General features: G+C 58.6%; 49 protein-coding genes, 2 tRNA genes and 4 pseudogenes (2 of these 55 only partly in view). 29 read left to right on the top strand and 26 right to left on the bottom strand.

What is annotated here, in order from left to right; genetic code table 11:
• From iolD to ACXAEW_RS11470, 6 genes are all read right to left on the bottom strand, one after another.
• Nucleotides 1-1,718: the 5' portion of a 3D-(3,5/4)-trihydroxycyclohexane-1,2-dione acylhydrolase (decyclizing) gene (iolD, locus tag ACXAEW_RS11495; RefSeq protein WP_474941438.1), read on the bottom strand. It extends 130 nt beyond the left edge of the window; 1,718 of the gene's 1,848 nt are visible here — the first part of the coding sequence; the start codon lies at nt 1,716-1,718; its stop codon lies beyond the left edge, outside the window.
• A 5-nt stretch (nt 1,719-1,723) separates the two neighbouring features.
• Entirely contained in the window at nt 1,724-3,643 is a 1,920-nt protein-coding gene (locus ACXAEW_RS11490) for a bifunctional 5-dehydro-2-deoxygluconokinase/5-dehydro-2-deoxyphosphogluconate aldolase (RefSeq protein ID WP_474941437.1), read from the bottom strand.
• 201 nt (nt 3,644-3,844) lie between these two features.
• On the bottom strand, nt 3,845-4,666 hold the full coding sequence (locus ACXAEW_RS11485) for an ATP-binding cassette domain-containing protein (RefSeq protein WP_474941436.1): 822 nt from the start codon (nt 4,664-4,666) through the stop codon (nt 3,845-3,847).
• A gap of 1 nt (nt 4,667) precedes the next feature.
• Complete coding sequence (locus ACXAEW_RS11480) at nt 4,668-5,774, bottom strand: ABC transporter permease (protein ID WP_474941435.1); 1,107 nt, start codon at nt 5,772-5,774, stop codon at nt 4,668-4,670.
• A gap of 77 nt (nt 5,775-5,851) precedes the next feature.
• A complete protein-coding gene (locus ACXAEW_RS11475; RefSeq protein ID WP_474941434.1) occupies nt 5,852-6,772 on the bottom strand; it encodes a sugar ABC transporter substrate-binding protein in 921 nt (306 codons plus the stop codon).
• 226 nt (nt 6,773-6,998) lie between these two features.
• Complete coding sequence (locus ACXAEW_RS11470) at nt 6,999-7,829, bottom strand: MurR/RpiR family transcriptional regulator (protein WP_474941433.1); 831 nt, start codon at nt 7,827-7,829, stop codon at nt 6,999-7,001.
• Between the two features lie 102 nt (nt 7,830-7,931).
• Here ACXAEW_RS11470 and ACXAEW_RS11465 point away from each other — a divergent pair, with 102 nt between their 5' ends.
• Nucleotides 7,932-9,056, top strand: coding sequence for a Gfo/Idh/MocA family protein (locus ACXAEW_RS11465; RefSeq protein WP_474941432.1), 1,125 nt, complete (start codon nt 7,932-7,934; stop codon nt 9,054-9,056).
• 212 nt (nt 9,057-9,268) lie between these two features.
• Nucleotides 9,269-10,375, top strand: a complete 1,107-nt coding sequence (hppD, locus tag ACXAEW_RS11460; protein WP_474941431.1) for a 4-hydroxyphenylpyruvate dioxygenase — start codon at nt 9,269-9,271, stop codon at nt 10,373-10,375.
• A gap of 28 nt (nt 10,376-10,403) precedes the next feature.
• Here the strand turns inward: hppD and ACXAEW_RS11455 are convergent, their stop codons facing one another.
• Both ACXAEW_RS11455 and ACXAEW_RS11450 read right to left on the bottom strand, forming a co-directional pair.
• The gene (locus ACXAEW_RS11455) at nt 10,404-10,916 is read right to left on the bottom strand and encodes a MarR family winged helix-turn-helix transcriptional regulator (protein ID WP_474941430.1); all 513 of its coding nucleotides are present in this window, start codon (nt 10,914-10,916) and stop codon (nt 10,404-10,406) included.
• A 162-nt stretch (nt 10,917-11,078) separates the two neighbouring features.
• Nucleotides 11,079-12,074: an AraC family transcriptional regulator gene (locus ACXAEW_RS11450; protein ID WP_474941429.1), complete on the bottom strand. Its 996-nt coding sequence runs from the start codon at nt 12,072-12,074 to the stop codon at nt 11,079-11,081.
• Between the two features lie 147 nt (nt 12,075-12,221).
• On the opposite strand from ACXAEW_RS11450, the gene ACXAEW_RS11445 reads away from it, so the two are divergent.
• The gene (locus ACXAEW_RS11445) at nt 12,222-12,773 is read left to right on the top strand and encodes a hypothetical protein (RefSeq protein ID WP_474941428.1); all 552 of its coding nucleotides are present in this window, start codon (nt 12,222-12,224) and stop codon (nt 12,771-12,773) included.
• Between the two features lie 143 nt (nt 12,774-12,916).
• On the opposite strand, the gene ACXAEW_RS11440 is transcribed toward ACXAEW_RS11445, so the two are convergent.
• Nucleotides 12,917-13,006: transfer RNA gene (locus ACXAEW_RS11440), tRNA-Ser, on the bottom strand.
• 265 nt (nt 13,007-13,271) lie between these two features.
• Between ACXAEW_RS11440 and ACXAEW_RS11435 the strand changes: the two genes are divergently transcribed.
• From ACXAEW_RS11435 to ACXAEW_RS11400, 8 genes are all read left to right on the top strand, one after another.
• The gene (locus tag ACXAEW_RS11435; RefSeq protein ID WP_474941427.1) at nt 13,272-14,297 is read left to right on the top strand and encodes an SPOR domain-containing protein; all 1,026 of its coding nucleotides are present in this window, start codon (nt 13,272-13,274) and stop codon (nt 14,295-14,297) included.
• A gap of 31 nt (nt 14,298-14,328) precedes the next feature.
• On the top strand, nt 14,329-15,525 hold the full coding sequence (locus ACXAEW_RS11430) for a D-alanyl-D-alanine carboxypeptidase family protein (protein WP_474943029.1): 1,197 nt from the start codon (nt 14,329-14,331) through the stop codon (nt 15,523-15,525).
• Nucleotides 15,526-15,543: 18 nt separating this feature from the next.
• On the top strand, nt 15,544-16,179 hold the full coding sequence (gene tmk, locus ACXAEW_RS11425) for a dTMP kinase (RefSeq protein ID WP_474941426.1): 636 nt from the start codon (nt 15,544-15,546) through the stop codon (nt 16,177-16,179).
• Nucleotides 16,180-16,186: 7 nt separating this feature from the next.
• Nucleotides 16,187-17,311 (top strand): DNA polymerase III subunit delta', encoded by a 1,125-nt coding sequence (locus ACXAEW_RS11420; RefSeq protein ID WP_474941425.1) that lies wholly within the window; start codon nt 16,187-16,189, stop codon nt 17,309-17,311.
• Nucleotides 17,312-17,378: 67 nt separating this feature from the next.
• Nucleotides 17,379-18,182 carry a TatD family hydrolase gene (locus tag ACXAEW_RS11415; RefSeq protein ID WP_474941424.1) on the top strand — a complete coding sequence of 268 codons (804 nt, stop codon included), beginning with the start codon at nt 17,379-17,381 and terminating at the stop codon, nt 18,180-18,182.
• Nucleotides 18,182-18,979 (top strand): MBL fold metallo-hydrolase, encoded by a 798-nt coding sequence (locus ACXAEW_RS11410; protein WP_474941423.1) that lies wholly within the window; start codon nt 18,182-18,184, stop codon nt 18,977-18,979. Before ACXAEW_RS11415 ends, ACXAEW_RS11410 begins: the two co-directional genes overlap by 1 nt.
• Before the next feature lie 37 nt (nt 18,980-19,016).
• Complete coding sequence (locus ACXAEW_RS11405; protein ID WP_474941422.1) at nt 19,017-19,949, top strand: AEC family transporter; 933 nt, start codon at nt 19,017-19,019, stop codon at nt 19,947-19,949.
• 247 nt (nt 19,950-20,196) lie between these two features.
• Nucleotides 20,197-21,117, top strand: coding sequence for a manganese-dependent inorganic pyrophosphatase (locus tag ACXAEW_RS11400; RefSeq protein WP_474941421.1), 921 nt, complete (start codon nt 20,197-20,199; stop codon nt 21,115-21,117).
• A 143-nt stretch (nt 21,118-21,260) separates the two neighbouring features.
• On the opposite strand, the gene ACXAEW_RS11395 is transcribed toward ACXAEW_RS11400, so the two are convergent.
• Nucleotides 21,261-21,893 (bottom strand): hypothetical protein, encoded by a 633-nt coding sequence (locus ACXAEW_RS11395; protein WP_474941420.1) that lies wholly within the window; start codon nt 21,891-21,893, stop codon nt 21,261-21,263.
• 384 nt (nt 21,894-22,277) lie between these two features.
• On the opposite strand from ACXAEW_RS11395, the gene ACXAEW_RS11390 reads away from it, so the two are divergent.
• From ACXAEW_RS11390 to ACXAEW_RS11365, 6 genes are all read left to right on the top strand, one after another.
• Entirely contained in the window at nt 22,278-23,012 is a 735-nt protein-coding gene (locus ACXAEW_RS11390; RefSeq protein WP_474941419.1) for a response regulator transcription factor, read from the top strand.
• A 99-nt stretch (nt 23,013-23,111) separates the two neighbouring features.
• Nucleotides 23,112-23,987 carry a TIGR01459 family HAD-type hydrolase gene (locus ACXAEW_RS11385; RefSeq protein WP_474941418.1) on the top strand — a complete coding sequence of 292 codons (876 nt, stop codon included), beginning with the start codon at nt 23,112-23,114 and terminating at the stop codon, nt 23,985-23,987.
• A 115-nt stretch (nt 23,988-24,102) separates the two neighbouring features.
• Nucleotides 24,103-24,546, top strand: a complete 444-nt coding sequence (locus ACXAEW_RS11380; RefSeq protein WP_474941417.1) for a MaoC family dehydratase — start codon at nt 24,103-24,105, stop codon at nt 24,544-24,546.
• Between the two features lie 658 nt (nt 24,547-25,204).
• Complete coding sequence (locus ACXAEW_RS11375; RefSeq protein ID WP_474941416.1) at nt 25,205-26,137, top strand: bifunctional riboflavin kinase/FAD synthetase; 933 nt, start codon at nt 25,205-25,207, stop codon at nt 26,135-26,137.
• Between the two features lie 4 nt (nt 26,138-26,141).
• The gene (locus ACXAEW_RS11370) at nt 26,142-26,618 is read left to right on the top strand and encodes a YcgN family cysteine cluster protein (RefSeq protein ID WP_474943028.1); all 477 of its coding nucleotides are present in this window, start codon (nt 26,142-26,144) and stop codon (nt 26,616-26,618) included.
• 212 nt (nt 26,619-26,830) lie between these two features.
• A complete protein-coding gene (locus ACXAEW_RS11365; RefSeq protein WP_474941415.1) occupies nt 26,831-27,850 on the top strand; it encodes a ribose-phosphate pyrophosphokinase in 1,020 nt (339 codons plus the stop codon).
• A gap of 93 nt (nt 27,851-27,943) precedes the next feature.
• Here ACXAEW_RS11365 and ACXAEW_RS11360 read toward each other — a convergent pair whose 3' ends face one another.
• A complete protein-coding gene (locus tag ACXAEW_RS11360; protein ID WP_474941414.1) occupies nt 27,944-28,735 on the bottom strand; it encodes an inositol monophosphatase family protein in 792 nt (263 codons plus the stop codon).
• A gap of 208 nt (nt 28,736-28,943) precedes the next feature.
• Between ACXAEW_RS11360 and ACXAEW_RS11355 the strand changes: the two genes are divergently transcribed.
• Together ACXAEW_RS11355 and ACXAEW_RS11350 are read left to right on the top strand one after the other, a co-directional pair.
• The gene (locus ACXAEW_RS11355; RefSeq protein ID WP_474941413.1) at nt 28,944-29,360 is read left to right on the top strand and encodes a nuclear transport factor 2 family protein; all 417 of its coding nucleotides are present in this window, start codon (nt 28,944-28,946) and stop codon (nt 29,358-29,360) included.
• On the top strand, nt 29,357-29,773 hold the full coding sequence (locus ACXAEW_RS11350; RefSeq protein ID WP_474941412.1) for a MerR family transcriptional regulator: 417 nt from the start codon (nt 29,357-29,359) through the stop codon (nt 29,771-29,773). The genes ACXAEW_RS11355 and ACXAEW_RS11350 overlap by 4 nt, the downstream gene beginning before the upstream one ends.
• On the opposite strand, the gene ACXAEW_RS11345 is transcribed toward ACXAEW_RS11350, so the two are convergent.
• The 4 genes and pseudogenes from ACXAEW_RS11345 to ACXAEW_RS11330 all read right to left on the bottom strand — a co-directional run.
• A complete protein-coding gene (locus ACXAEW_RS11345; protein WP_474941411.1) occupies nt 29,730-30,080 on the bottom strand; it encodes an H-type lectin domain-containing protein in 351 nt (116 codons plus the stop codon). The two genes, ACXAEW_RS11350 and ACXAEW_RS11345, sit on opposite strands and share 44 nt — an antisense overlap.
• A 180-nt stretch (nt 30,081-30,260) precedes the next feature.
• Nucleotides 30,261-31,247: pseudogene (locus tag ACXAEW_RS11340) on the bottom strand (methyl-accepting chemotaxis protein); the annotation flags it as partial.
• A gap of 97 nt (nt 31,248-31,344) precedes the next feature.
• Nucleotides 31,345-31,476 (bottom strand): annotated as a pseudogene (locus ACXAEW_RS11335) (IS5/IS1182 family transposase); the annotation flags it as partial.
• A 57-nt stretch (nt 31,477-31,533) separates the two neighbouring features.
• Nucleotides 31,534-32,009, bottom strand: a pseudogene (locus tag ACXAEW_RS11330) (transposase); the annotation flags it as partial.
• 342 nt (nt 32,010-32,351) lie between these two features.
• Between ACXAEW_RS11330 and ACXAEW_RS11325 the strand changes: the two are divergent.
• The gene (locus ACXAEW_RS11325) at nt 32,352-34,385 is read left to right on the top strand and encodes a DEAD/DEAH box helicase (protein WP_474941410.1); all 2,034 of its coding nucleotides are present in this window, start codon (nt 32,352-32,354) and stop codon (nt 34,383-34,385) included.
• A gap of 835 nt (nt 34,386-35,220) precedes the next feature.
• Here the strand turns inward: ACXAEW_RS11325 and ACXAEW_RS11320 are convergent.
• The 3 genes and pseudogenes from ACXAEW_RS11320 to ACXAEW_RS11310 form a co-directional block, all read right to left on the bottom strand.
• Nucleotides 35,221-36,562 (bottom strand): annotated as a pseudogene (locus ACXAEW_RS11320) (IS3 family transposase).
• Between the two features lie 54 nt (nt 36,563-36,616).
• Nucleotides 36,617-36,793, bottom strand: a complete 177-nt coding sequence (locus tag ACXAEW_RS11315) for a hypothetical protein (protein ID WP_474941409.1) — start codon at nt 36,791-36,793, stop codon at nt 36,617-36,619.
• Nucleotides 36,794-37,103: 310 nt separating this feature from the next.
• Nucleotides 37,104-37,179 (bottom strand) — tRNA-Thr (locus ACXAEW_RS11310).
• A 163-nt stretch (nt 37,180-37,342) separates the two neighbouring features.
• Here ACXAEW_RS11310 and ACXAEW_RS11305 point away from each other — a divergent pair.
• The gene (locus ACXAEW_RS11305; protein WP_474941408.1) at nt 37,343-38,218 is read left to right on the top strand and encodes a hypothetical protein; all 876 of its coding nucleotides are present in this window, start codon (nt 37,343-37,345) and stop codon (nt 38,216-38,218) included.
• Between the two features lie 33 nt (nt 38,219-38,251).
• Complete coding sequence (locus ACXAEW_RS11300) at nt 38,252-39,241, top strand: hypothetical protein (RefSeq protein ID WP_474941407.1); 990 nt, start codon at nt 38,252-38,254, stop codon at nt 39,239-39,241.
• On the opposite strand, the gene ACXAEW_RS11295 is transcribed toward ACXAEW_RS11300, so the two are convergent.
• Nucleotides 39,238-40,167 (bottom strand): hypothetical protein, encoded by a 930-nt coding sequence (locus tag ACXAEW_RS11295; RefSeq protein ID WP_474941406.1) that lies wholly within the window; start codon nt 40,165-40,167, stop codon nt 39,238-39,240. The two genes, ACXAEW_RS11300 and ACXAEW_RS11295, sit on opposite strands and share 4 nt — an antisense overlap.
• A 221-nt stretch (nt 40,168-40,388) precedes the next feature.
• On the opposite strand from ACXAEW_RS11295, the gene ACXAEW_RS11290 reads away from it, so the two are divergent.
• Complete coding sequence (locus tag ACXAEW_RS11290; protein WP_474941405.1) at nt 40,389-41,681, top strand: O-acetylhomoserine aminocarboxypropyltransferase/cysteine synthase family protein; 1,293 nt, start codon at nt 40,389-40,391, stop codon at nt 41,679-41,681.
• 52 nt (nt 41,682-41,733) lie between these two features.
• Here the strand turns inward: ACXAEW_RS11290 and ACXAEW_RS11285 are convergent, their stop codons facing one another.
• A complete protein-coding gene (locus tag ACXAEW_RS11285) occupies nt 41,734-42,468 on the bottom strand; it encodes an SIMPL domain-containing protein (protein WP_474941404.1) in 735 nt (244 codons plus the stop codon).
• A gap of 171 nt (nt 42,469-42,639) precedes the next feature.
• Between ACXAEW_RS11285 and ACXAEW_RS11280 the strand changes: the two genes are divergently transcribed.
• From ACXAEW_RS11280 to ACXAEW_RS11270, 3 genes are all read left to right on the top strand, one after another.
• Complete coding sequence (locus ACXAEW_RS11280; RefSeq protein WP_474941403.1) at nt 42,640-45,696, top strand: hypothetical protein; 3,057 nt, start codon at nt 42,640-42,642, stop codon at nt 45,694-45,696.
• 252 nt (nt 45,697-45,948) lie between these two features.
• Nucleotides 45,949-47,166 (top strand): PAS domain-containing protein, encoded by a 1,218-nt coding sequence (locus ACXAEW_RS11275; protein WP_474941402.1) that lies wholly within the window; start codon nt 45,949-45,951, stop codon nt 47,164-47,166.
• Nucleotides 47,167-47,371: 205 nt separating this feature from the next.
• Nucleotides 47,372-49,261 (top strand): monovalent cation:proton antiporter-2 (CPA2) family protein, encoded by a 1,890-nt coding sequence (locus ACXAEW_RS11270; protein WP_474941401.1) that lies wholly within the window; start codon nt 47,372-47,374, stop codon nt 49,259-49,261.
• Between the two features lie 34 nt (nt 49,262-49,295).
• Here the strand turns inward: ACXAEW_RS11270 and cobT are convergent, their stop codons facing one another.
• On the bottom strand, nt 49,296-50,312 hold the full coding sequence (gene cobT, locus ACXAEW_RS11265; RefSeq protein WP_474941400.1) for a nicotinate-nucleotide--dimethylbenzimidazole phosphoribosyltransferase: 1,017 nt from the start codon (nt 50,310-50,312) through the stop codon (nt 49,296-49,298).
• A gap of 103 nt (nt 50,313-50,415) precedes the next feature.
• On the opposite strand from cobT, the gene cobS reads away from it, so the two are divergent.
• A complete protein-coding gene (gene cobS / locus ACXAEW_RS11260; protein ID WP_474941399.1) occupies nt 50,416-51,171 on the top strand; it encodes an adenosylcobinamide-GDP ribazoletransferase in 756 nt (251 codons plus the stop codon).
• A gap of 63 nt (nt 51,172-51,234) precedes the next feature.
• Here cobS and ACXAEW_RS11255 read toward each other — a convergent pair whose 3' ends face one another.
• From ACXAEW_RS11255 to ACXAEW_RS11235, 5 genes are all read right to left on the bottom strand, one after another.
• A complete protein-coding gene (locus ACXAEW_RS11255; RefSeq protein WP_474941398.1) occupies nt 51,235-51,744 on the bottom strand; it encodes a CarD family transcriptional regulator in 510 nt (169 codons plus the stop codon).
• Between the two features lie 327 nt (nt 51,745-52,071).
• Nucleotides 52,072-52,410, bottom strand: a complete 339-nt coding sequence (fdxA, locus tag ACXAEW_RS11250; RefSeq protein ID WP_474941397.1) for a ferredoxin FdxA — start codon at nt 52,408-52,410, stop codon at nt 52,072-52,074.
• A gap of 65 nt (nt 52,411-52,475) precedes the next feature.
• Nucleotides 52,476-52,850, bottom strand: a complete 375-nt coding sequence (locus tag ACXAEW_RS11245) for an RNA-binding S4 domain-containing protein (RefSeq protein WP_474941396.1) — start codon at nt 52,848-52,850, stop codon at nt 52,476-52,478.
• A gap of 7 nt (nt 52,851-52,857) precedes the next feature.
• Nucleotides 52,858-55,800, bottom strand: coding sequence for a helicase-related protein (locus ACXAEW_RS11240; protein ID WP_474941395.1), 2,943 nt, complete (start codon nt 55,798-55,800; stop codon nt 52,858-52,860).
• A gap of 30 nt (nt 55,801-55,830) precedes the next feature.
• The gene (locus ACXAEW_RS11235) at nt 55,831-56,397 is read right to left on the bottom strand and encodes a tetratricopeptide repeat protein (protein ID WP_474943027.1); all 567 of its coding nucleotides are present in this window, start codon (nt 56,395-56,397) and stop codon (nt 55,831-55,833) included.
• Nucleotides 56,398-56,500: 103 nt separating this feature from the next.
• On the opposite strand from ACXAEW_RS11235, the gene ACXAEW_RS11230 reads away from it, so the two are divergent.
• Nucleotides 56,501-56,791 (top strand): SCP2 sterol-binding domain-containing protein, encoded by a 291-nt coding sequence (locus tag ACXAEW_RS11230; RefSeq protein ID WP_474941393.1) that lies wholly within the window; start codon nt 56,501-56,503, stop codon nt 56,789-56,791.
• Nucleotides 56,792-56,805: 14 nt separating this feature from the next.
• Nucleotides 56,806-57,671, top strand: the 5' portion of a protein-coding gene (locus tag ACXAEW_RS11225; RefSeq protein ID WP_474941392.1) for an alpha/beta hydrolase. The gene runs 79 nt beyond the window's last position; the window shows 866 of its 945 coding nt (coding positions 1-866); its start codon is at nt 56,806-56,808; its stop codon lies beyond the right edge, outside the window.

The following is a 57,671-nucleotide window of genomic DNA, read 5'->3' as shown; positions in this document are numbered from 1 at the left end:
GTGTCGATGACGACGACATAGGGTCCCTTGGCCTTTTTGGCGCGGGTGAGGGCCTGTTCCAGCTCGGCGATGGTTTTGACCTTTTCGGAAGTGGCGCCCATGGCGGCGGTATGGGCGACAAAGTCGATGTCGGAGGGGTTCACATGGTAGCTGTGTTCCAAGAGGTTGTTGAACTCTGCCCCGCCGGTGCCCATCTGCAGCCGGTTGATACAGCCGTAGCCGCGGTTGTCGGTGATCACCAGGGTGATCTTGATCCCCATCATACAGGCGGTGGCCAGTTCCGAGTTGGCCATCATGTAGGAGCCATCGCCGACCATGCAGATCACGTCACGCTCGGGCTGGGCCATTTTGATGCCCATGGCGCCTGCCACCTCATAGCCCATGCAAGAATAGCCGTATTCCATATGATAGGCCCCGGGGCGCGGCGCTTTCCAGAGTTTGTGCAATTCGCCGGGCATGGTGCCTGCGGCACACATCACCACGGTGTCCTCGTTTGAGGCGCGCTGCACCGCGCCGATGACCTGCTGGTCGGTGGGCAGCGCATTGGCCGCCTCCCCTGCAGGCGCGTCACACAGCGGATCCACAGCTGAAAACCAGCTGGTTTTCAGCTCTGGCGACGGCGCCTTGAACACATGTGTTCCCAGGTCCGCACTCAGGGCCGCGCTCAGCTCTGCAAGGCCCACTTTGGCATCTGCCTGCATGGGCAGAGCGCCGTGTTTCACCGCATCATAGGCCGCCACATTGAGGCTGACGAGCTGGCGCTCCGGGTTCTGGAACAGCGCCCAGGAGCCGGTGGTAAAATCCTGGAACCGCGTGCCCACACCCAGAACCAGATCCGCAGCCGCGCAGACCGTATTGGCCGAGGACGCCCCCGTCACCCCCACCGGGCCGAGGTTCAGCGGATGATCCCAGGCCAGCGCAGATTTCCCGGCCTGGCTTTCCACCACCGGGATCTGATGCGCCTCGGCAAAGGCTTTCAGATCCTCGGTTGCGCCCGCGTAATGCACGCCGCCCCCGGCCACAATCACCGGGGCTTTGGCCGCCTTCAGCGCCGCGGCCACACGGGCCAGCTCACCCGCATCAGGGCGAATGCGACGCTGATACCAGGTCTTGGGCTCAAAGAACGCCTCCGGGTAATCATAGGCTTCGGCCTGCACATCCTGACAGAACGCCAGGGTCACCGGGCCGCAATCGGCCGGATCGGTCATCGTGGCAAAGGCGCGCGGCAGCGCGGTCAGCAGCTGCTCGGGCCGGGTGATCCGGTCAAAATAGCGGCTGACCGGTTTGAAGCAGTCATTGGCGCTGATGGTGCCATCGCCAAAATCCTCGATCTGCTGCAACACGGGATCGGGGCCGCGGTTGGCAAATACGTCGCCGGGGATCAGCAGCAGCGGCAGCCGGTTCACATGGGCCAGCGCGGCGGCGGTCACCAGATTGGTGGCGCCGGGGCCGATCGAGGAGGTCACCGCCATGGCGCGCTGACGCCCCGATTGTTTGGCATAGGCAATCGCCGCATGGGCCATGGTCTGCTCGTTATGGCCACGCCAGGTCTGGAAGGTTTCGCGCGCGTCATAAAGCGCCTCACCAATCCCGGCCACATTCCCATGGCCAAAGATCGCCCAACAGCCCGCAATAAAGGGCTCTCCGGTCTCGGTCAGCTGCGCCTGAAGATAGCGCACCATCGCCTGCGCCGCTGTCAGTCGGATCGTCTTGCTCATCGCTCTTATCCTTCGTTACTCGGCCAATGGGCCTTGCCCCGCGCTGTGTCCCAGATCTCACAAAGGCGCTGATATCTGCCCGCCATATCGGCCACCGCATCCGCGTCCGAGATCTCCCCGGTCATATAGGCCTTGGCCGCATCGCCAAAAATGGTACGCCCCACCGCAAAGCCCTTGACCAGCGGATAGGCCGCCGCCACTTCAAAACTGGCCGCCAGTTCCGCCTCGGACGCCGCAAGCCCCAGGATCACAATACCCCGGGTATTGGCATCATTGCGGGTGATCGCCGCCACCGTGGCCTCCCAGGCCGCAGATGTGGTCATCGGCTCCAGCTTCCACCAGTCAGGGTAGACGCCAATATCGTAAAACCGCTGGATCACCTCGGCTGTTGTGGTGTCATTCACCGGACCCGCCTTGGAGGGGATCACCTCCAGCAGCATCTCCAGTCGGTTGCGGCGACAGGCTTCAAACAGGCGTTTGATCGTGTCTTCGTGGTCGGCCTTCATCTCATCCGTATCATCGGGGTGATAAAAACACAGAACCTTCACCACATGTTCCAGCGGCCATTCATTCAGCCCGCCAAAATCGGCGCCGATCTCAGGCTCCAGCCGCAGCGGCCGTGAGCCGGGCCACTCCACCGGGTGGCCGATCCACAACCCCTGGCCTGCCGCCTTGTAAAGCGCATCGCGCCCCAGGCGGCTGTCACACAACAGACCATAGCCGGGCTGCCCTTTGGCCACCGCTGCGGTGGCCTCCAGACACAGCTCCTTGAAGCTGCCGATCTTGGCGTCCGTCGCGCCCTCCAGCTCTTCCAGCTGCATGCGGTGGTCATAGGCAAAGACCCGCATGGTGGACCAGTCGCCCTTGCGGTTGGTGGACCAATGCAGCTGCTCCAGCTCGAGATCCTTGCGCAGCGCCTTCTCCTTGACCCCGCGCTTCAGGAAGAACTGCAACTCCTCCCAGCTGGGATAGGCCGGGGTACAGCCATGGCGGCTGACCGCAAAAGCGCCACAGGCATTGGCATAGGTCAGCGCGGTGGGCCAGTCTTCCCCCTCGATCCAGCCCTTCAGCAGACCGGACATAAACCCGTCCCCGGCCCCCAGCACATTGAACACGTCGATCGGAAAGCCCGGACCGCTTTCGCCGTCATCCAGACTGTCGGGAATGTCACCGCCAAAGGCCACAGCCCCCATCGGACCGCGTTTGCACACCAGCGTCGCAGCCGACACCTGGCGCACCGCGCGCAGGGCCGCAATTGTATCGGTGGTGCCCCCGGCAATATGGAACTCTTCCTCGGTGCCCACAATCAGGTCAAACAGATGCAGCGTCGACTGCAGCTTCTCGGTGACCGCCTGGCTTTCGACAAACCGGCTCTCACCGTCGCCATGGCCCGCAACCCCCCAGAGGTTCGGGCGGTAATCAATATCCAGCGCCGTCTGCGCGCCGCTTTCACGGGCCAGGTGCAGCGCCTTCAGCGTCGCCGCCTCCACATTCGGATGGCTCAGATGGGTGCCCGTGGCCACCACCGCCTTGGCCGAAGCGATAAAGTCCGGATCAATGTCATCCGCGCTCAGCGCCATATCGGCGCAGTTCTCGCGGTAAAAGATCAACGGGAACTGTTCCTGGTCGCGAATGCCCAGAAGCACCAGCGCCGTCAGACGCTCGGGGTCGGTGATCACACCGGTGGTGTCCACCCCCTCACGCGCCAGCTCCTCGCGGATGAAGCGGCCCATATGTTCGTCGCCCACCCGGGTGATCAGCGCCGATTTCAGCCCCAGGCGCGCCGTGCCCGCCGCAATATTCGTGGGCGAGCCGCCGATGTATTTGTTAAAGGAGGACATATCCTCCAGCCGCCCACCGATCTGCGCGCCGTAAAGGTCGACCGAGGACCGCCCGATGGTGATCACATCGAGATGCTTGTGCATGGTCTTTTCCTCTTCAGGACTTCAAAAGTTTCCGTATCCCAGGCGGTGCAGGCTGCGGGATCCGTCCCCGCTGCGCCCGCCCTGGCCCTCTTGTGCCGTCTTTGCGGCGGGGAGAAGCAGCACCCCTCCCCGCGCCCCCGCATCGCCTGCCCTTCGGGAGGAGGGGTCAGGCTGCGGGTTGTCTCTGCCCGATCCGCCGTGTCAGATCGTGCCCTCAAGCGACCCTTCCAGCTGCGCAAGCTCCTGCCCGCCCGCCATCAGATCCTGCAGCTCGTTCGGGGTGATCTCCCCCCGTTTGGCCGTGCCAAGCGTCTTGCCGCGATTAAGAACCGTAAACCGATCCCCCACCGCAAGCGCATGGCGCACGTTGTGGCTGATAAAGACAACGCCCACGCCCTGGTTGCGCACCTTATCGATGGTGGCCAGAACATTGGAGGTCTGACGCACCCCAAGGGCCGAGGTCGGCTCATCCAGGATCAGAACCTTGGCGCCAAAATAAACCGCACGCGCAATGGCAACCGTCTGGCGCTCGCCGCCCGACAACGTGCCAACCGCCTGATCGGGACCGCGCAGGTTGATGCCCATCTTGCGCATCTCTTCCACGCAGACATCATTGGCGTGTTCCACATCAAAGCGCTTCAGCAAACCGCGCCCCTTGGTGGGCTCGCGCCCCATGAAGAAGTTGCGCGTCACGCTCATCAGCGGGATCATCGCCAGATCCTGGAACACGGTGGCAATCCCGGCCTCCATGGAATCGCGCGGACTGTTGAAGTTCATCGGCTTCCCTTCAAAGAGGATCTCCCCTTTGGTGGGTTTGTGAACCCCCGACATCGTCTTGATAAAGGTCGATTTCCCCGCGCCGTTGTCCCCTAGAAGGCAGTGGCATTCACCGGGGCGCACATCAAAGCTCACCCCCGCCAGCGCGATGATATTGCCAAAATGCTTCTCGATGTTCTTCATCTGCACGATCGGAGCCGCAGCATCAGCCGCATCACCGTGGTGGAATGTGCTATCCTCAGTCATATCAGCGCTCCCCTGTCACACGTTTGCGGATCGCATTGTTGAACAGAACAGCAATCAGCAGCATCGCCCCCAGGAAAACCTGGAACCAGTCCTGGTCAAAATCCGTATAGGTCAGGCCAATCACAACCATGCCAAAGATGATCGAGCCAAAAAACGCACCGATCGCAGAACCATAGCCACCGGTCAGAAGACAGCCACCAATCACCGCCGCGATGATCGCCTCGAACTCTTTCTGGAAGCCACGCCGCGCATCGGTCGAACCGGCATCCATCACTGTGATGATCGCCACCAAAGCCGCACAGCAGGCCGTCAGCATAAACAGAGAGACCTTGATCTTGCGCACCGGAACACCGGAATTCGACGCCGCATTGCTGTCCCCGCCCGACGCAAAGATCCAGTTGCCCGCAGGCGTGCGCAGCAGCACATAGGTCGCCGCCAGCGCAATTGCGATGAACCACAGGATCTCAACCGGAATGCCAGGCACCTTGGGCGCACCGCTCTTGAAGGTGGCAATCACACCCGCCTCTGCCAGCCAGGCAAACAGGCCGCCAAAGGCCTCGCCCGAGAACACCGGCGCAAGCCAGTCCCCCTCGATCGCATCGCGCACGCCGCGCAGCTGGGTCGACCCGCCCGTGGCCAGCTTCAGACCCACCAGCGACAGACCCCGCAGGATAAACAGGAACGCCAGCGTCACAATGAAGGACGGAAGCCCCGAGCGCATCACGATATTGCCGTTGATCGCACCCACAAGCGCTGCAAAAACAAAGGTCATCGGGATCGCAACCACCAGAGGCAGCGACCAGTTCACCACACAGACCCCAAAGAACAGACCCGCAAAGGCCACCATCGAGCCAATCGACAGGTCAAACTCACCGCCAATCATCAACAGGGCTGCCCCGATCGCCAGGATCCCCAGCTGCGAGGCAGGGGTCATAAAGTTCATAACCCCCGAGAGGCTGAACATCGACCGGTCCGCCGTGATCGCAAAAAACAGAAATACAAGGACCACGCCCGCGATGGCACCCAGCTCAGGGCGTTTCATCAATTTGGTGAGAAGCGGTTCAGACTTGATCCTCTCATCCCCGGCATCTTGAGTTGTTACACTCATGTCTTCCTCCCAGAGTGAGGAACGGCGCCTGACGCGCCGCTCCGTTTGGTTGCATTCGGATTAAATCCGGCCCGGGCTTAGCGGATGCCCTTGGCCGACAGATCAACAACCTGACCGGCTTTGTCGGCGGTGATCAGGTTCGGACCAGACGGCACATTGCCACCCGGCATCAGACCGTATTTGGCGTGCAGCGCCAGGAAGTTCACCGACAGGTACCCCTGCAGGAACTGTTGCTGGTCAATTGCAAAGGCCGCGTCGCCCGCCATGATCGACTGCAGGAACGGCGCAGACATATCAAACGTGGCAACATTCACATCACGGCCAGACGCTTTGGCCGCCGCAACCGCAGGCTCACCCGCAGTCGACGCTCCCAGCGCCATGATGGTGTCGATGCTCTCATCAGACGACAGCGCCGCCGCAACCTTGGCCTCAACCTCGGTCGGGTCATTGGTCGTCGGAAGAACAGACCCCGTGCCGCCAAATCCCGCAAGGAAACCCTCGCAGCGCAGATCCAGCGCAACATTGCCAACTTCCTGGTTCACACAGATCGCAGAGGTGCCGCCCATGCCCGCAAGCTTCTCGCCCGCAGCCTTGCCCGCGTCATACTCGTCCTGACCCACATGCAGCAGCGCGCCCAGACCCTTGGACACATCAGAACCAGAGTTGATCGAAATCACCGGAATACCAGCCGCAACCGCACGTTCAATCGACGGGCCCAACGCATCCGCATCCGGGATCGAAACAACCAGACCATCCGGCTCCTGGTTCACCGCTGCATCAATCAGCTGCGACATCGCAACCATGTCAAACGTCTCAGGAGAGCGGAAATCAACATTCACACCCGTATCCTTACCCGCTTCCTCAACACCGTTCTTCACAACAGACCAGAACGGATCATTCGCCTGACCATGCGCAACAACAATGATGTCCTGCGCAAAAACAGGCGCTGAAACACTCAACGCACCAGCCGCAAAAACACCAGCCAAAAGTCTCTTCATAACTTGATCCTCCCATGATCAATCAGCGCACAAAAAGCATACGCCAAAAATAACATCAGCCCGCAGATGAAACCCGTGCCAACGCTGCCTCCGGTTTATCCAGAGATCCCTGATCCCGCATCACCTGCGGGACCCTCCAACAGACAGCAGCGCCTTTTCTGCCGGAATGCAGAATCGCCCCCACCGCCTTAATGGAATATTCATTCTATTACGGCAGAAATCAAGTTTATAATTCCATATCGACCTGATCGTGACGCGCCCCTACGGCCACAGCTATCGTTATGGCAAGCGACAGGGTTGCCGAAAGCGCACGAAATGAGCCGAAATCAACTTCGGACACGGACAGAGGCAGCACCCCGGGCAGATGAAGCGGGCTCATGATGGTATCGGTAATCGCAACCACCGGCAGCCCGCGCCCTGCGGCCTCATTGGCCAGATCCACGGTTTCCTGACTATAGGGGGCAAAGGTAATGGCAATCACCGCATCGCCCTGACGCAGTGCACAACGGTGATCAAGCTTTCCGGTTCCGTCATGCAACATCGCCGGAATATTCATCTTCTCAAAGGCATAGGTTAGATAGGTTGCCACCGGAAACGCCCGCCGAAGGCCGATGACATGGATCATCTCGGCCTGACACAATGTCGCCACCGCCTCATCCAGAGCCCTGGCGTCCACTGTATTTGCCAAATTCTCTAATGACATACGCCCTGCGTCGACAAATTCCGCCAAAAGGGCTGATGGGCTACCCGCGCCGCGCTGGCGCAGGTTTACCAATCGGGTCGAATAATCAGGCAGACCCGGCGCATAGGCGGTTCGAAACAGCTTTTGCATGTCACTGTAGCCGGCAAATCCCAGGATCCCGCAGAACCGCATCATGGCCGAAGGCTGGACCCCGGCGCCTGCGGCAAGCTCAGCCACCGTAGAGACGGCAACACGGTCCGCATTTTCTGCGAGATATTCAGCGCATTGACGCATACGTTTGGGAAGATCGGCCGAGACGTCTTTCAAACGCGCGTGAAACCCCTCAATACTGGTCGGGGGGGGACGTATGCCCATGGGCTCCTCCTCAAATCCATTGACAGAACGCAATCAAATACAGATAGCAAATTTAGAACATAAATTCCACCAAAAATCTCGAATGCTTTATGGGAGGAGCAGATGGGAACACCGCTTAAAGTGGCATTGATCGGAACCGGCTTCATGGGGAAAACCCATGCGCTGGCCTGGCGCAACCTGCGTGCGGTCTTGGGAGAGGACCGGCGCGTCGACCTGGATCTGCTGTGCGACACGCCGCTGGAACGGGCCACAGCTTTTGCCGATCAGTTCGGCTTTCGACGCGCGACCGAGGACTGGCAGGCCGCCGTCACCGATCCCGGGATCGACGTTGTCTCGATCACCACGCCAAACCATCTGCACAAGGATATGGCAATGACAGCGATCGAAGCTGGCAAACATGTCTGGTGCGAAAAACCGATGGCGCTGACACAACAGGACGCAGAGGAAATGACCGCCGCCGCAGAGGCGCATGATGTGCGCACCATGGTCGGCTACAACTACATTCACAACCCGGCCTTTGCCCATGCGCAGGCCCTGATCGAGCAGGATGTGATCGGACGAATTGTGCATTTCCGCGGCTGGGTGGACGAGGATTACCAGGCCGACCCAAACCTGCCCTGGACCTGGCGCGCAAAGCTGGCAGATGCAGGGCTGGGGACGCTGGGGGATCTTGGCTGTCACCTGGTCTCTATGGCCTATGGGCTGTGCGGCCCGATCGACAGCCTGATTGCGGATATGCAGACCGTTTACGAAACCCGCCCCCTGCCCGATGGCAGCGGCGCCGCCAGGGTCGAGAACGAAGACACGGCCACTGCTCTGGTTCGATTTGCCAATGGTGTGCAGGGCTCCATGTCGACCTCGCGTTCGGCCTGGGGACGCAAGAACCGCCTGGCCTGGGAGGTGCACGGCACCAAGGGGATGATCTGCTTTGACCAGGAACGTATGAACGAGCTGCAGCTTTACACCAACGACGGCCCCAAGGCGACGCAAGGGTTTCGCACCATCCTGACAGGGCCGGAACATGCGCCCTATGGCCAGTTCTGCCCTGCACCCGGCCACCAGCTGGGGTTCAATGACCTGAAGATCATCGAAGCCGCGCGGTTTGTGGATGCAATCTATGAGGGCACCGACGCCTATCCGGATTTCAAAGCCGCGCTGGAGTTTGAAAAGGTTATTCACGCTATTGCCACCTCCGCCCGCGGGGACGGCACGCGGGTGACGCTGTAAACCTCAGCCAGCCGCCACCTGCCTGACCGGGTGGCGGCTTGACGTAACGGCAAATTTGGCCTCCCGGCCTCGCGTAGATCAAAAAATGTTGACAAGTCACCACATGTTGCCAAAATACTCTTGGCCTGCAGCATGTCCTGCGGGCCCCCGCGGGCCGGGAAAATGTTGTCGCGTGGAGGGCACGTCAGCGCGACTTGCAATGGAGGACGACCATGGGTCCCTTTCCGCATGACGCGCCACAGGCCATTATCGATGAAAACAATGTAGCCGGAACCGACGGGTTCGAATTCGTGGAATTCGCCCATACCGATCCCGGCGCATTGGAAGAGCTGTTTCAGAAAATGGGCTATGTGGAGGTTGCGCGTCACAAGACCAAGGATATTTCCCTGTATCGGCAGGGCGACATCAACTATCTCGTGAACCGCGAGCCGGGCAGTCACGCCGCCGAATTTGTCGAGGCGCACGGCCCCTGCGCGCCTGCAATGGCCTGGCGGGTGGTGGATGCACAGCACGCGTTGAAATGCGCACTGGATTACGGAGCCGAGGAATACACCGGCCCCGGCAAATCGCTGGACGTTCCGGCGGTGGTCGGCATCGGCGGCTCGCTGCTTTATTTTGTCGAAACCTACGGCGACAAGGGGTCTGCCTATACTGCCGAATTCAATTGGCTGGGCGAAGTGGATCCCAAACCCACAGGTGCCAGCTTTTACTACCTCGACCACCTCACGCATAATGTGCAGCGCGGCAATATGTCGACATGGTATGACTTCTATGCCAAGGCCTTCAATTTCAAGGAAATCCGCTTCTTTGACATCAAAGGGCAGCAGACCGGACTGTTCTCGCGCGCGTTGACCTCGCCAGATGGCAAGATCCGCATCCCGATCAATGAAAGCAAGGATGATAAAAGCCAGATCGAGGAATACCTGCGCCGTTACAAGGGCGAAGGCATCCAGCATATCGCCGTTGGCACCGAAGGGATCTATGACGCGGTTGATCTGATTTCGGACAATGGCATCAAGTTCATGCCCAAGCCTCCGAACACCTATTACGAGATGTCCCATGACAGGGTCACCGACCATGACGAGCCGGTTGACCGGATGATGGAACACGGCATTCTGATCGACGGCGAAGGTGTGGTGGACGGCGGCACAACCCGTATCCTGTTGCAGATCTTCTCAAAAACCGTGATCGGGCCGATCTTCTTTGAATTTATCCAGCGCAAAGGCGATGACGGTTTTGGCGAAGGCAACTTCCAGGCCCTGTTTGAATCCATCGAAGCAGATCAAATCCAGCGCGGCGTCCTGAAAGCCGGGAAATAAGACAAAAGCGATGCCCTTGGCCCGACGCCTAGGGCATCATCGCCTGCGAGGTTGGAACCGCCTGCGGGTAGTCCAGCTCTTGTGCAAGATGGCGCGACAGCTTGTCGATCGCACCGGTCAGCCCCGCCAGCTCTTCGGGGCTCAGGATGTCATGAAACATGGCCTGACGCTGGGCAAAGAAAGCCCGCTCCCCCTCCAGCGCAAGGCTGCCTTTTTCGGTCAGGCTCAGCAGCTTGCGCCGCTTGTGGCGGGGATCATCCCGCTCCACCAGAAAGTCACCCTTGCGCAGGGCAGCAACAGACCGGCTGATCTGCGCCCGGTCGATCACCATCAGCCGCGACAGGTCAGCGGCGCTGGCCTCGCCAAAGATATCCAGAACCAACAGGATCCGGTAATCAGTCAGATTCAGGTCCGGATGGCACAGGTTCTTGGCCGAATGATTGTCCAGCAGCTTGTTCAGTCGCGAAATTCGAAAGGACAGATGCTCTTCCAGCCGCACCATCGCCGCAAGCCGCGCCCGCGTTGTCTCAAGATCCGTCATTGTTCGCGTACCACTCCCCAAAACCAACTCAAAAATATTTTTGCGCATCATCTATGATTTCAGGCCATTTCCAAAGGAGAACAACGGGTAATTTCCATACCAACTGTACCGATTACGATACGTTCCCGAATTTAGATCGCCATAAAGTAAAGACTGGCACTATCAGACCGCTGCGATTCTGCATTGCCGCTGATACTGCGACGGCGACACCCCAGTCCAGCGGCGAAAGGCACGGCTGAACTGCGCCCCTTCGCTATAGCCAAGTTGCAGGGCAATCTCGGTCAAGCTGAGCCCCGATTGACCGACCAGGGACAGGGCCCGATCTTTGAGCATTTCATCCACCACATCTCTGAACCGCACCCCTTCGGTCTCCAATACCCGTTGCAGGGTTCGGCGGCTCATGCCCATTTTACCCGCCACCCAATCGATCTTGGGCTGCCCTTCCAACAGGGCAATAGCAGACAGGGCCGCGACACTTTCCTTATGGCTAAGAACATTGGGAATCTTCGGCTCACGGGTGCATTGCGCGCGACAAATGCGCTGGCTCTGGGCACACAGCAATGACGCGTCAAATTCCACAGCCGACACAGCTGAATCGCCCAGAACCGGCGCATCAAAGATCACCTCCAGCTGACGGGCCTGTGCCGCGCCGGTACAGGTGGAATAGATCAGCTCTGGCCGCCATCCCTGCCCCGCATAGGCCCGCACCCCATCCATAAGGTAGCTGACCCCAAGGAGTTCATTCTGAAACCGCCCATCCCGGCCCGGATCCAGGAACTCGATGGACCAACGCGCCCGGTTCCCAATGAGCTGAAACCGCAGCCGGGTGTTGGTCTGCAGATACCGATTCAGCCCGCGATGAGACCGGTCAATGGCGTTGGCCAGTGTGGCACCCCTTGCAACCCATCTGCCAAAGGCACTCAGCCGGTCCATCCGCACCAGCTGCCCCAGCTCTGCCCCCAGAAACGAGGTGCCAACCTCCCGCCCGGCCTCGGATAAAATCCGGAACTGTTCCTGCAACGGCAGCGGCTGATCCGGGTGGTCCAGCAACGCCAGAGGCAGATCGGCACGCTGAAACACACGCGTGATGGATCCGCCGCGATGATCGACAAAATCGGCTATGGGGCCCAATGCGCTTGCGCGGGTATACCCCTTCATCTCCTGCCACCTCCCGCAGGCAGCCTAGCAGCCCACGCCCAGCTTGGGATGCCACGCTTTAGTATGACACCAAATGGTAAGACAGCGCCCTGCCCCCATGCAATTTTGAACGGAGCAAAAAAGGTTTTGCCACAACAGGAGGATAAGATGACAAACCTGACACGCCGCGAAGGGCTTGCCACCATAGGCACCGCAGTTGCTGCCGTCGCCACGGGCGCGAACGCCAGCCAGGCCGCATCCCAGGCGGCGGCTGCCTTTGACCAGTCCAATATCAAATGGAACACCCTCGAAGGGTTTGACCACATCTGGTATCACGTGCTGAACGTGGATCGGGACCTGAAGGTGGTGGATCTCTTGTTGAAATTCGCAGCAAACAAACAGGTTGTGCTGCACAGACACCACGCGGATTACAGCACCTTTATTATCCAGGGGGAGCTGCGGCTTTATAACGCGGACGGAACGCTGACGGAAATCCGTCCCACCGCCAGCTTTGTCGAGAAATCCGCAGGCGGTGCCCCCCACACCGAAGGCGGTGGCGATGTGGACTGTATTGCCTGGTTCAGCAACAAAGGCACCGATGGCGTGATTTATGAAATCCTCGGCCCCAACGAAGAGACGCTGGCCACCCTTGGCCTGCCCGAGTTTGAAGCGCTCTGGCAGGCACAGGAGGAACCTGTGCAACCCATCATTCCCGGCTAATCTCCACACAAACAAGACCATCAGACGGGGCGCAGCCTTGCGCCCCATTTCACAGGTCGCCTGCACTTCGCTCCGCAAAAGCGGCGCACACCCAATGGGCTGCATCTTCAAACTGTTGGAAAAATTTACCGGGTATGTTCGAGTGGCGGGGAGACAGGGATTCGAACCCTGGGAACGCTCTCACGTTCAACGGTTTTCAAGACCGCCGCATTCGACCACTCTGCCACCTCCCCGGTCTGGCGTGGGGTTTATGCGCTGCGCGGAATTGATGCAAGTGGGAAATCAAACTCTGCGCAAATTCATATCCTTGTCACCCAGGTTTGTCAGTTTATTGCCGAGACCTTGGGCATAGGGTTTTCTTGTGCACATCATCTGGCTATGGTGATCGCAAACAATAGAGGCCCAGCTACCGGTTGCATACAGGCATATTGCAGCAGGTCGGCATGACGATCAGGCACGATCGTCAAGCAAGGCACAAAACAGGCAAGGACACTGAGGATGCAGAAGGTCCCTTTTATTACCACTCGTGGCACACATATCGTGGTGTCGCTGGCTCTGATGACGGCACTTTCGGCCTGTCAGACCAGCAGCACGGATCAGCCCTTTGCGGAAGAGCGCCCCGTTGACGCGACCGACGCAGTAGTGACACAGGATGCGGTGGATACCGCCAGCACAGGGGCAGAGCGGGAAAGCTTTGGCAAACGTCTCGGCGCGTTCTTCAAACCCAAGGAAAAAGCCGCCGAGGGCAGTGCAGTCAATACCGCAACCAGCACGGAACTGGTGGAACGCGATGTTGAGGCCCCGGATGTCTTTCAGGTTACCGAAACCGGCCTGTGGGACGGGCGCCCCTCGTTGGGTGGTGTCTGGGTGGCACACCCCGATGCCCGCGACCCGGAACGGGTGATTATCCGCAACAATGCAAACGGTAAATTTGTGATCGGCGCCCTGTTCCGCCGCGAACGGGAAATTCCTGGCCCCCGTGTTCAGATCTCATCTGATGCAGCCGGTGCCCTTGGCATGCTGGCCGGCGCCCCGGTTGAAGTGAACGTGACGGCCCTGCGCAAGGAAGCCGTGGCACAGCCCGCCCCGGCCGATCTCGGCGATGCAAGCGAAGAGGTCGCCCTTGGCGCGCTGGCCCCTGCGCCGGTGGAAACCGCAACGCTGGACCCGATTGCTGGTGCCGCCGCCGCGATCGAAGCCAGCGCGCCCCCGACAGCCGCTGCGCCAAAACCAACAGCCCCACCCGCAGCCCAACCCACTGCCACGCCAAAACCGACTGCGAAATCCTCGCTGGCCAAGCCCTTCCTGCAGATCGGGATTTTCAGCGTCGAGGCAAATGCAAAACGCACCGCAGACGTTATGCGCAACGCTGGTATGATCCCCACCGTTCTGTCCCAATCCTCCAACGGCAAGCCCTTCTGGCGCGTGGTGGTTGGCCCGGCCAAGACCAGATCGGAACGCTCGCAGCTGCTCAAACAAGTGCGCGACACAGGCTATACGGACGCCTATGCCGTCACCAACTGATATCAAAGGGAGACCGCATGTGATCCAGACCATGAAACACCTCGCGTTCAGCACTTTGAAATCCACCTTGACCGTCAGCGCCGCCGCTGGCCTGATGGTCAGCCTCTCAACCCTGTCGGCGGCGGCCTTTGATACCAAGGCGCGCGCTGCCTATGTGCTGGATCAGGCGACCGACACGGTCTTGATGGCCAAGAACGCCGAAACTCCGCTGCCCCCGGCCTCCATGTCCAAGCTGATGACGCTTTACATCGCGTTTGAGGCCCTGCGCGATGGCCGCCTGACCCTGGACGAACAGCTGCCGGTCAGTCTTCACGCCATGAGCTACAAGGGCTCGACCATGTTCCTCAATACGCAGGATCGGGTCCGGGTCGAAGATCTCTTGCGGGGGATCATCGTGCTGTCGGGCAATGACGCCTGTGTGGTGATTGCCGAAGCCCTGTCGCCGGATGGAACCGAGGCCGGATTTGCCCGCTACATGACCGAACGGGCCCGGGACATGGGGATGGATAATTCGACCTTTGCCAATTCCAACGGCTGGCCTGCAGCCGGGCACCGGATGTCTGTGAAGGATCTGGCCATTCTCGCGGAACGCCTGATCGAGGATTTCCCGCAGTATTATCCGATGTTTGCCGAACGCGAATTTCAGTTTGACGGTCGTGCCCCCTCGAACGTGCGCAACCGTAACCCGCTGCTGCGGCTGAACATTGGCGCAGATGGCCTGAAGACCGGACATACCGAGGAAGCAGGTTACGGATTGGTTGGTTCTGCCAAACAAGGGGACCGCCGGGTGGTCTTTGTCCTGTCCGGGCTGAACAGCACGACACAACGCGCCGAAGAGGCAGAGGCGATCGTAAACTGGTCCTTTCGCCAGTTTTCGCAAAAGACCATAGCCAAGGCCGGTGAAGCCATTGCCAAGGCTGAAATCTGGATGGGCGGCGAAGACACTGTTGATCTGGTGCCGCAGGAAGACCTGAACGTGCTTTTACCTGCGCTCCAACGCAACGAACTCCAGGCCGAGGTTGTCTATGACGGGCCACTTCAGGCTCCGATTGCCCAGGGTGATCTGCTGGCAGAGCTGGTGTTCCAGCCCGATGGCCTTCCCGAAATGCGCCTGCCTTTGGTGGCTGCGGCCGATGTACCTGCCGGTGGTTTTCCGGTAAGGGTCAAAACAGCCGCGCAGGTGCTGATCAAACGCCTGCTGGATGGCCCCGAAACAACGTCCCAGTGACCCTAGTGAATTGAACCCGTGACCGCAGAGAATAAAAAAGGCCTGTTCCTGACGTTTGAAGGAATCGATGGCTCCGGCAAATCCACCCAATGCAAACGCCTGGCCGAGGCGCTCTTGGCACGTGGCTATGAGACGGTTCTAACGCGCGAGCCGGGCGGCTCCAAAGGGGCCGAGGAAATCCGCAGCCTTGTGCTGGAGGGAGACCCGTCCCGCTGGTCGGCTGAAACCGAATTGCTGCTGTTTACCGCTGCGCGGCGTGACCATATGGAACGCCTGATTGTCCCCTCGGTGGCCGACGGCAAGGTTGTGATCTGCGACCGGTTTGCCGACAGCACCCGCATGTATCAGGGCGTGTCACGCGGGGATCTGCGCAGCAAGGTCGACGCGCTTCATGATCTGATGATCGGGCGCGAGCCGGATCTGACCATCCTGTTGGACATGGACCCGGAAACCGGTCTTGCCCGCGCCAAAGGCCGCCAGGGTCATGAGGAACGGTTCGAAGATATGGGGCTGGAGCTGCAACAGAAAATGCGCGCGGGCTTTCTGGCTCTGTCGCAGGAGTTTGCAGACCGTTTTGTGGTGATCAACGGCGACCAGCCCGCTGATGATGTGGCTGCCGAGGTTCTGGCCGCCACGCTCAACGCGCTCCGGTGATCGCGGCATGAGCGATGATGACACCCTGCCGCGCGCCGATCAGGCCCCCGGTGCTCCCCATCCGCGCGAAACCTCCCGTCTGATCGGACAAGAGACGGCAGAGCGGGATTTCCTGCAGGCGTTTACCTCGGAGCGGATGCACCATGGCTGGCTGATTACCGGACCCCAAGGGGTTGGCAAGGCCACGCTGGCCTGGCGCATTGCCCGGTTTCTGCTGGCCACGCCAGAGGATGATGGAGGTGGGTTGTTTGGCGCACCACCTCCGCCGACAACCCTCGATATTGACCCGAACCATCCGGTCTGCCACCGCATTCAGGCGCTGGCCGAACCGGGGCTTGCGCCGATCACCCGCAGCTATAATGACCGCGAAAAGCTGCGCGACCAGATCGTGGTGGATGATATCCGCGCATTGAACCGGTTCTTTGGCCTGTCGGCCACCGACGGCGGTCGGCGGGTGGTGATTGTCGATGCGGCGGATGATATGAACACCAGCGCCGCCAATGCGCTGTTGAAAATGCTGGAAGAGCCGCCCGCGCGCACCACACTCTTGCTGATCTCGCACCAGCCTTCGCGCCTGCTGCCCACCATCCGTTCACGCTGCCGCACCCTGCGCCTGTCGCCTTTGGGAGCCGCAGACATGCAGGCTGCACTGGTGCAAGCCGGTGTCGACGTCCCCGAAGGAGCAGACCATCTGAATGCCCTGGCACAAGGTTCTGTTGGTCAGGCAATCCGGCTTTTGTCCCTGGGCGGGCTTGAGATCTATTCCGAATGGGTCCACATCCTGGGGTCCATGCCGCGTCTGGATCGCGGCCGCGCCCTGAAGCTCGCTGAAGCCGCCGGCCTGCCCGGTGCCGCCGCCCGGTTCGAACTGCTGCTGACCCTGATTGAAACCAGCCTTGCCCGTCTGGCCCGCACCGGTGCCACCGGCCAACCTCCCCTGCCCGAAGCCGCCCCGCAGGAGGCCGAGATATTGCAGCGCCTGTCCCCCACCCCGCACAAAGGGCGCGCATGGGCAGATCTTGCGGCCACAGCTTCGGCCCGGTCACGCCACGGTCAGGCGGTGAACCTTGACCCCGCCGCGCTAGTTCTAGATACGGTTTTCAAGATGCAAGACACCGCGTCCCGCCCCTGAACCTTTGGGACGCGAACAGGCGATAACGCCAGGCTATAGAGACAGGCGACAGAGGCAGACGACCCGAATGAGCACCCCCAAGATCACCGACAGCCATTGCCACCTGGATTTCCCCGATTTTGAAGGTCAGCTGGATGAGGTCATCACCCGCGCGGCCGAGGCCGGGGTGGCCCGTATGGTCACCATTTGCACCAAGCTGAAAAATGAACCCAGCGTGCGCGCCATTGCCGATGCGCATGCCCCGGTGTTTTACGCCGCCGGCACCCACCCGATGAGCGTGGCCGAAGAGCCCATGGTATCGGTCGAGGACCTGGTGGCCCTGGCCAAACACCCAAAGTTTGTCGGCATTGGCGAGACCGGGCTGGATTACCACTATACCGCCGAAAGCGCCGAGGTTCAGAAGCAATCACTGTTGATCCACATCGAGGCGGCTCGTCAGACCAGCCTGCCCCTGATCATCCATTCGCGCGCAGCTGACGACGACATGGCCCGCATTCTGAGCGACGAGATGGCCAAGGGCGCGTTTTCATGTGTCATGCATTGCTTTTCCTCTTCACCCGAACTGGCCAAGGCAACGCTTGAGATCGGCTGCTACCTGTCGATGTCCGGCATTGCCGCCTTCCCCAAAAGCCAGGAGCTGCGCGACATCTTTGCCGCCGCTCCCGTCGACCGTATTCTGGTTGAGACCGACAGCCCCTATCTGGCGCCGCCCCCCTATCGCGGCAAACGCAATGAACCGTCCTACACTGCGCTGACCGCCCGTATCGGGGCCGAGGTCTTTGGCATGGATTACGCCGCGTTTGCCGCGCAGACAGAGGCGAATTTTGACCGGCTGTTCTGGAAAGTGGCTGACCACCGGGCGGTGGCCTGATGGCAGAGTTACGTTTTACCATTCTGGGCTGCGGCTCTTCGGGCGGAGTGCCGAGACTGGGCGGACAATGGGGCGCATGCGACCCGGCCAATCCCAAGAACACACGCCGCCGCTGTTCAATGCTGGTCGAGCGTGAGACGGCGGAGGGCACCACCAGCGTTCTGATCGACACCTCCCCTGATATGCGCAGTCAGCTGCTGGACACGAACACCGGACGCCTAGATGCGGTGGTGTACACCCATGCCCATGCGGACCACGTACATGGGATCGACGATCTGCGGATGATCGTTTTCAACATGCGCAATCGCGTACCGGTCTATGCCGATGGGGATACGCAGAACGCGCTCCTGTCGCGGTTTGCCTATGCTTTTGTGCAGCCTGAGGGGTCTTCATACCCGCCGATTCTGGACCTGCACAGCATTGACGGCGCCTTTGAGATCACTGGCCCTGGCGGCACCATCCCCTTCCGCCCGTTCCGTGTCAAACATGGCGCGATTGATTCGCTGGGCTTTCGGATTGAGGACCTCGCCTATTTGCCGGATGTCTCCGAAATCTATGACGAGGCGCTGCCCGCGCTTGAAGGGCTGGACTGTTGGGTGATCGACAGCCTGCGCCGTGCGCCGCATCCGACGCATTTCTGTCTGGAGGATGCGCTGAACTGGATCGAGCGGATGGCCCCTGCCCGCGCTGTTCTGACCAATCTGCACAATGATCTGGATTATGCCACATTGGCCGCAGAAACCCCTGACCACATCACCCCCGCCTATGACGGGATGGTGATCCGCTACGCGCTGTGACCTTTGGGATGCACGCCTTAACCTGTGCGGAGCGCCCATGCTAAACACGCTGATCGACGTCATCCTGCCGGTTTTCCTTGTGGTTGGGGCCGGTTATGCGGCGACCAAGGCCGGGCTGTTCCAACAGGTTCATGTGGATGGGGTGATGAAATTCACCCAGGGCTTTGCAATTCCCTGCCTGTTGTTCAGCGCCATCACCCGGCTGGATCTGTCCGCGAGCTTTTCACTGCCGCTGCTGATAAGCTTCTACAGCGGCGCCATCCTGTGCTTTCTGGCGGGGCTTCTTGGGGCCAGGTTCTTCTTTGGCAGACCCTGGACCGACAGCACCGCTATTGGCTTTTGCTGTCTCTTTTCCAATTCGCTTCTTTTGGGGCTGCCCATCACGGAACGCGCCTTTGGCCCGGATAACCTGACCGGCAATTATGCGATCATCGCCTTCCACTCTCCCATTTGTTACGGGCTGGGGATTACGGTGATGGAGATCCTGCGCAACCGGGGCACCGGTGCGTTGAAGACCGCCCAGCACGTGCTGAAGGCCATGTTCAAAAACGCGCTGATCCTGGGGATCACGTTGGGTCTGGCTGTAAACCTGACGGGTCTGCCGATCCCCCATGTCGCGCAGGATGCGCTGGACCTTCTGACCCGCGCAGCCCTGCCCGGCGCGCTGTTTGCCCTTGGCGGGGTGCTGGTGCAATACCGCCCCCAAGGGGACATGCGGATCATCCTTTATGTCTGTGCACTGTCGCTGATTGTGCACCCGGCGATTGTCTATGGCATGGGCACCGCCTTTGCGCTGGATCAGGATCTGTTCCGATCCGGGGTTCTGACCGCCTCCATGGCCACCGGAATAAACGGATATATCTTTGCCAACCTGTACGGCTGCGCCAAACGGGTTGCAGCTTCGGCCGTTCTGCTGGCTACGGCGCTGTCGGTGCTGACCATCTGGGGCTGGCTGGCTTTGATTGGTTAGCGCCGCCGCACCGTCGCCCGTAACCTATGGGCACAGCTATCAGCCTGCTGCCCCGCAGACCTCGCAACAGGTATCGGTTGACACTGGCACCTATTCGAACCCGTGCCGCATGATGAGACCTTTAGCGCTCGCAGAGATGCTCCTTTTGTCGCGCTTTTGCTGCACTGCGACATGCGGGCGTGACAAGGGGCGTTCGGGGACATATAAGGCGCGCAAATTCTGTCTTACTTGTCATTAGGAGCGCCCCATGACCCTGCAGGTTTTTGGTCACAAATCCCCCGATACCGATTCCACCGGCTCGCCGCTGATCTGGGCCTGGTATCTGAACGAGATCAAAGGCGTGGACGCCGAAGCGGTTCTGTTGGGTGAGCCCAACACCGAAGCGGCCTTTGTTGTCGAAAAATGGGGCTTTGAGAAGCCGACCATCAAGACGGAGTTCGCAGCAGGTACCGCGGCTGTGATCGTTGACACCAACAACCCGGCCGAGCTGCCCGACAATATCAACGAACTGGACGTGCAGGCGATCATCGACCACCACAAGCTGGTCGGCGGCCTGGAAACCAAAGGTCCAATCGACATCACCGTGCGCCCGCTGGCCTGCACCGCCACCATCATGTACGATCTGATGGGTGATGACGCGGCCAAGATGCCCGACAATATCAAAGGCCTGATGCTGTCGTGCATCCTTTCCGACACGCTGGAGTTCCGCTCTCCGACCACCACCGACCACGACAAGGCGCTGGCGGAGAAACTGGCGGCTGAGCTGAACATCGATCTGGGTACCTACGCGTCCGAAATGTTTGCAGCGAAATCCGACGTATCGGCATTCTCTGATGCAGAACTGATCCGTATGGACTCCAAGGAATACGCAGTTGACGGCGTGAAGTTCCGCGTCTCTGTTCTGGAAACCACCGCGCCGGAAATCCCGCTGAACCGCAAGGCGAGCCTGATGGAAACCTATGCCACCGTCCAAGCCGAAGACGGCGTGGATCAGGTTCTGCTGTTTGTGGTCGACATCCTGAAAGAAGAGGCGACCCTCTTGGTTCCAAACGACGTTGTCAAAGGCGTTGCAGAAAAGAGCTTTGGCGCAACTGTCACCGGCGACAGCGTCGTCCTGCCGGGCATCATGTCCCGCAAGAAGCAGATCATCCCGAACCTCAAGGTCTGATCTGTCGCCACATCGCTGAAAAAAAGAAACGCGCTCCAAATGGGGCGCGTTTTTCGATGTATTCACGTCTTTCGCCCTTGTGGCAGTTCGCCCACGCGCCGCCCATATGTTGTTTGGTCATTCCGAGAATGTTGCGGGCTACATCAGTTGTCGGCAAGCGCCTCAAATCCACGGGCACGGTCCTCTCGGAACTTTTCATCTGCGTAACCGACGATATCCTTGCGTCGGATCACGGCGGCAAATCGGCGAGGGGCAAAAATGCGTTCTGACACGTCGAACTGTTCTTCCAGCAGCTGGGAATAGGCGTCCAAATACTCTTGACTGCCACGATAGGTGTGTTCCGACTGTTGCCAAGCCCCGCTTGTCATCCAGGCATAGAACCGATTTAAACCCGCTTGGTTATTCGCACGGTCCAGCCAGATCTGCCCTTTCTCGCTGCGATAGAAGGCCGCGAGGCTTTGTAAATCCTCGGCAGGAAGGCTTGCACAAAGAGCATCGGAAAACAGCTCCATCCCACGAGTATTGACAAAGTCCACGATCTTTCCGGTGAAAAACGCATCAAAGGCCTCTTGGTCTAGGATGGTTCCTCCCAAGTTCTCAATCGTACTCTGAATATCTTTGGTCAGAAAATCTGATTGCTCGCGAAAATAATCCACATGTTCCGCAACCACATTTTGCCGTGTCAGAATGAATTCCACATCACCGCGGGGACAGGCAATCGCGACAGACGCGCTCGTGAGAATAAGGCCAATTGAAAATGTAAATGATTTCATCATATGGCCTGATCTAGAGACCGAGTTGCACAGCCTCAAGGTGAGTATGGCTGCTTTACAATCAATTCTCTGTGCGTAGGGTCCGCCTCTTTTCAGGGCATGTCAGAATGCGGCTGTCCTCATGAAACCGGGCTGCAGACCGCCCTGGAAGAAAAGGACCGGCACAGGCCTCACTGGCAAACCTGCGCCGCTTTAACAATAAATTCCATATGAATACGCACGGCCAGCGCGTCACCCCCCGCGGAAAACAACTTGAGGATAACAAAAACTTGCAATGATTATACCCTCTCGCCAACCTATGAACATCTATGGGTTGTGACGGCTTGGATCATGGATTGCATGGCGCCCTGTGGCGGTGGCGTCGCGCGGATGAGGGGCAAAAAGGCCATGAAAAACCAGCTGATTGACGCGTTGAACGCATTGGTTGCCTCTGGTGCAGGGGGCTCTCATTGGATGGCTGCCCAACGGATTGCAGATCAGATGGGCATAGACAGTTTCCATGTGGCTGAGGCAGATGTTTCGACGATGACCGTGCACTGGATTTCATCAACGATGCGCGGCAGTTGGATCGAAGAATATGTCGCCAAGGATTACATTCGCAATGATCCGGTGATCGAAGACATAGCCTATCGTCCCGGCCGCATCCTGATGACCTGCGGAGACGCGACAAAACACCATTACAAAAACGAAACGGCCTGGGCTATCAGCCATGGCCTGCGCAAAGAGGGTTACAGGACACTGCATTGTTGCCGCTTTGGTGACACCGGTGGTTTTGGAAAATATGTGACACAAGCATTTTCCGACCAGACCGGCCATGATGTGCAGCGAAATCTGGATAAGCAGGATCTATTTGCCGCGCTTCTGGCCAGCACAATCGACGCGAAGTCAGCCCCTGTGGAGTTAACCACCGTACCTCCGCCCCGGTTTCAACTGACACCCCGCCAGCGCGATGTTCTGTCGCTGCTGGCGGAAGGCTATAAAACGGCGCGTATTGCCGAGAAGCTTGGGGTGAGCGATGTGACTGTCACCATGCATTTCGCCGAAGCGCGCAAGGTTCTGGGGGCCAACACCCGCGAACAGGCTTTGGTGATTGCTCTGCAGCATGGGTTGATCGCGCTCTGACGCTCCCCCCTAACGGTCGGGCACGGGCGTGCTGGCAATTCTGCCCCCTCTCTGCCATAGGTTTTGCAAAGCAATCCGATTGGCCAAAGGGGGCCTGCCATGACCCAGATCATCAAAAACCTTGCCGAGATTTCACAGAACTACCGCGCGCTGTTTGTGGATCTGTGGGGCTGTGTTCACAACGGGATTACCGCATACCCCGAGGCCGTTGCGGCGCTCCAGACCTATCGCAAGGGGGGCGGCATTGTGGTTCTGGTGACCAACTCTCCCAAACCGCGCGCCGGTGTTGCAGCGCAGCTGGAACAGTTCGGCGTGCCGGATGATGCCTATGATACCATTGCCACCTCGGGCGACAGTGCGCGCGCGGCGATGTTTGTCGGCGCGGTTGGACAAAAAGTCTATTTCATGGGCGATTGGGAACGCGACTGGGAGTTCTTTGAACCGCTGAATGTGATTGAAAACCCGCTCGAAATCTCCCGCGTGCCGCTGGCTGAGGCCGAGGGGATTGTCTGCTGTGGCCCTCATGACCCCCATGCGGACCCTGATGTGAACCGGGCTGATTTCCTGTTGGCCAAGACCAACGGGCTGAAGCTGTTGTGTGCCAACCCTGATATCGTGGTAGACCGTGGCCACACCCGCGAATGGTGTGCCGGCGCGCTGGCCAAGCTTTATACCGAGATGGGCGGCGAGAGCCTGTACTTCGGCAAGCCCTATCCGCCGATCTACGATCTGGCGCGCCGCCGTCTGGCGGAGGTGGATAAATCCATCCGGGACGAGGATATCTTGGCCATAGGCGACGGGCCCCATACGGATATTTCAGGTGCCATGGGGGAAGGTCTGGATGCGCTGTTCATCACGGGCGGGTTGGCTGCGGCAGAGACAAAAACCTCGCAACAACCAGAGCCTGATGCGCTAAAAGCCTATTTGGACAGGGAAAAATCCGCCCCCAACTTTAGTATTGGTTTTCTGCGCTAACGCAGATTCCCCTTGATTTTCTGCGGTTGCAAAGTAATAAAGTTGCCCAAGATAAACTTTTGCAGCGCGAAAATTACCCAGTCGCCATTGCGGCTGGCCTTCCAGGGGGATCAGAATGTTGGACAATCTGCCACGCGGAACCATCTGTATCGAAGACATCGAGATGGGCATGGTACGTTACCTGCGTAAAACCATCACCGATGAGGACATCGAGAAATTCGCCCAGGTGTCGACCGACCGCAACCCGGTGCACCTGGACGAGGACTATGCCCAGGAGACCATGTTCCAGGGCCGTATCGCCCACGGTATGCTGACCGCCGGTCTCGTCTCGGCCGTGATTGGGGAGCAGCTTCCCGGCCATGGCACGATTTACATGAGCCAGTCGCTCAAGTTCCTGGCTCCCGTGCGCCCCGGTGACATGGTGCTGGCCGAGGTTGAAGTTACAGGCATTGAAATCGACAAACGTCGCGTGAAACTGGACTGCCGCTGTATTGTGGACGGGAAGAAAGTTCTGGTGGGCGAGGCCATGGTGATGGCACCGTCGCGCAAATTCGACTGATCCAGCCTTGGGACGCAGCACCTGCGCCGCCGACACAGCTTTTGCACCGGCGGCCCGAGTGGCGGCCGGTTTTTTCTTGGGTCTGTCTGTGAAGGCCGTCAGTGGGGGCTGTCTCGGGTACGCTGCCCTCGTTCAGCGTGGAGATCAGGGGGAATAATAAATGGCGGCGCGCCACCGGCGGATACGGGATCAGGGGTGTCAGCCCTGCTTGCCCAATGGATCAGACAAGACCCCTTGCCATCGGGCCCTGCTCCTAAGTGCTGCGACACCGGGATTTTAGACCCGACGAAGGATCCATCAGTCCCCGTACTGCCACAGGGCGTTTAACAGCATACAACCGGGGCGCACGCCCCCAGAGCAACACCTGCGAGGGACCGCAACCGCAGCGCGCCAAAGGCGCGCTGCCGGGCCCAAGTCTTTAGCGGGTCCCGACAGGGGCCCGCAAAAAGGCGCGGGAGCCCTCCCGCCCAGCTTTGCCTCATCAACAGACGAGGCCAAACCCCGTTGGGCCAGGCGCCGCGCCTGACGGCGCGGCGCAGGGGCGCTTGTTGAGACGTTCGCCCATGGCCTGACCTCCAGAGGATGCAACCACCCTGCAACTGCAATTTCATGTGCGCGACGCTTGCACCACCGCGCCCATAGGGCTACGGATGCGCTCATGCGGATCATACGAGACTTCCAATTCATCGAGCCTCAGGACAAAGGGGCAAGTGTCGCCATCGGCAATTTTGACGGCGTTCATCTGGGCCACCAATCGGTGATTGACCTGGCGCGCGATGCGGCACCGGACGCTCCTTTGGGGGTTATGACCTTTGAACCCCACCCACGGGAGTTCTTTGCCCCCGGCGCCGCGCCCTTTCGGCTGATGTCGGCGGAAGCGCGCGCCTCCCGGCTGGAGAAGCTGGGCGTCGACAAACTTTACCAGCTGAACTTCAACGCTGCGTTGTCGTCGCTCACCCCGGAAGAGTTTGCCCGTAAAGTGATCGCCGACGGGTTGGGCCTCACCCATGTGGTGGTGGGGTCGGATTTCTGTTTCGGCAAGGGGCGCAAGGGCACGGTTGAAGACCTGAAACACTTTGGCACTCAGATGGGCTTTGGCGTCACTGTGGCTGATCTGATGGAATATTCTGATAATACCGTTTCTTCGACCGCGATCCGCAATGCCTTGAGCGACGGCCGACCGCGCGATGCAGCCAATATGCTGGGGCACTGGCACCGAATCGAAGGCGAAGTGATCGGAGGTGAACAGCGCGGACGCGAGATGGGGTTTCCCACCGCCAATATGTCGATCGACGGGCTGCACCCTCCCAAATTCGGCGTCTATGCGGTTCTGGTCGACGTGCTGGATGGGCCGCACATCGGCTGTTACCACGGCGCGGCCTCTATTGGAGTGCGGCCGATGTTTGACGGCGACCACCCCAATATAGAAACCTTCCTGTTTGATTTTACTGGAAACCTGTATGGGGCTACGCTTTCGGTTGGCCTTGTGGATTACCTGCGTCCCGAAATGACGTTTGACGGTTTGGAAGCGCTGATGGATCAAATGAAGGCGGATTGTGATCTGGCCCGCAGCCTTCTGGCTGCCTTGTAATCTTATGGCGCAGGACGACACCATCGACCGCAGAGGGCTAAGCAACCGCTTTTGGGAAAAGAAGCCTCTGAAATCGCTTTCCGAAAAGGAATGGGAAGCGCTTTGTGATGGCTGCGGTAAATGCTGCCTGAACAAGCTGGAGGACGAAGACACAGGCGAGGTGGCACTGACCTGCGTTGCCTGTCGGCTGCTGGATGACGACACAGGGCTGTGCACACAATACCCCATCCGCCATCAGTTTGTGCCGGAATGTATTGTGCTGAAACCATCGAACTTGGATTCGCACGCCTATTGGATGCCCCAAACCTGCGCCTATCGCCTGCTCTGGGAGGGCAAAACCCTGCCCAAGTGGCACCCGCTGATTTCCGGCGATCCGGACAGCGTGCACAAGGCCGGCGTTTCGGTGCAGGGGCGCACTGTATCGGAATTTGAAACCCCGCTGGAGGAGTGGGAAGACTATATCATAGAAGAGCCGATCTGACAGCTGCCGCACCGCCCCTCCCTCTGAGCGCCGGTCAGGGCTCCGGCAACAGCAGGCGCAACTGACGAAACCGGCGCATGGATGCATCGCAGCGCGCACACGCTCTTGTTGGCTAAATAGGCTTTCAACTTTGCCTGTGGCGCAACCCGTGTTAAGCGGTGCGCATTACACGAATCTGTCACAATCTGCCACTGCTGCCAGGACATACGCTCATGCCAACCTTGACCGAACCCAAGCTGATTGCTGGGAACGCAAACCTTCCGCTTGCCCAAGCCATTGCCCGCCGGATGAGCCTGCATCGCGGCATGGACCAGGGGCTGGTGGATGCCCGGGTCGAACGTTTCAACGATGGTGAGATCTTCGTCGAGGTTTTCGAAAACGTCCGCGGCGAAGACATGTTTATCATTCAGCCAACGTCCAACCCGGCGAATGACAATCTGATGGAGCTGTTGATCATCTCCGACGCGCTGCGCCGCTCTTCCGCCCAGCGCATCACCGCTGTGATCCCCTATTTCGGCTATGCCCGTCAGGACCGCCGTACCAAGGCGCGCACCCCGATTTCCGCCAAGCTGGTCGCCAATATGCTGGTCGAGGCCGGTGTGGAACGAATCCTGACCATGGATCTTCATGCGGCCCAGATCCAGGGGTTCTTTGATATTCCGGTGGACAACCTTTACGCCTCACCGATCTTTGCGCTGGATGTAAAAAACCAGTTCAAGGAGCAGATGGACGACCTGATGGTGGTCTCCCCGGACGTCGGAGGTGTGGCCCGCGCGCGTGAACTGGCAAAACGGATCAACGCGCCGCTTTCGATTGTGGACAAGCGCCGCGAGAAGCCCGGTGAAGTGGCGGAAATGACTGTGATTGGTGACGTCACCGACAAGATCTGCCTGATCGTGGACGATATGTGCGACACGGCCGGCACATTGTGCAAGGCTGCGCAGGTGCTGCTGGATAACGGGGCCAAGGAAGTCCATGCCTATATCTCGCACGGTGTCATGTCCGGTCCCGCGGTGGAGCGCGTGTCGAACTCGGTTATGAAATCGCTGGTGATCACCGATTCCATCCAGCCGACCGAGGCGATCCTGAAGGCCCCGAACATTCGAATCCTGCCAACCGCGCCGCTGTTTACGCAGGCGATTCTGAACATCTGGCACGGCACCTCGGTCTCTTCCCTGTTTGAGGACAAGACCCTGATCCCGATCTATGAACATCTGGCAGGCGGCCAGTAAGCCAGCCAGAAACGGAAACCCTTTTGGGGTTACTCTGCAGAAAGCCGTCTCTTCTCGAAGGGGCGGCTTTTTCCGTTACGGCTCTGGTGCGGCTCAGGTGGTTTGCGACAGCAACTCCAGCGCCGCTGCGTGCAGGTCGGCACTTGCGCTGGCAAGGATTGCGCCGCCGGACCACAGTCCCAACGCCTGCCCCTGCCAATCAGTAATCGTGCCCCCTGCTTCTTCCACAACAGGCACCAAGGCGCAGATGTCATGCGCATTGAGATCGCCGCCATTCAGACACAGATCCAACTTACCAGCCGCCAGCGCACCATAGGCCGGAGAGCCCGCATCAAAGGCTGCCTCCCCTACATGCGACCGCAGCTGTTCATAGGCGCGCAGCTCGCCGCCTTGGAAACTGTTCTGATTTGCCAGCATAGCCAGCGCGTCACCCAATTGCGTGACCCCAGAAACAGACAAACGGCGATCGTTCAGAAAGGCGCCCTGCCCCCGCTGGGCAAAATAGCGTGCCTCCATCAACGGCAGATCAATCACCCCCAGAACCGGCCGCCCTGCCCCATCACACAGCGCAATCAGGGTGGAGAAATTGCCAAGCCCCATGCCGAACTGTCGGGTTCCATCTATGGGATCCAGAACCCAAGTGTAGTCAGCCTCCACTGCATTGCTGCCATATTCCTCCCCCTGGATCGCATGAGTCGGAAAAACGCTGTGGAGGTGATCACGCCATGCCCGTTCAATGGCCAGATCCGCCCGCGTGAGAAAACTGCCATCGTCTTTGAAGGAAACGTCCTTGGGCTGCATCCAGGTAGAGCGGGCAAAGGGACGGGCCATGTCCGCCATATGGTGGGCGCAGGCAAGGGCCCGCCTCATCAGCATCTGATCCATGTCTCGCGCCTGTCCTTGTACCTGCAGCAACGGCCCATGCTTGGCAGTCGGGCAGCCCCTACGTCAACCACACCTTCCCCAGGGCAGGTCTTTTTTGTGATGTTATGCAAATGGGCGGGTCCAAGATTTTTGCCAATTGGCGCTTGACCTGGAGTTACTCCAGCCTGCTAGCGCTGAAAGAGTTCCACACAACAGGCAGGAGGCCAACATGGCAAATATACTTGATATGTTTTTTTCAGCGCTCGCAACAGAGGCCGGTGCAGGCCATATGATCGCTGACAAAGCCAGGATCATTGCCGTGCGCGAAGAAACCTATGACGCGTTGCCGCTTTATGGCACCTATTATGGGCCCGAAGGGTTCAATCGTTTTGTGGCTGAGCTGCGCCGGATCTTTGACACGCAGCTTTTTGCAGTAGACCATACGATGGTGGATGAGGACCGCGGCTTTGCCACGGGGCGCTTCATTCACCGCGTGCGGGCCACGGATCGGCTGTTTCACAGCCATTGGACGCTTTATGCTGAGTTTGAAGGCGAAAAGCTGAGCCTTTATCGTTTTTTTGAAGATACAGCCGCGCTGGAAGACGCCAATGCGGTTCACACCCGGTCACAGGAGAATGCTGCGTGAAGATTTCAGAAGCTGCCGCCGAAAGCGGGTTGAGCGTGGATACGATCCGCTTTTACGAACGGGCCGGGCTGTTGCCGCGTGTCGAGCGCGGAGGCGACGGGCACCGGGTGTTTTCCCCCACGGACTTGCGGTGGCTCAGGATGTTTGAACGGCTGCGGGCCACCCATATGCCGCTCAAGACCATTCAGACCTATGTGGAATTGAGCCGAACACCTGACAGCGAAGAGGCACGCCGTGCTATTTTAGAGGCACATCGGGAGACACTGGACAAACAACAATCGCAGATTGATGCCTGCCGTGCCCTGCTGGATAAAAAGATCCGCCATTACAACAGTCTAACCACATTGGACAAAAACGGCTGCTGCGCGGCTACTCCACGTCCCAATCATCCGCAAAAGGCAGTTCACCAATAGCCATCCAATTGGCTCTGAGTCGGGCAATGCGGCTGTCGGCCCAGGTGCGAAACACGATTTCGAACCCGGTTTCGGTCACATTTTCAGCCCGGATTTCAGCCCGGATCGCAGCCGTGGTGTCCATATCCCACAGGGAGACCGAAACCTGCACGGCAGGCGGGCGGGCATAGGCCTCTTCAAAGGAGACATATCTGCGCCGTTCCCGGTCTCCAGTGCCCGTCCACATGGTGCCGCCGCTTTCAAACTCCGAAAAGATTTGCGCCTCACCTTGGGCAATGCCGGTGCGCGGGTTGCGAAGACGCTTCATGTTCGCCTCAATCTGTCTTTCTTTCCAGGACCATAGATCCTGAAAGGTAAACAACTTATCAACCATGTTTTTCCGGAGCAGCTCCGCCATGGGAAAATTGGCAAGTTAGGCGACAATATAAAGAAAGCCGGGCCCAAGGCACCGGCTCTTTTTAGATTTTCAAAAACTGAACGTAAAAACTTAGCGCGCAGCCATCGTATGGCGCGGTTGCGCCGGGCTGTCATCGACCCGGAAATGGGCGACCAGTTGCGCCAACTGCAGGGCATCCGTGTTCAATGTGATGCTGGTTGCAGTGGCTTCCTCCACAAGAGCCGCGTTCTGCTGGGTTACCCGATCAAGCTGGATGACGCCGGTATTGATCTCATTCAGACCGATTGACTGCTCGGTTGCCCCTTCTGCAATGCCACTGACAAGACGCGAGACATCCGTAACCTGGGTCACAATGCTTTGCAGAGCCTCCCCTGCCTTGTCGACCAGCTTGACGCCATTTTCCACCTGCAGGCTGCCGTTGGAGATCAGCGCCTTGATCTCCAACGCCGCATCCGAGGACCGCTGCGCCAGAGCGCGCACCTCGGCGGCGACAACCGCAAAGCCACGGCCGGCTTCTCCGGCACGCGCAGCCTCAACCCCGGCATTCAGCGCCAGAAGATTGGTTTGGAAGGCGATGTCGTCAATCACTGTGATGATCTGGGAAATATGGGCCGAGCTCTTTTTGATCTGCGTCATCGCAGCCACCGCGTTGTCCACTTTCTCGCGGTTGGCTTCGGCGTCGCTACGGGCCGTATTCATCGTGGCCTCCACACTTCGGGCATTGTCCGCCGCGGACCGGACGCTGGCCGTCATCTGCTCCAGGGCCGCTGCGGTTTCCTCCAATGTCGCAGCCTGGCTTTCGGTGCGGGCAGAAAGATCCTGCGAACCCTGGCTGATCTCTTCAGCGCTGCCTTTTATCGACAGTGATGCAGAGGAAATCAGGGTTATAGTCTCACTCAGGCGCTCCAGTTTCTGATTGAAGTTGCTGCGCAATTCGCCATAACCTGCGGGCAATCCCTCGTGAATTCTTACCGTGAGATCCCCCGCAGCCAAACGTTTCAACCCGTCGCTGAGCGCATCAACCGCGTTTGACTGTTTGGCCAGACGGGCTTCTGTCTCACGTTGTTGTCCCTCCTGCACAGCTTCGATTTCAGCCCCAAAGCTGCGCACGGCTGTCAGGGGCTTTGTTGCACAAAATATCTGAAGGCCGGAGTTCCCCTTCCCCCGGACGGATTTATCCTACGGCCTCCGTGACGGCTATGCCAAGAGCGGTGTAGCGGTTCAGGACGGCGACGCTGACTTGGATCTCTGCGACCTGGCGGTCAAAGTCTCTTGACATCAGGGATTGGCCGAGAAGCTTGATGCCGTTCATCCAATCGTAGGGAAAATGATCCCCCAAGATTGTTTTCTGACCCTCCGAACTCCACTCTCCTTCACTCTCGGATTTGATGCCCGTGCTGTCGATGAGCAGGTTCAGAGGGGCGGTGGCACCGCGATACGGCAGGTTCACGGCCAGTGTCTTTTGACGGCGGCAAAGGGTGCTGAAATCAGGCACTGCCCAGTCCAACCCAACCAACTGCAACAGGCTTTCGACGAAACCCGTGGTTTGCCGCAACAGCAAGCCAAATAGCACTTTTATCCCTCTCGGGACATTGCTGCGCAATGCCCTGCCGGGCAGTGGTCAGGCAGGTCTGGATGGCCGCGGCACTGAACTCTTGCTGTCGCCCACGTTTGCCCGTCGCCGGCGGCGACCAGATCATCTCCGGATCAAACCAAATCGACAGCGATCCGCGTTGCTTCAGCGCGTCAGCCATTGTGCTCGAACCAATGGCGCATCAATGGCCAACTGTACGAAGGCCAGTTCCTGGTCTTGTACCTCGTAGGGGCCCAACTGCTCATGTCGCCCAGCTGTTATGCTGGATTCACATAGTGAACCCCAGAAGCAATTTATGCAACAAAGCCGACAGCGATGACCGTTATCATAACTTTCTTGGCGATGATGGGTGGGATGAATTTCTGTAGGAAATTCAACTTTTAGCCGTTTGGACGCCTGCAGATGCATGGTGAAACCGGTTTGGAGTTTCAAAAGGGCTAAATAAACTGAAATACCTCTGTACAAATGCGGCGTGATGGCATATCGCTGCCGCCTTCCATCGCTTGATCCAACATGGTGCGGCCCAATGTAATTAGGGGGGCCGGTATTTCATTTGGGAAGCGCAACCCCAGTGAAAAGAAAACCTCGTGAAAAAAGCTCTTCGTGACGCCCTTGATGACCGTGGCTATGCCACGCTGACTCCGGTTCAAACAGCTGTGACTGATCCCGAACTTGCAGGCCTTGACCTGCTGGTTTCGGCCCAGACCGGATCTGGTAAAACCCTTGGCTTTGGTCTCGCCATTGCCCCCACCTTGTTGAAAGATGAAGAAGAATTTGGTGCCGCTGAGGCACCTCTGGCCTTGGTGATCGCGCCAACCCGCGAATTGGCTCTGCAGGTCAAACGCGAACTGGCCTGGCTTTATGCCAAGGCGGGCGCTGAGATGGCATCCTGTGTCGGCGGCATGGATATGCGCGATGAACGCCGGGCGCTGGCACGCGGTGCCCATATTGTTGTGGCCACACCGGGCCGTCTGCGCGATCACATCATGCGCGGATCAATTGATCTGAGCGCCGTGCGTTCGGTTGTTCTGGACGAAGCCGATGAGATGCTAGATCTGGGCTTCCGCGAGGATCTGGAATTTATTCTGGGTCAAACGCCCGAAGATCGACAAACCCTCCTGTTCTCCGCAACAGTACCCCGTTCGATTGCCGAACTGGCCAAGAGCTATCAAAAAGACGCGCAGCGTATTGTCACCAAGTCTGAGAGCGATCAGCACGCCGACATCGACTATAAGGCAATGCAGGTCAACGAGCGCGACACAGAGAACGCGGTCATCAACACGCTGCTGTTCCATCAGGCACCCAACGCCATTGTTTTCGCCAACACCCGCGCCATGGTGAACCGTCTGACCACACGTCTGTCCAACCGCGGCTTCAAGGTTGTTGCCCTCTCGGGTGAACTGTCACAGGCCGAACGCTCCCATGCGTTGCAGGCGCTGCGCGACGGGCGGGCACAGGTCTGTGTTGCCACAGATGTTGCGGCACGCGGGATCGACCTGCCGGGCCTGGATCTGGTGGTCCATGCAGAGCTGCCGTCCAGCCACGAAACCCTGCTGCACCGTTCAGGCCGAACCGGCCGCGCCGGACGTCATGGGGTGAGCGCGCTGATCGTGACAAAACGCAGCCGTAACAAAGCAGAGCGCATCTTGAAATTTGCCAAGATCACCCCGGATTGGTGTACTGCACCGTCTGCCGAAGAAGTGCGCGCCCGCGACGAGGAGCGGATGCTTGGGGATGAAACCTGGACCACGCCCATCCATGGCTCTGAAGCGGCAACCGTGGCCACGCTGGTTGCCTCTTTTGATCTGCAACAGCTGGCGGCAGCGTATCTGCGGCTATATCGCTCGGTCCGTTCCGCACCGGAAGAGCTGTCGGCAGTCGAAGAGCGCAAGCCGCGCGCCAAGGATGACTTTGGCCCGTCTCAGTGGTTCTCGATCGCGGGGGGGCGCGATACAGGGGCCGAGCCTCGCCGCCTGCTGCCAATGCTGTGCAAACTGGGTGATCTGACCAAGGACGACATCGGTGCAATCCGCGTCCGCCAAGACGAGAGCTTTGTGCAGATCCTGGAGTCCAGTGTCGCCAAGTTCATTGATGCCATTGGCCCCGATATGACCGTCGAAGACGGCGCCGCTGTCAAAAAGCTGGACACGCCGCCGAACCTTGGAGAAGGTCGCCCCGACCGTCCACCGCACAAGCGCGGGCCAAAACCGGACGGCTTCCGCGGCAAACCAAACCGTCAGCGATCCGACGACAGCCGTGATGCCGGCGAGCGCCCCGAGCGTAAACCTTATGAGCGTAAACCCTACGAGGGCAAACGCCCCGAAGGAAAGCGTTTCGACGGCAAAGGATCCGAAGGCAAACGCCCGGCGCGCAAATTTGACGACGCATCCGAAAAGCCACGCGCAGCAAAGCCAAAACCAGCCAAGCCAACCGAGCGTCGCAGTGCCCGCAAGGCAGATGGCCCTGCCACCGACGCTCCCAGCCGTAAACCCACCCGCAAAGGCCCTCCTCCCCCCGCGGGCAAGGCCAACAGCAAAAAGAACAAAGCCCGTGCAATGGCTGTCATAAAGGCAAAAACCGGCACCCATACCAAAAGCAAACGCCCAAACGCCGGTAAGTAACACAGGCAAATAGCACAGGGGCTGATGCAACAGCCCGATTGTTTTGAAAGCCGCGCCCGCCAATCGGCACAGGGCGCGGTTTTTTCTTGTTTGACCGTTTCTTTGCAGCACAAATCGACCAGAGGTTTCACTCTATGAAACCTGCAGAATATGTAGTGGAAGGTATGGTCCGGCTTGGGTGGAGGTGTTCATTTACTTGTGCTCCACAACTCGGGTTGAAAAAGGCGCTTGAGATATCCGGTCCCCATGACCGCCCCCCTGTGGTCACCGCTCCAAGCTGCAATTTACAAGAGGGGTGGTTTTCCCGTCAAAGAGGTCGTGATGCAAGATCGTCGGCGACCTCATGTGGTCGGGCGAAATCTGTCTGGCTTGGGGTTCTGTCAGACATTGCACCCGCATTATCCGGGATCACAGCCCTGTTTAATCTGACCATGGCCACGAATGCAGGTGATCGGCGATACAAGGGCGGATTTCAGGGCGATGAAGGGCTTGCGGACGATGGCAACACGTCAATTAGGGCTAAGGCCCTCATAATCCGCCTGTCGTGCATTTTCGCCCACCTGAGGCCCCCATAATCATGGCTCCCTGTGGCTGCCAATATCGGCCTGCGCAGAATATCGGCTATATCTCTGATCGCGTAACCAACAGAAAAATTGAGCGATCAACCCTGGCACAACTTATTGATCTTGGAGAGATTAAGTGGCGCCCCCACACGGCATCTCATATCTATATCTTGATGTGCCGCCCTGACCGGTACGTGCTGTCCGTCGTCAGGGTTTTTGGGACCAAGAGCGGCTTAATCTAAGAGAGAGTTTGGCTCATCTTATTGGTTTGATTATGCGGCGTGTTTGCGGTAATGCAAGCGTCGCGTTTCGAGTGTCTTTTGTTTGATTCTTTCGCGTTGTTTTAGAATGGCTTTGTCACGTCCGAAGTAGACGTCAGCGGGTGTGACGTTGTTGATGCCCTCGTGATAGCGCTGATGATTGTAGTGGTCGACGAAGGCTTCAATCTGAGCTTCGAGATCGCCCGGTAGGAAGTAGTTTTCCAACAAGATGCGGTTTTTGAGCGTCTGATGCCATCGCTCAATTTTGCCCTGGGTTTGCGGATGATATGGCGCGCCGCGCGAGTGCTTCATGCCTTTGTCTTTCAACCATTCTGCAAGATCACCTGATACGTAACTCGAACCGTTGTCGCTCAGCAGGCGCGGCTTGTGAACGACATGAACCCGGTCGCAGCCAGATGCCTGCATCGCTAAATCCAGAGTATCTGTCACATCCTCTGTGCGCATGTTCGTGCAGAGCTTCCACGAGACGATGTAACGGCTGTAATCGTCGAGAACCGTGCTGAGATAGAACCAGCCCCAACCAAGGACCTTGATATAGGTGAAGTCTGTCTGCCAAAGCTGGTTGATAGCCGTCGTCTTATGCTGGAACTCATTGGCTGCCTTGAGCACGATGAAGGCAGGGCTGGTGATCAGGCCATGCGCCTTGAGTGTGCGATACACCGTGGATTCCGACACAAAGTAGCGTTCCTGATCGGTGAAGGTCACCGCCAACTCGCGTGGCGACAGCTCCGTTTCCTTGAGCGCGAGATCGACAACCTTGCGTTTCACCTCAGTGGGGACCCGGTTCTAGACGTGCTTCGGCGTGGGAGATTGATCCCGCAATCCAGCCTCGCCGCGCTGCAGATACCGGTCGTACCAGCGGTAGAATGTGGTGCGGGGAATGCCGAGCTTAGCCAGCGTCCGACGCGCTGACAGGTGGCTTTCTTCGACCAGCCGGATGATCTCCAGTTTCTCTGATGCGGCATACCTCATTCGTGGTCGCCCCCATCCCCGAGCATGCTTTTTTTGAGAAGACGCAATTCAAGCGTCTGCTCTGCGACGACCTCTTTGAGATCCTTAGCCTCCCGACGCAGTGCCTTGACCTCGTCCGTGCTCGCAGCCTGCTCAGGTCCCCAGCAAGCCGCTTTTTACCCGCTTCCATGAAGTCCTTGGACCATTTGTAGTAGATGCCTTGTGAGATCCCTTCAAGACGGCACAGCTCAGCAATGCTGTCCTCGCCACGCAGGCCATCAAGCACGATCCTGATCTTCTCTTCAGAGGAATAATGTTTGCGCGTGGCGCGCTTGATATCTTTGACGATTTTTTCGCCAGGGCTCTTCGTTGTTTTTCTCATCTTCCACTCCTCAGTGGCTACGATGAGCAACAAACACTCTCTTAGCAAATCCCGCTATTTGGACCCATAGGCGCTGACGTCAGACACGCCGAGCATATGAATGCCCCATGAAATCGAAACGATCCCGCCCTTAGCTGACTTGCGAAAGTGATCGTTCAATGCGCGGTTCTTTTGTAGTGGCGACATGGTCGCTGTGAGTTTGACATGCTCTGCTTGTGCGCTGCCCGTCATGGTACGCTCCTTAAGGTGTTTGGATATGTTGGAAAGACTACGCCTTGGATCGTTTCCAAGAGACGCAAGACATCACGCCAAGCAGTGCCACCGCGTACTATGCTGTCAAAAACAGTGTACCAAAAGCCTACAAAATGTCAAATTTATATCTAATATCAATAGCTTAAGACAAAAACAGCAACCGCGATCTATCAAAACGTCATGCACGGATTTCCACACAACAACACGCTTTTTTATGCAGGGTGGTAGCTAGGTGGTTGCTAGAAAGAAAAAATGGGCTAGCGACATCTCGCTAACCCATTGAAATCTCTGGTGCCCCCACACGGACTCGAACCGCGGACCTACTGATTACAAATCAGTTGCTCTACCAGCTGAGCTATAGGGGCACTGGCGGGCGAATTACCCTATCGATTGCCCCTCTGCAAGAGACAATCGACAAGAAATTTGGAAAATTCTTCACACTCTCACCTCATTGCATGCAGAAATTTGACCAGGCCGTCTCCAAGGGCTATGGCTGGAGACCAACGGCAGGTATTTGGAAGAACTTTTATGCAGGTGATCGTCCATTGTGGGGCCCATGGAACCGAAGAAGATCGGCTACTCAAGAGTTTGCTGCGCAACAAGGAAGTCTTTGTCAAAACCAACACTGCGGTTCCGGGGCCTGGTAAATACCGGGAACTGATCAAGGGCTGTATTGCCGCGATGGAAGAAGGTCGGCCTGCCGACAGTCAGGGACAGGCTTTATGGGATGCGATCCTTGATGGGGAAGATGCCGAACGGGTCATCCTGTCGAATCCGAATTTCTGGGGCTCTCAACGTATGGCGCTGAGCGACAACCAGCTTTACCCACATGCGGAACAACGGGTTGCGTTTATCAAGCAGCTTTTCCCGCAAGATGACCTGCATCTGCACCTGTCACTGCGCAACCCGATCGGATTTATCCCGACTCTGTTGGAAAACGCCAACCCACAGCGCAAACGTGAGCTGAGGCGGCACAATGACCCGCTTAAAATTCGGTGGTCGGAACTCTTGCTGCGTTTGCGCAGAAACTTCCCCGAGACCCCCGTCACCGTCTGGTGTTACGAGGATCTGCCCATGGTCTGGGCCAAGGTTCTCCGTCACATGGGCGGCATGGAGGAAGGTGCGCGTATCAATGGTGGAATGGATCTGTTGTCGTCCATCATGTCCAAGGAAGGCATGCAACGCCTGCGGGCCTATCTGCATCAGCACCAACAGTTGAATGAAGACCAGAAACAACGGGTGACACTTGCGTTTCTGGACAAATACGCGCTGGAGGATGAGGTGGAGGAAGAGTTGGACATGCCCGACTGGACCGAAGATCTGATCGAAGATGCCTCGGATGTCTATGACCGTGATCTGGAGTTGATTGACCAGTTGGAAGGCGTCACGCTGATTTCCGCATAACCCCTGGTTTCCCCGCTTTTATGGTTATTCCCTATGCCCCAGCGCCCCTTTAATATTGTTGTTGTTGCCCAAACCGGCCGTCTGCAGTTCGAGGCACTGCTGTTTGCCGCCTCCTTGCGGCAGATGTCTCCCGGGTTTGCAGGACGCCTGTTTATTGCAACCCCACAGCCCGGCCCGCTGTGGCCCAAGGACCCATCGGTGCGGAATCCAGAGGTTCTGGACACCTTTGCCCGGCTGGATGCGACGATCTTGCCGTTTGAAAATACGGCCTTTGGCGCGCAATACCCAAATGGCAACAAGATTGAGCTGCTGACAGCCCTGCCAAAGGGCGAACCCTTTGTGTTTTTTGACAGTGATACGCTGATCACTGGCGACATCACTCAGGTTCCGTTTGATTTTGACCGCCCCTCAGCCTCGCTCAGACGCGAAGGGACGTGGCCGAAACCCACACTTTATGGGCCCGGCTACACTGGGATCTGGAGATCGCTCTATGACCGGTTTGGTCTCGACTTTGACAGCAGTCTCGACCGCAGCCAGCCGGATGAATACTGGCGGCGTTATCTCTATTTCAATGCGGGGTTCTTCTACGGGTCCTGCCCGCACCGCTTTGGCGCGCTCTTTCTGGAGTATGCCCAATCCATTCTGAATGACCCGCCGATCGAACTGGTTGGGCAAGCGCTGGACCCGTGGTTGGACCAGATAGCCCTGCCCCTTGTGATCCATGCCCTTGGCGGCGGGCGGAACACGCTGCCGGATGGGTATCTGGATGGCGATGTCAGCTGTCACTACCGGCTGTTTCCGCTGCTCTATGCGCGCGAAAGCGACCGCGTGATTGAGGTGCTCGAACAGGTGGCCGCCCCCAATTGGCTGAAAAAAGTGCTGAAGTCCTATGAGCCGATGAAGCGGATGATCTATCAGGGCAAAGGCCACAAGGTACGTGCGCTATTTGATCAGGCCAACCTGCCCCGGCGCGAGCAAATGATCCGTAACAAGATCAAATCGGAAGGGCTGTGGCTGCGTTAAACCTGCTGAGAGTGCAGGAATTCCGCAAGATCCAGCGAGAGCGGCAGATCTGTGTTCAGATGGTGCCCTGCCCCGGCAATCCTGTGGTGCGGCTGCGACAGGTCCGAATTCACGACCCCATAGCCATCAAGCTCACCCAGCACCTGTGTCACATTGGGCAGAACAGGCGGCAGGGACAACACGAGCCCCACGGACAAGAGGTCCACTTTGCGCATCCGCTCCAACGTGTCCATATCCCCGGCAAGCAACAGCGCATCCAGGGCAAAACTGATGGCCAATGCCCCCTTGCTGTGTCCTGCGATGGATTTTAGGGACCACCCGGTGTCCTGCAACAGCTCCACCAAAACACCAGACGCGGCGCGCAGACTGGCGTGATCCCGCGCCTCGGCCCGTGAGGACGGGGCGATTTCGGTTCCCTTCGCGCTGGAGGCCAAAGCCTCCGCTTCACGCTGGGCCAGATGATGAATGTGGAGGCCAAGGTTCAAGGCATTCATCGCGGCCATCCCGCCCATCAGATCACCTAGGGCGTCGCCCATACCATAGCCGGCCACAATCGCGCCCACAGGTTCGTCAAAATGATTGGCCAGGATCCGCGCGAATGCCACCGCCCCCCAGTCGCTTCCTCCGCCTCCGGCAACCACAAACCGGGAAACAGGCCGACGAGCCCCCCCTCGCAAAGCGGCCAGATCTTCGTAAAACACCAATGTTTCGCCCTGTGCGGCCTCGGGCAAGACAACCCAAATGGATCCCGCAATGCCCTGCCCGCGCATCACGTGCAGCCGTTCGTCAGGCGTCATCCCCTGTGTCCCATACAGCATCTGATCCACACCAGACATTTGCTGACGAAGCGCAAACTGCATGGGGTTAAAGGCGGCGGGCAGCCCGGCAAACGCTTGCCGGGAAAACGCATCAAGAAACGGGACCATGGGACCTCCGATCGGGGCGGGAAATTGGCCTTTTTGCTGCAGTGCAGCATAACCCACATAACGGTGCAAGGCAATTGTCTACTCGGACACAGGCGCAGGTTTACCTTTGGCTTAACGTGCCCGCACTCAGGTCCACAGCACAAACACACGCCCTATTGAAAGCAGGGGATCTCGGCCCTAACCTCCGCCAGGATAAACAGGACAAACAGGGAGGTTTTACAATGTCTGAGGGTAATCAGTACGGATTTGACACGCTACAAATCCACGGGGGTGCACAGCCCGACCCCGCCACCGGCGCACGGCAAACACCGATTTATCAAACCACCGCCTATGTGTTCCGAGATGCGGAACATGCGGCCAAGCTCTTTAATCTGGAAGAAGTGGGTTACATCTACTCGCGCCTGACCAACCCCACGGTTTCCGCGCTCCAGGACCGCATTGCACTTCTGGAGGGCGGTGCGGGTGCAGTTTGCTGCTCCTCAGGCCATGCCGCACAGATCATGGCGCTGTTCCCACTTATGGGGCCGGGCTGCAATGTGGTTGCCTCTACCCGCCTGTACGGCGGCACGGTGACCCAGTTCAGCCAGACCATCAAACGGTTCGGCTGGTCAGCCAAATTTGTCGACTTTGATGACCCGGCCGCCGTTGCCGCAGCCATCGATGACAACACCCGCGCTGTTTTTGGCGAATCCATCGCAAACCCCGGCGGCTATGTCACCGATATCCGCTCTATTGCCGATGTGGCGGATGCGGCAGGTATTCCGCTGATCATCGACAATACCTCTGCCACGCCCTACCTGTGCAACCCGATCAAAGACGGGGCGACGCTGGTGGTGCATTCCACCACCAAATACCTGACCGGCAATGGCACGGTCACCGGTGGCTGCGTGGTGGACAGCGGCGCCTTTGACTGGTCCGCCAATGACAAATTCCCGTCCTTGTCTCAACCGGAACCCGCCTATCACGGGCTGGTTTTCCACGAGGCGCTGGGGCCGATGGCCTTTACCTTCCACTCCATCGCCATTGGCCTGCGCGATCTGGGGATGACCCTGAACCCGCAAGCGGCGCATTACACGTTGATGGGGATCGAAACCCTGTCGCTGCGGATGGAGCGGCACGTCAAAAACGCCGAGAAGATCGCAGCCTGGCTCGAACAACATGACGCGGTGGAATATGTGACCTACGCTGGGCTGCCCTCGTCTCCCTATCATGAGCGTGCCAAAACCTGCTACCCCAAGGGGGCCGGCGGGCTCTTTACCTTTGCGCTCAAGGACGGGTATGATGCCTGTGTCAAACTGGTCAACGCGCTGAAACTGTTCAGCCATGTGGCAAACCTGGGCGACACCCGATCGTTGATCATCCATTCTGCCTCCACCACCCACAGACAACTGACGCCCGAACAACAGGACGCTGCAGGAGCCAGTGCCAATGTGGTCCGGCTGTCAATCGGGATTGAGGATGCGGATGATCTGATCGCCGATCTGGATCAGGCTCTGGCCGCTGCCTCTGCCTGAAAACCACCTTTTCGGGAGGAGGGCGCGCCAGATCACGGGCGCGCCTTTCTTTTTAGTCTTCAACCCTCAGGCCGAACACCACGGAAACGCTGTGCTGAAACTCCAGCGCGCCCGGCGCAATCGGGACATAGTCACTGCGCGCCGCTTCCATGGCCATCATCGGACCGCCCCGGTGCCCGCCCATGTCAGAAATCATGCGCACAGACCCCAGATCCGCTCCGGCGGCCTCGCTCAGGATCTCGGCTTTGGCAATGGCGTCCTTCACGGCCGCAGCACGCAGCTGATCTTCCAGCGCTTTGCTGTCTTTTACGCCAAACTGGATACCGCGAAAGTTGTTGGCGCCAACCGCCAGAACCTGATCCAGAACCGGCCCGACACCATTCAGATCATAAAGCCGGATCGTCAGCATATTCGTGGCCTCAAACCCAACCAGTTTGCGCCCGCCTTCGCTGTCGTATTTGCGATCCTGCTCCCAGCGCGGGAAAAGGTTAAGCTGGCTGGTCTGCATGTCTTCCGCCGCAATGCCAGCCTCAACCAGTTTGTCGATCACCGCTACCATCTTGCGCCAGGTTTCACCCATCGCCACCTGCGCCTCTGGGTCAAAGCTTTTCACCCCAAGGGTCAGCGTGGCCATGTCGGGCACGACCGAGATCTGCGCCTCGCCATTCACCTCGATCTGGCGCTGCACGGCGTGTTCTGATTCCGCCCAGCCCGGCGCTGCTGCAGCCAAAATACAGCCTGCAGCCACCACAGCAGGGGCAAGTTTACGATACCAACTCTGTTCCATCGGGAACCCTCCACGTTACCATTATGAATCAAGGCAAGACATCGCCACTTTACAAGGGGGAAGGACGTCTAGTTCTTTAACTTTTCGAGCACCTCCGTTAAGCTGCGCCAACAAAAGAAAGCCCCAGCATGTTGCGCAGGCTCACAAGAAAAATGATGGTTTGAAGGCGGAATGAAACCGAGTTTTGCACTCTCCTTGTCCTCAACGGGCATTACCCTCCTGCGCCGTGCGTCAGGGGGATGGCGCAACATTGGCACCGTCACCTTTGACAGTGATGATTTGGACGCCGATCTGGCGCAACTGCGCGCCCAAGGCCTGGAATATGGCGAGCCGCTGCAGTCAAAGCTGATCCTGCCCAACGACCAGATCCGCTATCTGACCATCGAGACTGGCGATATCAGTGATGAAACCCGCCTGGCCGAGGTGCGTCTGGCTCTGGCAGATGCCACACCATACCAATTGCACGAGCTGGCCTTCGACCTGTGCGCGGATGGTCCGCGCACCCATGCGGCAGCTGTGGCCTATGAAACTCTGGAAGAGGCCGAAGCCTTTGCCCAGATGCATGGGTTTGGCCCCACCAGCTTTGTCGCGCAGCCCGATGCAGCCGATTATCTGGGCGAGCCCTTCTTTGGTCCTGCCGCCGCGATGCAGGGGGTAGAGATCATCCCGGACGGGATCGCGGTTGTCGACATCGGCCCGGCTGAGCCCCCGCAACCGGAAGGCGAAGACCTGCAGGAGGCCGATACGTCCTCCGAAGAAGAAGGTAAAACGTCGAACACAGCCCCCGAGGCAAACGCGCCAACGCCAGACATTGCCGTGTCAGCAGCGCAGCAAGACCTGATGGAGGCGATCGAAGCCGAGGCCACTGCAGATGCCGAAGATGAGCTGGCTCCACAGGCTCAGATGAGCCAAAGCGAAGCGCTTGCAGCAAATGACCCGGCGGTTTCGCCCAAGGGGCCGCAAAAGCCATCCGCGCCCGCAACCATCGAAAGTATTTCTGCCCGCCTGTCCGCGCGCGCTGCACAGGCCCTGGCCCGCGACGATCTGCCGGATAAAGTCTCCCCGCTGACCCCGACTGGCCTGCCAGAGACACTGGATTTTGGGGCCGTTGCCGATCTGGTGTCCAAAACCCAGGCAAAAGAAGCGCCCAAGGCTCCCACAAATGCGGCAGTCCCCACCCCCGTGCAGCCCCCGGAACCGGAGACCGCTCCGCAAAGCGCCCCACCCGTGGTTGGCTTTAGCAGCCGCCGCACTGCGCCCCCGGAAGCGGTCCCCCACAAACGCGAAGGCGCCGAAGATCGCCCAGCTTCGCGCATCCCAACCCTCTCCGCGGTACGCGCAACCGAGCCTTCAGAAAAACCGGCAATTGCCCCAGCTGCGGCCCCCGTTGCGCCGATGCCCCATGCTCCGGCCTCCGGTGCTCCGGCGATCACCCGCGCAACCGTACCTGCCTCCAAACCACCTGCACTGGTGGCTGCAGCCATTGCCGCACGGACCTCAGACGGCAAGTCAAAATCAGACGGCCAGACACAAACAGCCCCCACGGCCGACAAGCCTGGGGTCCTTGGACAGATCAAGCCCAAACGAATTGCCGTCCCGGCAGATTCGCAGGCGGCGCGCGATGCCGAAGCCGCCCGTGCTGCATATGACGCCGACACCCCCGACGAGTCCCGCTCGCTTGCACGTGTGATCGGTGGAAAGCCGCGTTTTCTGGGGCTGATGCTCACGTCGCTCCTGCTGTTGTTTATGGCTGTGGTGGCGGCCGTTGCCTATTGGTCGAACGCCGGTTTCGATGACATCGACCCATCCCTCGCCCCGTCACCGGCGCCCACCCTGGTGCCGGATCGCCTGGAGCCGACATCGGACGAGGTCCAGCAGAACCGCTCGCCAGACACGCTCAGCGCGCCTGCGCCAGACGCCCCGGCAGATGTCGACGCGGAAGCTCTTAACGAACCGCTGCTGAGCGACACCGCCGCGCCCGCCTCTGATCCAGAGGTGGCGCAGCCCCCGGCGGTGGATCTTTCAGTCGAAACCACAGAGGAAACCACAGACACCGCCCTCACCGAAACCGACACGGCGGTTCTGGACGCGCTGCACGACGAGGAGATTGCAGCCCGCCCCGAGACGCCGGAGGCGGAAGACGCCGCAGCGGCCTTTGACAAGCTGACGCCCGAGACGGACAATGATCCCGAGGCCACCGCCGATGAGCTGGCTTACCTGGACCCTTTGGCGGGCCCGGACCTCAGCGATCTGACCCATAAAACCACCTATGCTGCAACTGGTATCTGGCAAAAAATTCCCGACGTTCTGACACCGGACGCCACTGCCAGCCGGGCCGATCTGGACGACGTTTATGTGGCCTCAATCGACAAGACCAGCCTATCGCACGATTCCATTGCGCTACCTGATGGGGACCGTTTTGAAACGGATCTGATCCAGAACGCGCTCTCGTCTCCGCTGCCCGAAGACAGTGAATTCGACCTGGACGATCGCGGGCTTGTGACAGCGACCCGTGAAGGCACGCTCAACCCTGATGGTATCACAGTGTATCTGGGACGCCCTGCCAAAGTCCCGCCCGCACGCCCTGCCCCCCCCGAGGTGGCAGCCCCACAAGCCCCGCAAATCAAACGCATTCGCCCACGTCCCAGACCAGCTGACCTGCAGGACAAGGCAGAACGTGCGCGCCTGGGGGGCTTAAACCTCGCGGAACTTGCCAAACAACGTCCGCGTGCGCGCCCAGCCGGTTTGCAGCCACCTGTGCAATCGGTCGAAACGGCGGCTGTTGATGCAGCCATTGCCGCGGCACAAGCTGAGCCAGCCCCGTCAGAGCTGCCCGCCGCAACCCGGCTGGCCGTTGGCAGTTCCGTAATCCCCCGCGCCCGACCGAGTAACTTTGACAGGCTGGTTGCGCGCGCCGAAGAAACACCCCAGCCTTCGGCCCCTGCCGTTCAGGCCACAGAAACCGTTGCGCCACGCCTGCCGACCAGCGCCAGCGTATCGCGGGAAGCAACCCTGGCAAATGCGATCGACCTGCGCAAAGTGAACCTGATTGGCATCAGTGGCAGCGCATCGGACCGGCGTGCTTTGGTCCGGCTGCCTTCCGGCAACGTCAAGCGCGTAAAAGTTGGCGACAAAATCGACGGCGGTCGGGTGACGGCAATCGACAGCGAGCGCCTGCTCTATCAGAAGCGCGGCCGCAACCATACGCTGCGCCTGCCCAAAGGATAAAAGTCGAATTATAGTTTCAACACAGATAGGTAGTTCTACGCAGACCACTGTGTTTCAGACTTTTGACGACTCACCCATTCCATAATTATATGTTTCTGCTCATCAATCTGCCCGATTTGCGTCGCAAAAAATCGGGCAGATTGTTCATTTTATCCACAGTAAATACGCCTTCCATGACGTCCTGTTTAACGGGTTGGGAACACTTACGCCTTAAATCTCAAGCGAAGTTACCCAATAGGATGGATTTTGCCCGTGTCATATGTGGATCGCCGCATCGAACAGCGCCCCAATAGTGGTGAAGCTCCCTTTGCTCTGAACGAGGTTTTCTTTTCTCGGACGGACGAACGTGGGGTCATTCGCGCAGGCAACTATGTGTTCAAACGGGTCTCCCACTACGACTGGGAAGACCTTTTGGGCGCACCGCACAAGGTTATTCGCCACCCTGACATGCCTCGTGGCGTGTTCCAGCTGTTCTGGGACACGATCAAACAGGGCAAGACGATGGGCGCCTATGTGAAAAACAGGTCCAAGGACGGCCTGCATTATTGGGTCTATGCCGTTGTTGTCCCTTGCGAGGGCGGCTATCTGTCGGCGCGGATCAAACCGTCAAGCCCGCTCTTTAACGAGATTCAGCGCGACTATGCTGAACTCCTCAAGGCAGAGAAAGAACACGGGCTAGAGCCTGAAGACAGCGCAGCAAATATGCTTGAAATGCTGCGGTCGAAGGGGTTCCAAGACTACGATGAGTTTGCCCTTCACGCCTTGTGCGAAGAACTTCTGGCCCGTGACGCTGGGCTTGGTAATGCCAAATGCCAGCAGATTGGCCAACTGCGCGAGATGGTCAAAAACGCACAGACCCTTGTGGACGAAACCGAAGGGTTGATCAAAGATTTCGAGGCGATGAATACAATCCCGCACAATTTGCGTGTGATCGCCTCCCGGATCGAACCTTCGGGCGGCCCCGTGACCGTTCTCTCCCAGAACTACGGTGCCATGTCTCGTGAAATGAGCGATTGGTTCTCGGCCCATGTGATGGGGAAAAACAGCAACTTTGCTGCGCTTCTGCAATGTGTTCAGAACAGCCTGTTTGTGGAATGTATCGTCCGGATCTTGACCGAGTGTAACGTACAGCTCGAAAACGAACGCCGGATGCTGCAAGACGTCGACATGAGCGCTGAGCGTGATGTGCTGTCCGGCCTCGTGGAGAGCCAGACAAAGAACGCCGAAGAAGGCATGCAGAAGGTTGATACAGAAGCAGAACGCATTCTGCGTGCCTGCCAGGTCATGCACCGTCATTTCCTGGGCCTCAGCTCAACGCGTGTGCTGTGTAAAATCGAAAGCGCCCGCCTCCCGGAATCAGGTGAGACCCTGTCTGACATCATTGACCAACTGGGCAACTTCCAGGAACGGATCTCACACCGCCTGGAACGCATCGCAAATCTGAGCACAGAGATTCAGACCATCGAGTAACAAGATGCACTGACATTTTCAGTCAGCAAAGACCTGCGCAGCCTGTGGTCTTCACAACCAAAACCAATACAGCCGGAGCTTCACAGCAGCTCCGGTTCCCCGTTTTGGCTGAACGGTGAACCGCTTTTGCCACGCCACGGATGAATGGTCACAGAACCCCTTAAAATCGTTGCCGCCGCCCCGCCTGAGTTGCCATAACGATTCTATGGAAAGCTTTCTCTACCAAGCCTCAATCTATCTGGCCGCGGCCGTGATCGCCGTCCCCCTCTCAGCCCGCCTCGGTCTGGGATCGGTGCTGGGCTACCTCGCTGCCGGCATCATTATTGGACCGGTTCTGGGCCTGGTGGGCGCGGAAACAGCAGACCTGCAACATTTTGCAGAGTTCGGCGTGGTGATGATGCTCTTCCTGATCGGGCTTGAGCTGGACCCCCGCGCGCTTTGGGCCATGCGGCACAATCTTCTGGGCCTTGGTGGCAGCCAGATCCTGTTTAGTACTTTGCTGCTGATGGGCGCCTCGCTTGCTGCGGGGCTCACCTGGCAGGTCGGGCTGGCAATCGGCCTTGCGCTTTCATTGTCCTCCACAGCGATCGTTCTCCAAACCCTGTCCGAAAAAGGGTTGATGCAGACCGGCGGCGGTCGGGCGACATTTGCTGTGCTGCTGACCCAAGACATCGCCGTCATTCCGATCTTGGCCCTTTTGCCCCTGCTGGCAACGCCTCATGGCCCCAGTATCGCGCCTGACGGATCCATCGCACGCGACGCCCCCCATGGATCAGGTCATGGAAGTGGCCATGGCTTTGACTTGTCGCTGGTGGACGGCCTGCCCGGCTGGGGCGTCACACTGGTCACCCTGGCAGCCCTTGGCGCGATTATTCTGACCGGAATTTACCTGACCCGGCCGGTTTTCCGCTTTATCCACGCCGCAAACCTGCGGGAAATGTACACCGCGCTTGCGCTTCTTATTGTGGTCGGGATCTCCTTTCTGATGACATTGGTGGGCCTGTCCCCTGCGCTTGGCGCCTTTCTGGCCGGCGTGGTTCTGGCAAACTCTGAGTTCCGCCACGAAATGGAAAGCGACCTTACACCGTTCAAAGGTCTCCTCCTCGGCCTGTTTTTCATCACCGTGGGTGCAGGCATCAACTATCGCCTGTTTCTGGAAAACCCTGGTGATCTGATTGGCCTCGCTCTGCTGGTGATCTTGGCCAAAGGCGCGGTTCTGTTTGTGGTCGGTCACCTTTTTGGCCTGCGCCATCGAAATCACTGGCTGTTTACCCTTGGGCTGGCGCAGGCGGGTGAATTTGGCTTTGTCCTGCTGGCCTTTATAAAACAACTGGACCTTCTGCCTGACAGCCTTTCTGAAAAACTTCTTCTGGTGATCGCCTTGTCCATGCTGATCACCCCACTCCTGTTTATTCTCTACGACCAGCTGTCCCGCCGGATGCGCGAGGCAACTCCCGAACCCCGCGCGGATGAGATCGACGAAGAGGGTCCGGTTATTATTGCGGGCATTGGCCGTTTTGGGCAGATCGTCAACCGGCTGGTGCGCGCAAGCGGCCATCGCACCATCGTCCTGGACAATGATATCGAAACCGTACAGCTTATGCGCCGCTTCGGTGTCAAAAGCTTTCTTGGCGATCCGACCCGCCCCGAACTTTTAAAGGCGGCAGGAATTGCCCATGCCAAGGTTCTGGTGGTGGCGCTGGACAATCCCGAAAGCACAACCAAACTTACGGATTACGCGCGTCGGACCTACCCGGACTTGCATATCATCGCGCGTGCACGTGATCGCCATCACGTCTATGCCTTGTACAAGGCGGGGGCCGATGACATCGTGCGGGAGATGTTCGACAGCGCTCTGCGAGCCGGGCGCTATGTGCTGGAAAATGTGGGATTCAGCGAGTATGACGCCGCCCAGGCAGAGCAGACGTTCTATGCGCATGACCGTAAAACCGTGCGTGAACTGGCGCGGCACTGGGACCCAGCGCGTCCGACCAGCCAGAACCAAGCCTATATCACACGCGCGCGCGAATTGGAAAAAGACCTGGAAACCGCCCTGCTGGACCTGATGGAGAAAAAAGCGCGCGACACAGGGTGACGCGCGTCATTCTTTTGGCCTCGAGTTGCAGCGGTTAGCTGTCGCTGACGCCCGCCTCGGTAAATGTCGCCATTCCACTGTGGCACGCCAAAGCGCCGCGCAGAATCTGGATCGCCAATGTCCCCCCGGATCCTTCACCCAAGCGCATATCCAGTGACAACAAGGGCACTTTTCCGATATTGGACAACAGCGACTTATGGGCCGTTTCAGCGCTGACATGACCGGCCACGCAATGGTCCAGCGCCCCATCAACAGTCTGTGCCAGACAGGCTGCTGCCGAACAGCAGATAAACCCGTCCAGAATAACCGGGATACGCAGCAGGCGTGCCGCAGCAATAGCTCCAACCATTGCCGCAATTTCGCGCCCCCCCAGACAGGTCAGCGCATCCAGGCCGTCGCCGATGCGCTTCTTGTGCGTATCAACACCGTTGCGCACAACGCGCGCTTTGCTGGCCAGCCCGTCATTGTCAACACCTGTACCACGTCCGGTCCAATCGCTAGCCTCTCCGCCAAACAGGGCCAGACACAGGGCGGCCGCCGCCGTTGTATTTCCGATTCCCATCTCACCGACAACCAGCAGATCAGAATTCGGATCAACCGCATTCCAGCCCACATCCAGCGCAGCCAGAACTTCGTCTTCGCTCATCGCAGGGTTTTGGGTGAAATCCTGCGTTGGCCGGTCAAGCTGCAGAGCAACCACATCCAACTGCGCCCCCACAAGCTCCGCCAGCTGGTTAATCGCTGCACCGCCCTCTTCAAAATTCTGCACCATCTGCTGGGTCACCTCAGACGGAAAGGCCGAGACCCCGCGTTGTGCCACGCCATGGTTGCCGGCAAACACGATCACCTGCGGCGCTTCCAACTGGGGGCGGAGCGTTCCGCGCCAGCTGGCATACCAGATCGCAAGATCCTCAAGCCGCCCCAGCGAACCGGGCGGCTTGGTGAGCTCACCGTTCAAGACGGCGGCCGCCACCTCGATATCACTGTTGATACCAGGCGCGGATGCCAACAACGACTTGAAGTCGGTCAGAGAGTTGAACTTTGGCAGCATTCAATGCCCTCGTTGCATCTTTTTCTAGGACAGGCTTTAACCGGTCACGGCTTCGTAATCTATCATTTGCGAGCACGCAAACTCCACCGAGGGACCAAATAGATTGAAATTCAACTTCATACTACGCGACATTTTGTTGTCTTGGGTCCTGCTCACACGTTTGCCCGCACCAAATCTGCCCGATAAGTGGTTTGATCACCAAGCGCAAGCGGCATGGGCATTTCCGATCGTCGGGGCGGTGATCGGTTTTTTTGCAGCCGTCACACTATTGACTGCGCAACACTTTGGCCAGCCCGAAGTTCTTTCCGCTGGCCTTGCGCTTGGCCTTGGGATCGTCTGTACCGGCGCAATGCACGAAGACGGGCTGGCGGATACAGCCGACGGGTTTTGGGGTGGTTTCAACAAAGAACGCCGACTCGACATCATGAAAGACAGCCATATCGGCACCTATGGGGTTCTGGCGCTTATTTTGTCCCTGGGACTGCGCTGGAGCGCGCTGGCGGCCATTGTGTCAATGTTTACCCCGTGGGTGATCCTGCCTGTTGCGGCGCTGTCGCGTGCAGCCATGCCCGTGCTGATGGTGTCTCTACCAAACGCGCGCAGCACCGGCCTGTCCCATCGGGTGGGTACACCAAGCCGCGGCACCGCCGGTGTGGGGGTGGCTCTGGCGTTCCTTCTGGCCTGGGCATTCCTGGGGCTTTGGCCTGCCCTTCTCTGCCTTATGGTCAGCGCCTTGGGGCTTTTGGGACTGCGCCAGTTGGCAAAGGCCAAAATTGGCGGACAAACAGGCGATGTCCTGGGGACGGCCCAACAGGTCACGGAGCTCCTGTGCCTTCTGACCCTGCTCAGTCTGGCTTAGTTGCACAAAAAACCATCGCCCACAGAGCAGGCGATGGTTCAAAACTTGAGAAGCGGAGCGTTATCAGGCTGCGCGCGAGGTCAGGACTTCGTCCACCTTACGGGCTGCAAGCACCTCATCATTGTCTGCAACCGCAGCAACTTCGCGGGTCAGACGCTCCAGAGCCGCTTCATACAACTGACGCTCTGAATAGCTCTGCTCCCGCTGATCATCCGCGCGATGCAGGTCGCGTACCACTTCGGCAATGGCAATCAGATCACCAGAGTTGATCTTCTGCTCATATTCCTGAGCCCGACGCGACCACATGGCCCGCTTCACCTTGGCCTTGCCCTTTAGGGTTTTCATCGCCTGTTCGATCACATCCGGCGAGGACAACGAACGCATCCCCACTTCGACTGCCTTATTTGTCGGCACCCGAAGGGTCATTTTGTCCTTTTCAAAGGTGATAACAAAAAGTTCGAGCTTGAAACCGGCGACTTCCTGTTCTTCAATCGAAATGATCTGTCCCACGCCATGTGCCGGATAGACGACAAACTCATTTGGGCGGAACTCGAGCTTCTTCGATTTGGTCATATAGGTCTTTCCTCGCTTACGTGCCGATTAAACCGGCTTATTGGCGAACAGCTGTACAGACAAAAACGTAGCGCCGAGACAGCAAAACTACCCCGCACTGCTTAAACTTGTCACAAAAAACGTAACTGCGCGAATTCCCCCATCGCCCAGCCAGCTGTCCCCTTCGAAACATTTCTACATCGGGTGATTATAACACAAAAAAGGGGTCCCTAAAAGACACCCCCCACAGATGTGAGCGAATTAACGCAACGCAAACTACCCAAACGGGATCTCTGCTTCTGCGGCGCAGAATGCCGCAAGTGCAGAAACCAGTGCAGTCTCTATGACTTAACCGCCTTCACCAGGCGCTTCAGAGAAGTATTTCTCCATCTTGCCGGTCTCGCCGTCACGCTCTTCATATCCCGGCATCGGGTCTTTTTTCGAAACGATCACAGGCCAGATTTCCGCGTATTTCCGATTAAATTCCACCCACTTATCCATCTCAGGATCGGTATCGGGCCGAATCGCATCCGCCGGGCACTCCGGTTCACAGACACCGCAGTCGATACATTCGTCCGGGTGGATCACAAGGGTGTTTTCCCCCTCATAGAAACAATCGACCGGGCACACTTCGACACAATCGGTGTATTTGCAGGCAATGCAGTTTTCGGTAACGACGTAAGTCATCTGGCTAAGGTTCCATTCGTCTGTTTGGCGACTAGCTAATCCAGGTTACCTGGCACTTCAAGAGATCAATAGGGGTCACGGTCGCGAGTAAGATCAAGCGCCCTGCGCTCCTTCTTATCCGGACGTCCCTTTCCCTCATAACGCGGGTTTTTCGGTACAGCGTCCCGCCACTCTGTTTTGTCCAGGTACAGGGTTTGGGCCTCTGTAGCGGGTCCGCGCCGCTCACCAATGGCCAAAACCTCGACAACACGGATTTGTGAGCCCTGAGCAAAGGTTAGCACATCCCCGGGATTCACGTTTTGCGCGGGTTTTGAAATTTTCTGGCCATTCAGCCGCACATGACCCGCACCAACCTGTTTTGCGGCCAGGCTGCGTGTTTTGAAAAAACGCGCAAACCAAAGCCATTTGTCGATGCGGATCTTGCCCGATATGTCAGCCATCACAGGCTTAATTGCCCTTGGTCAGCCCCATAAGCGCTGCGGCAAAGGGGTTGTCCGGGTCAATTGCCTTTTCCTTCTTGGGCGGGCGTGCGGTGAATGTCTTGGCCCCCTGGTTCTGACGTGGCGCACTCTTCTTGCCGGGCTTGCCGCCCTTGGGTTTGCCCTTGCCACCACCACGGTTCTGACGATCACCCTGACGCTCGCCACCACGCTCGCCTTGGCCCTGACCAGCTTGGCCCTGACGACCACGGCCTGCGTTCTGACGGTTGCGGTTCCCACCCCAGGTGAAGGTATAAAAGACTTCGAGCTCAGCCTCCCCTTCAGGTGCCGAAACATCTGTTGCAGCTGCGGCTTCTACAGCATCCGCCTCCGAAGCAGCCTCTGCTTCTGTTGCATCAGCCGCTGTTTCCTCGGGCGCGCGTTCGGTCGCAGCCTCAACAGGGGCCTCAGCAGTCTCTTCAGCGGGAGCTTCGGGCGCTGCGCTTTCTGCGGCCTCCGCCTTTTCTGAAGCCTCTGTTTCTGAAGCCTCTGCGGCCGAAACCTCAGCTTCAGGGGCCGCAACCGGAGCCGCTTTGACCTTCTGACGTTCGCCCTTCTCCGCGCGATAGCCAAGGCCCTGCATCAGGGTTGCAAACTGTTCCAGCGTCATGCCGGTGATCGACAACATATCCGCCTTGGCTTCAAAACCGCCACGACTGTCTTCGTTGCGCAGCATATCCGCCAGACGTTCCAGCATGTCGATACGAATCATCCGCTCACCCGCAGCGCGATAGCCGCACATGGTGTCATAGCCTTCAGGCGCGCCTTCGACCGTTGGTACAGTCACCAGACCCGGGGGCGGCGCCACCGGAAACTCTTGCGAGCCATTGGCCAAGGACCACAGCACCAGGCGCAGACGCGTCGGAGCAGGCTTCAGCAGAAGCGGCATAAAGATCGTGAATTGACCGAATCGGATACCATGTTTGCGCAGCGCAGCGCGGGCATCCTGGTCCAGTTCCTTCACCTCTTGCGCAATGCCTGCGCGCGGCAGGATGCCCAGCGCTTCGACAATGCGGAAGGCAAAGCCACGAGCCAGACCGGTCAGAGCCTCGTCGTTCTTGAGGTTCAGCATCGGCTCAAACAGGGTTGTGACCTTGCGGCTGATGAAATGCTGCAGGCGACGCTCTACCTTTTGGGCCACATCTGCGCCCGCGGCATCGTCAACAAACACCTCGACCTGCGGCGACAGCGGATCGGCACCTGCAACCAGCTTGCCTACAGCGTGTTCGCCCCACATCAGGCCACCCTGATCAGTAAAATCGATCTCGGTATCGGGCGCATTGTAGAACCGATCTGCACGCAGATGGAAATGCGGCGCCAACGCCTGCATGGACGCGGATTTCAGCGCTTTGGCTTCCGCGCCTTGCGCACTTTTGTCCGGTGAGAACCGGAACCCTTCGAGCCGCCCGACAAATTCGCCTTCGACGGTCACTTCACCCTGGTCATTTACTTCGGCCAAAAGGGCCTCCTTCTGTTTGAGCCGGCGCAAAAGCACGGATGTGCGCCGGTCCACAAATCTCTGAGTCAAGCGCTCGTGCAGCGCATCTGACAGCCTGTCTTCTACAGCGCGGGTTTGATCGCGCCAATGACTTTCGTCACCAACCCAGCCGTTTCGTTGTGCCACATAGGTCCATGTGCGGATAAATGCCAGTCTCTTGGATAAAGCATCTATATTTCCATCAATTCTATCAATGTGGCGGATCTGCCGGGCAAGGAAATCGTCCGGTATACGGCCGCGTTCGTGAAGATGTTCAAAAATAACGGTTAATAACGAAGCATGTTCTGCGTGGCTGATACCACGGAAATCAGGGATTCGGCAGACGTCCCACAAAAGTTGTACGCTGGGTGCAGAGCTGGCGCGCGCGGCAACTGCGGCGTCCTGTCCCAGCATCTTGAGCGTACGTAGATCGTCCGCCTCGCGCGCTTTCATCAAGCGCTCGTGATTTGGGCTCAACTCCAAGGAGCGCTCCAGAGCATCAATCGAGCCGAACCGCAGATCCGCCGACCGCCAGTTCAGCTTTTTCAGCGGCGTAAACCGGTGCTCCATAATTGCATTTGCCGTCTCCTCGTCCAAAGGACGCGCGTCCCCGGTCACCCCAAAACTGCCATGGCTCATGCCACGTCCGGCCCGGCCCGCAATCTGGGCAAGCTCATTAGGGGCAAGCGCTCGCATCCGGCGTCCGTCAAATTTCGACGTGGAGGAAAACGCAACATGGTCAATATCCAGGTTCAACCCCATGCCAATTGCGTCGGTGGCAACCAGATAATCGACCTCACCATTCTGATAGAGCGCCACCTGGGCATTTCGAGTCCGCGGGCTCAGCGCGCCCATCACAACCGCCGCCCCACCCTTCTGACGACGGATCAGCTCGGCGATGGCATAGACATTATCAACGCTGAAACCGACAATTGCGCTGCGCGGCGGCATCCGGCTGATCTTCTTTGATCCGGCATAGACCAGATCCGACATGCGTTCGCGACGCATGAACTCCACACCATCGACCAGTTCGGCAATGGTGCCGCGCATGGTATCCGCCCCCAGAAACAGCGTCTCGTGGGTGCCGCGCGCGTTCAGCAGGCGGTTGGTGAACACATGCCCCCGTTCAGGGTCAGCGCACAGCTGGATCTCATCCACCGCCAGAAAGTCACAGCCCATCCCCTCAGGCATGGCCTCAACCGTGCAGATCCAATAGGCGGCGCGGGGCGGCACAATGCGTTCTTCGCCTGTTACCAGCGCCACCACCGACGGCCCCTTGATCGCCACGACCTTGTCATAGACTTCACGCGCCAACAGGCGTAACGGGAACCCCATGATCCCCGTCCGATAGCCCAACATGCGATCGATGGCGTAATGGGTCTTGCCCGTATTGGTCGGGCCTAACACGGCCACAACCCGCGATGCGCGCGTCATAGCATCACTCCTGAAAAAGCCCCAAGGGCCTTATAATTCCTTGCCCACCACCGTGGGCGCCAGTCGTTCCAGAGCCGTGGTTACTTCTTCGTGATGGGGATGTATAGCCTTTGCGCGCTCATAGGCTTCATAGGCCTTTTCTGGGTCGCGGAAATGCTCAAACACGGTGCCCAGAACATAAAGCGCGTCATAGTCATTCGGATTAAGCCCCAGCGCACGCTCCAGATCTGCCACAGCGGGGCCGAATTTATCCATCCGCGCCAACACTTCCGACCGTTTGAGCCACCCTGCGGCAAACTCCGGTGCATGGTCCACCAGGGCGGTCAGGTGATCCATCGCCGCCAACAAATCACCCCGTTCAATTGCATCCTGCCCACGGCGCAACAGCAAATCCATCGTGGCAGAGCCGCTGTGATCCCATTTGGCGCGCAACTCCCGGTCCAGTCGAACCGCCTCTTCGGGGTTTGATCGGGCCAGTTCGGCCAGCAGATCCGCCTCACTGAGGGATTGCGCCAGCAAAGCGCTAGGGCTGGAAATCGTGACTACCACCACAGCTGCCGCGACGATAGCTTTGTACGTTAAGAGTTTTTCCAACATCATGGTTCCAGTTTACCTGCGCCGTGGCATTTTTCCAGCATGAGTCTTTCACTCGTAACAAAGATGTGCATTTCTGGGGCGCAGACAATAAAGGAAGCGCAAAATGAGCGATATTTTGGCGAAAGCCGTCGAAGCACTAAACGCAAAACTGGACGGCGCGGACTTCCCGGCCTCGGCAAAGTTTGACATCGAAGGCTTGGGCTGCATTGTTTTGGACTCTGATGGTGCCCGCGTCAGCGACGAAGAGGCAGACGTAACCTTGTCCGCGGATGCAGATGTCTTTCAGGACATGCTCGCGGGTGAATTGAACCCGACAACCGCCTTTATGTCCGGCCGCCTGTCGGTTGACGGCGACATGGGCACTGCCATGCAACTGGCTTCGGTTCTCGCCTGATGGACGGAGGATCCATGCGCCCGACCGAAGCCCCGCTGTACGAAAACATCGCCCGTGGTCCGGGCGGCGGTTCGGCTCATTGGATCCAAACCCGTGACGGCCTGCGCCTGCGCGCAGGCCTATGGCCCGCCGAAGCAGAGCCTAAAGGCACAGTGCTTCTGTTTCCGGGCCGCACTGAATATATTGAAAAATACGGCGATGCAGCCGGTTTCCTGTCTCAGAACGGGCTTGCAACACTTGTCATTGACTGGCGCGGCCAGGGCCTGGCCGACCGCCTTCTGCCCAATCCGCTGCTGGGTCATATCGACGAGTTCGCAAATTACCAGGCAGATGTGGCGGCGATGGTCACATTGGCGACGGATCTGGATCTCCCCAAACCCTGGTATCTGCTGGGCCACTCCATGGGAGGGGCCATCGGCCTGCGCGCGCTGATGGAGGGGCTTCCAGTGGCCGCTGCAGCGTTTTCCGGGCCGATGTGGGACATCAAACTGCCCAAAGCCCTGCGGCCGCTGGCCTATGCCATTGGCGTGTTTTCCCGGTCGCTTTGTCTCAGCAACCGGCTGGCGCCCTCGACCAGCATGACGCCCTATGTGCATGTGCAGCCTTTTATGGGAAACCTGCTGACCAACAACGCGGACATGTACACCATGCTGCGCGAGCAGATCAAAGCTGTCCCCGAACTTGCGATTTCTGGCCCGACCATCAACTGGGTCTACGAGAGTCTGCGCGAATGCTCCCATCTGGCACAGCAACCTGCTCCATCGGTGCCAACGATCTGCTTCCTTGGCAGCGCGGAACAAATTGTCAGCTCGGAAGCGATCGAGACCCGGATAAACGGCTGGCCCAAGGGTGAGCTGCGCATAATTGACCGTGGCCGCCA

The sequence above is a fragment of the Epibacterium sp. ABZ3_068 genome (assembly GCF_056159265.1).
The sequence above is the reverse complement of the archived record's forward strand: the minus strand, read 5'-3'. Positions and strand labels throughout refer to the sequence as shown.

Bases quoted from the DNA above. Each gene is read 5' to 3' on its own strand.
- ACXAEW_RS11490 (WP_474941437.1), bottom strand. From the start codon at position 3,643: ATGCACAAGCATCTCGATGTGATCACCATCGGGCGGTCCTCGGTCGAC.
- ACXAEW_RS11485 (WP_474941436.1), bottom strand. From the start codon at position 4,666: ATGACTGAGGATAGCACATTCCACCACGGTGATGCGGCTGATGCTGCG.
- ACXAEW_RS11480 (WP_474941435.1), bottom strand. From the start codon at position 5,774: ATGAGTGTAACAACTCAAGATGCCGGGGATGAGAGGATCAAGTCTGAA.
- ACXAEW_RS11475 (WP_474941434.1), bottom strand. From the start codon at position 6,772: ATGAAGAGACTTTTGGCTGGTGTTTTTGCGGCTGGTGCGTTGAGTGTT.
- ACXAEW_RS11470 (WP_474941433.1), bottom strand. From the start codon at position 7,829: ATGGGCATACGTCCCCCCCCGACCAGTATTGAGGGGTTTCACGCGCGT.
- ACXAEW_RS11465 (WP_474941432.1), top strand. From the start codon at position 7,932: ATGGGAACACCGCTTAAAGTGGCATTGATCGGAACCGGCTTCATGGGG.
- hppD (WP_474941431.1), top strand. From the start codon at position 9,269: ATGGGTCCCTTTCCGCATGACGCGCCACAGGCCATTATCGATGAAAAC.
- ACXAEW_RS11455 (WP_474941430.1), bottom strand. From the start codon at position 10,916: ATGACGGATCTTGAGACAACGCGGGCGCGGCTTGCGGCGATGGTGCGG.
- ACXAEW_RS11450 (WP_474941429.1), bottom strand. From the start codon at position 12,074: ATGAAGGGGTATACCCGCGCAAGCGCATTGGGCCCCATAGCCGATTTT.
- ACXAEW_RS11445 (WP_474941428.1), top strand. From the start codon at position 12,222: ATGACAAACCTGACACGCCGCGAAGGGCTTGCCACCATAGGCACCGCA.
- ACXAEW_RS11435 (WP_474941427.1), top strand. From the start codon at position 13,272: ATGCAGAAGGTCCCTTTTATTACCACTCGTGGCACACATATCGTGGTG.
- ACXAEW_RS11430 (WP_474943029.1), top strand. From the start codon at position 14,329: ATGAAACACCTCGCGTTCAGCACTTTGAAATCCACCTTGACCGTCAGC.
- ACXAEW_RS11420 (WP_474941425.1), top strand. From the start codon at position 16,187: ATGAGCGATGATGACACCCTGCCGCGCGCCGATCAGGCCCCCGGTGCT.
- ACXAEW_RS11415 (WP_474941424.1), top strand. From the start codon at position 17,379: ATGAGCACCCCCAAGATCACCGACAGCCATTGCCACCTGGATTTCCCC.
- ACXAEW_RS11410 (WP_474941423.1), top strand. From the start codon at position 18,182: ATGGCAGAGTTACGTTTTACCATTCTGGGCTGCGGCTCTTCGGGCGGA.
- ACXAEW_RS11405 (WP_474941422.1), top strand. From the start codon at position 19,017: ATGCTAAACACGCTGATCGACGTCATCCTGCCGGTTTTCCTTGTGGTT.
- ACXAEW_RS11400 (WP_474941421.1), top strand. From the start codon at position 20,197: ATGACCCTGCAGGTTTTTGGTCACAAATCCCCCGATACCGATTCCACC.
- ACXAEW_RS11395 (WP_474941420.1), bottom strand. From the start codon at position 21,893: ATGATGAAATCATTTACATTTTCAATTGGCCTTATTCTCACGAGCGCG.
- ACXAEW_RS11390 (WP_474941419.1), top strand. From the start codon at position 22,278: ATGAAAAACCAGCTGATTGACGCGTTGAACGCATTGGTTGCCTCTGGT.
- ACXAEW_RS11385 (WP_474941418.1), top strand. From the start codon at position 23,112: ATGACCCAGATCATCAAAAACCTTGCCGAGATTTCACAGAACTACCGC.
- ACXAEW_RS11380 (WP_474941417.1), top strand. From the start codon at position 24,103: ATGTTGGACAATCTGCCACGCGGAACCATCTGTATCGAAGACATCGAG.
- ACXAEW_RS11375 (WP_474941416.1), top strand. From the start codon at position 25,205: ATGCGGATCATACGAGACTTCCAATTCATCGAGCCTCAGGACAAAGGG.
- ACXAEW_RS11370 (WP_474943028.1), top strand. From the start codon at position 26,142: ATGGCGCAGGACGACACCATCGACCGCAGAGGGCTAAGCAACCGCTTT.
- ACXAEW_RS11365 (WP_474941415.1), top strand. From the start codon at position 26,831: ATGCCAACCTTGACCGAACCCAAGCTGATTGCTGGGAACGCAAACCTT.
- ACXAEW_RS11360 (WP_474941414.1), bottom strand. From the start codon at position 28,735: ATGGATCAGATGCTGATGAGGCGGGCCCTTGCCTGCGCCCACCATATG.
- ACXAEW_RS11355 (WP_474941413.1), top strand. From the start codon at position 28,944: ATGGCAAATATACTTGATATGTTTTTTTCAGCGCTCGCAACAGAGGCC.
- ACXAEW_RS11345 (WP_474941411.1), bottom strand. From the start codon at position 30,080: ATGAAGCGTCTTCGCAACCCGCGCACCGGCATTGCCCAAGGTGAGGCG.
- ACXAEW_RS11315 (WP_474941409.1), bottom strand. From the start codon at position 36,793: ATGACGGGCAGCGCACAAGCAGAGCATGTCAAACTCACAGCGACCATG.
- ACXAEW_RS11305 (WP_474941408.1), top strand. From the start codon at position 37,343: ATGCAGGTGATCGTCCATTGTGGGGCCCATGGAACCGAAGAAGATCGG.
- ACXAEW_RS11300 (WP_474941407.1), top strand. From the start codon at position 38,252: ATGCCCCAGCGCCCCTTTAATATTGTTGTTGTTGCCCAAACCGGCCGT.
- ACXAEW_RS11295 (WP_474941406.1), bottom strand. From the start codon at position 40,167: ATGGTCCCGTTTCTTGATGCGTTTTCCCGGCAAGCGTTTGCCGGGCTG.
- ACXAEW_RS11290 (WP_474941405.1), top strand. From the start codon at position 40,389: ATGTCTGAGGGTAATCAGTACGGATTTGACACGCTACAAATCCACGGG.
- ACXAEW_RS11285 (WP_474941404.1), bottom strand. From the start codon at position 42,468: ATGGAACAGAGTTGGTATCGTAAACTTGCCCCTGCTGTGGTGGCTGCA.
- ACXAEW_RS11280 (WP_474941403.1), top strand. From the start codon at position 42,640: ATGAAACCGAGTTTTGCACTCTCCTTGTCCTCAACGGGCATTACCCTC.
- ACXAEW_RS11270 (WP_474941401.1), top strand. From the start codon at position 47,372: ATGGAAAGCTTTCTCTACCAAGCCTCAATCTATCTGGCCGCGGCCGTG.
- cobT (WP_474941400.1), bottom strand. From the start codon at position 50,312: ATGCTGCCAAAGTTCAACTCTCTGACCGACTTCAAGTCGTTGTTGGCA.
- ACXAEW_RS11255 (WP_474941398.1), bottom strand. From the start codon at position 51,744: ATGACCAAATCGAAGAAGCTCGAGTTCCGCCCAAATGAGTTTGTCGTC.
- fdxA (WP_474941397.1), bottom strand. From the start codon at position 52,410: ATGACTTACGTCGTTACCGAAAACTGCATTGCCTGCAAATACACCGAT.
- ACXAEW_RS11245 (WP_474941396.1), bottom strand. From the start codon at position 52,850: ATGGCTGACATATCGGGCAAGATCCGCATCGACAAATGGCTTTGGTTT.
- ACXAEW_RS11240 (WP_474941395.1), bottom strand. From the start codon at position 55,800: ATGACGCGCGCATCGCGGGTTGTGGCCGTGTTAGGCCCGACCAATACG.
- ACXAEW_RS11235 (WP_474943027.1), bottom strand. From the start codon at position 56,397: ATGTTGGAAAAACTCTTAACGTACAAAGCTATCGTCGCGGCAGCTGTG.
- ACXAEW_RS11230 (WP_474941393.1), top strand. From the start codon at position 56,501: ATGAGCGATATTTTGGCGAAAGCCGTCGAAGCACTAAACGCAAAACTG.